This is a genomic window from Variovorax sp. Root434, from assembly GCF_001426595.1.
In the GTDB taxonomy this organism is placed as follows: Bacteria; Pseudomonadota; Gammaproteobacteria; order Burkholderiales; family Burkholderiaceae_C; genus Variovorax.
On sequence record NZ_LMEK01000028.1, the window covers coordinates 1 to 56,930 of the forward strand.

The window sequence follows — 56,930 nt, forward strand, 5'->3', positions numbered from 1 at the left end:
GGGGCGCGAAGTTCGATTGGCCCTGGTCGACATCGGCAATCGTCAGCGCACCGCTGGCCGTGAGACTGCCACCGGACACCGCAACGTCTTCTTGCACCGCAGCACTGACCACACCACCAATCGTCGGTACGTCATTGGTGCCAGTGATCGTCACCGTCACCACCTGGCTGGCCGTCCCATCGAACGAAACTGCAGTGAAGCTGTCGATGATCGATTGACCCGCACCCAACTGCTGGATCGCGCCTTGGTTGTTGTCGGCCGTGTAGGTCCAGCTGCCGTCGGCCGCGAGCGTGAAGCTACCGTAGCCGTTGCTGCCGCCGATGCCGGCCTGGGGCGCGAAGTTCGACTGGCCCGCATCCACATCGGCGATTGTCAGCGCGCCGCTGGTGCTCAGGTTCGGCGTCGAGGCATCCTCGGTCACCGCGCCGCTGGCSACGCCGCCGATCACCGGCACGTCATTGGTCCCGGTGATCGTCACCGTCACCACCTGGCTGGCCGTTCCGTCGGACGACACTGCCGTGAAGCTGTCACTGATCGTTTGACCTGTGTGATCGTCACCGTCACCACCTGGCTGGCCGTTCCGTCGGACGACACTGCCGTGAAGCTGTCACTGATCGTTTGACCTGTGGCCAGTTGTTGGATCGCCGCCTGGCTGTTGTCGGCYGTGTAGCTCCAGCTGCCRTCGGCCGCCAGCGTGAARCTGCCRTAGCCGTTGCTGCCGCCGGTGCTAGCCTGGGCTGCGAAGCTGGACTGGCCCGCATCCACATCGGCAATCGTCAGCGCACCGCCGGTGCTCAGGTTCGGCGCCGAAGCGTCCTCGGTCACCGCGCCGCTGGCGACGCCGCCGATCACCGGCACGTCATTGGTCCCGGTGATCGTCACCGTCATGTGTAGCTCCAGCTGCCATCGGCCGCCAGCGTGAAACTGCCGTAGCCGTTGCTGCCGGCGGTGCCTGGCTGAGCTGTAAAGTTGGACTGTCCTGCATCGACATCGGCAATCGTCAGCGCACCACCGGTGCTCAGGTTCGGAGCCGAGCCATCCTCGCTCACCGCGCCGCTGGCGATGCCACCGATCACCGGCACGTCGTTGGTCCCGGTGATGGTCACCGTCACCACCTGGCTGGCCGTCCCATCGGACGACACTGCCGTGAAACTGTCACTGATCGACTGGCCCGCACCGAGCTGCTGGATCGCGCTTTGGTTGTTGTCGGCCGCATAGGTCCAAGTGCCGTCGGCCGCCAGCGAGAAGCTGCCATAGCCGTTGCTTCCGGCGGTGCCAGCCTGGGCTGCGAAGCTGGACTGCCCCTGGTCGACATCGGCAATCGTCAGCGCACCACCGGTGCTCAGGTTCGGCATCGAAGCATCCTCGGCCACCGCCCCGCTGGCCACACCACCAATCACCGGCACGTCGTTGGTCCCGGTCACCGTCACAGTGATCTGCTGATTGACCGTGCCGCCGTGGCCATCGTTGATGGTGACGGTGAAGGTTTCCGTCACCGTCTGACCCTGGGCCAGATACTGCGTGGCCGCGTTGGCGACGCTGTAGTTCCAGCTCACCGTGCCGTCACCCGCGCCCGTGGCCGCATCGCTGACGCCGGCCGTCAACACCCCGCCCAGCGTGTTGCCTGAACCGGCCGCCACGCTGACGCTGTGCGCATCGCTCAGGTCCACGTCGTCGAAGGTGATCGTGCCGCTGTCGCTCAGGGTCGGCGTCGCCGCATCCTCGGTCACCGCCGCAGCGGCATCGGCCGTGCCGATCGTCGGGGTGTCGTTGGTGCCGGTGATGGTCACGTCGATCTGACGGGTGACGATGCCGCCGTGCTGGTCGTTCACCGTGATGGTGAAGCTCTCGACCCGGGTCTGGCCCGCGGCCAGGTACTCGACGGCCGTGGCGTCCACGGTGTAGGTCCAGGTGAGCTGGCCGCCCGTGCCGGTCCCCGTGGTGTCGACGTTCTTGACCGCCGTCAGGCTCCCCAGCACGCTGCCGACCGGCGTGCCGGTGGCGCTCACCAGGTGCACGTCGCTCAGGTCCAGGTCGCTGAAGCTGATGACACCGCTGTCGTGCAGCGCGCCCGCCGGCGCGATCTGCTCGCTCACCGCACCCACCAGGTCCCGGGCCGTGATCACCGGGCCATCGTTGGCACCGGTGATGGTAATGGTCGCCGTGGCCAGTCCCGTCCCGCCATCGGCGTCCGTCACCCGGTAGCTGAAGGTGTCGGTTGCGGTCTCGCCCGCTGCCAGGTACTGGAAATAAGCCGCATGGGGCTGGTACTGGAAATACCAGGTCGACGGATCGCCCATCGACGGCTGAACGAGCGTCGCCGTTCCGTGAGCCGGAGCCGAGGCCAGCGCCAAGCTCTTGACCAGGTCAGGGACCAGATCGTTCTGCAGCACATGGATCTGCACGCCCGGGCCGTCTTCGGTCGTCACGGCCGCATCGCCCAGCGCCGTCACCGCCTGGTTGGCCGGATTCAACTCGACCCCGTCCACAAGGACTCTCAATACTTCGGTCATCTGGACGGTCAGCGTGGACGACCCGAAGGTAAAAACGAAATCGCTGGCCGAACCATTGGAAACCTCGCCGGTCCTGGCATTGGTCACTGCCGCAAGATGGGCCAGATAGGCGGCGATCTGCGTCTGGGTGGCAGAGTCCAGCCACTGCGCCCGCGTGAACTGGAGCAGGAGCGTATCGACACCCGCCCCGCCCGTGTACACGTCCTTGGTGCCGGCCGCGGTGTTTTCGCTGACGTTGTAGATCAGGGTGTCGTTCCCCGATCCTCCATTGAGATCGTCGCTGCCGCTGCCACCGTCGAGCGTGTCGTCTCCCGCGCCACCATTCAACGAATCGCTCCCAGCTCCGCCGTTGACCGTGTCGTCCCCGTTGCCGCTGTTGATGGTGTCGTTGCCGGCCGTGCCGATGAGAAGGTCGTTGCCGTTGGAGCCGGTGATCGCGGTCATGTGCTTCCTTTGTGAGCGCCGAAAGGCCGGCGCGTACCTGTCTCGACGCTGCGTTTGCTTGTTTGCAAATTAGATGGCGCCAGCGGCGCGAGCACATGGAAGGAATGTCCTTTCCCTCATGAGCGATAAGTACCGGGACGACCTTGAAAAGCCTGGTACTTTTGTCCTGCCGAGCATCCGCAGGCGCGGGCGTGTGGTCGTGTTGACGTCGGGCGGGCAACCGCCCTGGCTTCTCACCCGGTCTTTTTCACGCGCTGCCGCGCGGCCATGTAGTTGCCGGGCGTGACGCCGAAGCAGCGGCGGAACCACCGCGAGAAATGGGCCTGGCAGCTCGTGGCCGTCTTGACGAGCCAGCCGGCATAGGGTCAGGGCGGCGCCTGCACGAGCGCGCTGCGGCAGGAGGATGTGAAAGGAGGCATTAAAGACTGCGGCAGCCTCCGGCGCTCAGGCCGGCACGGGCTCCCCGGAGGCGGCCTGCACCGGAATGTGCGCGCGCTCTTCCTTGATGCGGTTGGCGCCGTCCACGAACACCAGCTTCGGCAGGTACCCGGCCACGCGCTCTTCGGGCACAAGGCCGAAGGCCGCAATGATGAGCAGGTCGCCGACGGCGGCCCGTCGCGCGGCCGAGCCGTTGACCGAGATGATGCCGCTGCCGCGCTCGCCGCGAATGGCATAGGTCACGAAGCGTTCGCCGTTGTTGATGTTCCAGATGTGCACCTGCTCGTTCTCGGCCAGGTTGGCTGCGTCGAGCAGGTCCTGGTCGATGGCGCAGGAGCCTTCGTAGTGCAGTTCGCAATCGGTGACGGTGGCGCGGTGAATCTTGGACTTGAGCAATGTTCTGAACATGGTCGAGGAAAGTTTCCGTGAAATGTTTCCGTGCGGAGGGTTTCTGGCCGGCGCAGTCTAAGCGCAAGCCTGCCGCGGTCTACGACAGGTGGCGGCGTTGTCCGACTCGCCCCCTGGCTTCAGTCTGGACAATGACCAGCCTCGGCCCGAGACAAGCCGAGCGTTACGTTACAAGAAGCTCCGGCCCCGCACGATGACCCGCATCTACCTGATAGAAGACAACCCCCTGATCGCCGCCACACTGGCCGACGGACTGCAGGAATTTTCCGAATGCAACGTGATCGGGACCGCCGCCACTTCGCGCGGCGCCATCGACTGGCTTCAGGACAATCCCGAAGGCTGGGATGCGGCCGTCATCGACATCTTCCTGGCCGAGGGCAACGGCCTCGCCGTGGCTCGGTATCTGCAGGCGCACAAGTCGCCGGCGCAGCGCACGGTGGTCCTCATGAACTACGCAACCTCCGAGGTGCGCGAAGGCGCGCTCTCCGCGGGCGTGGATGCGGTGTTCGACAAGTCGCTCGAACTCGAAGCTTTCTACGAGTTCTGCAGGACGCTGAACATCTCGCCGCGTCGCTGAGGCGTTCAGATGCGCGTGAATGGGCACTTCTGACGAGCGTCATTCGGTGTTCGACAAGTCGCTGCAGCTCGAGGCCTTCTACGATTTTTGCGCCACGCTGAACATCACGCCTCGCCGCTGAAGATGCCGCGGCCGCCCGGGCTTGCGTAGACTGGAGCGGTCATGAACACTCCAGCCTCTACAGCCCCCGCCTCGAAGCGCCCCCTGGACGCGTCCGAATTGAAGCAACTCGCCGCAACCACCGAACCCGCGGCCGCAGCAGAAGCCTGCGCGTGCGGGCTTCACCGGGCCGCCGCGTGGGAAAGCATCACCGAAGAGCGCTGGCCGCAGGCGCTGATGCAGAAAGTCGGCACGCTGCGCGACGAGGACATCGCCGAGCCGACCTTCGAGGAGTGGCATCCCGGCGGCACGCGCTACGACTCGCCCGACGCGCCGATCTCGGTGCGGCACTTTCCTTTCAACCGCTGTGACGTGTTTCGCTGCAACGCCTGCGGCAGGCTGGTGCTGCGCTACACCGAGTTCGGCGGCTACTACATCGATCACCGGGTGCGGCTGCTGGACCCGGCGCTGGTGACGAGCCAGACATGATGGCCTCGATACGCCGCCCTCGCCTGGCGGGTTGGGCCCTGCTCTTCTTGCTGGGCATCGTGGCCATCGGCTTCGCGGCCATCCTGACCTTCGACTGGAACCGTGCCAAGCCGTGGATCCATCAGCGCGTCAGCGAAGCCACCGGGCGCCCCTTCGCGATCCGGGGCGACCTGGTCCTGGAGTGGGACCGCCCTCGCGCTGAAACAGGCTGGCGCCGCTGGGTGCCCTGGCCGAGGCTGCGTGCGCAGAACATCACCCTGGGCAATGCCGAATGGGGCAAGACCGGCCCGCACATGGCCGAGATCGAGCAGCTGACGTTCTCGCTGAACCCGCTGCCCCTGCTGGATCACACGATCCGGATCCCCACGCTGGAACTCGTGGGCCCTGTCCTGTCCCTCGAGCGAACCGCCGACGGCAAGAACAACTGGACACTGGCTTCCGGCAACACCGCCCCCTCGCGCTGGAAACTGGATCTGCAACGGCTGGTGCTGAACCAGGGCACGGTGAAACTCACCGATGCGGTGGCCAAGGTCGATTTCAAGGTCGACATCGACAGCCTGCCCGAGGAAAGCCCGGAGGGCTATGGCATGGGCTGGAAGCTCAGCGGCACGTTTCGCCAGACCCCGCTGCGCGGCAGCGGCAAGGCCGGCGCGGTGCTTTCGCTGCAGCAGGACACCAGGCCTTATCCGTTGCAGGCCGGCGTGCAGATCGGCACGACACGCATCGATGTCGCGGGCACGCTGACCAAGCCCGACGCGCTGGCAGCGCTGGACCTGCGGCTCAAGCTCTCGGGCGCCAGCATGGCACACCTGTACCCGATCACGGGCATCACGCTGCCCAACACGCCCCCGTTCAGCACCGAAGGCCATCTGGTCGGCACGCTCGGCAAGGGCGGCGGCCGCTGGCTGTACGAAGGCTTCAAGGGAAGCGTGGGGGCCAGCGACATTGCCGGCACGCTCGAATACATCTCGCAGCAGCCGCGGCCGCTGTTGCGCGGGCAGGTGCAGTCCAACCAGCTGCGGCTGGAGGATCTGGCACCGTTGATCGGTGCCGACTCCAACGCCAACAAGGCCAGGCGAGGCGCCGCGGCCGTCCAGCCGGCAGGCAAGGTGCTGCCCGTGGAAAAGTTCGACACGGCGAGCTGGGGAAGCATCGACGCGGAGGTCAAGTTCGCCGGCCGCAAGATCCTGCACACCAGGAACCTGCCCATCGACAACCTAGTTGCGGACCTGCACCTCAAGGACAGCGTGCTGTCGCTCACGCCCTTGAGCTTCGGCGTTGCCGGCGGCCATCTGGCCGCGACCGCAAAGCTCGACGGCCGGCAGGATCCCATTCGCGCGAATCTGCAACTCTCGGCGCGCCGCCTCAAGATCAAGGAACTCTTTCCGACGCTGGACACGATGCAGGCCAGCCTGGGGGAAGTCGGTGGCGATGCGGCGCTGTCCGCCAGCGGCAACTCGGTTGCAGCCTTGCTCGGCACCTCCAGCGGCGAGGTGAAGGCGCAGGTGAGCCAGGGAACGATGAGCAAGTTCCTGCTCGAGGCGATGGGGTTGAACATCGGCAGCGTGGTGGCGACCAAGCTGTTCGGCGACAGGCAGGTGCAACTCAACTGTCTTGCGAGCGATTTCCGGGTGACGCAGGGCATCATGCAGACCCGCGCCTTCGTGCTGGACACCGATGAGTCGGTCGTCAATGTGAGCGGGCAGATCAACCTGTCCAGCGAACAGCTGGCGCTCGAGATCCAGCCACGCAACAAGGCGCTGCGCGTCATCTCCTTGCGCTCGCCGCTTTACGTCAACGGAACCTTCAAGAATCCCGATGTCGGCGTCGACAAGGGTGCCGTCGCGCTCAAGCTGGGGGCCGCGGTTGCATTGGGCGCATTGGCGCCGGCCGCGGCGCTGCTGCCGCTGTTGAACGTGGGCTCGCAGGAGCTCTCGGGGTGCGCGCCGCTGCAGGCGCTGGCCGGCCGCAAGCCGCAGGCCCCGGGGCAGCGCAAGGTGCGCTGATTTTTTTCGTTGTGCAGCGGCTAGGCCCGCTGCGCATCCAGCTCGCCCATCACGCGGCGCTCCAGGATGTCGCTGGCGCGGCTCAGGTGGGCGTGCATGTGCTTCGCGGCAGCCTCGAGCTTGCCGTCCTCTCCGGGAGAGGGGGCAGCACCTCACACTTCTTCGTACCACCGGTCCTTCGCGAGCATCACCCGATGGTGCCCATGCCCCGACGGCATCATCGGAAAGCAGTTCTCCTGCGCCGCGACCTGCACGTCCAGGAAGAACGGCCCTTCGCTCGCCAAGCATTCAGCCAGCGCGCCTTCCAGCTCGGCTGGATCCGACACCCGCCGCGCGCCCCAGCCAAAGGCCTTGGCCAGCGCCACGAAGTCGGGCAGCGCCTCGTTCCAGCTGTGGCTCAGCCGGTTGCCGTGGTTCAGTTCCTGCCATTGCCGCACCATGCCCATGTAGCCGTTGTTGCACAGCACCAGCTTCACCGGCGCGCGGTGCTGCACGGCCGTCGACAGCTCCTGGATGTTCATGAGCACTGAGGCATCGCCGCTCACGCACACGGTCAGCGCCTCGGGGTGGCCGATCTGCGCGCCGATGGCCGCGGGCAGCCCGTAGCCCATGGTCCCGGCGCCGCCGGACGTGAGCCAGTGGCGCGGACTGTCGAAGCGCAGGTACTGGGCGGCCCACATCTGGTGCTGGCCCACGTCGGTCGACACGATGGTGTCGCGCCCGCCCGCGCCGATGGCGCGCTGCAGCGACGACATCAGCTGCTGCGGCAGGATCGAATCCTCGCGCGCTTCGAAGGCCAGGCAGTCCTCGGCGCGCCAGCGCTCGATGCGCTCCCACCATGGCGCGAGCCGCCCGGGCGCGAAGCCCTCGGCCGGCAGCAGCGCCAGCAGGCCATCGAGGATCACCGCGCAGTCGCCCACCATCGGCACGTCCACATGCACCACCTTGTTGATGCTGCCGGGGTCGATGTCGATGTGGATCTTGCGCGCGTGCGGACAGAACTCGTCGAGCTTGCCGGTCACGCGGTCGTCGAAGCGCGCGCCGACGCACACTACGAGGTCGGCCTCGTGCATCGCCAGGTTGGCTTCGAGCATGCCGTGCATGCCCAGCATGCCGATGAACTTCGGGTCCGATGCGGGGAACGCACCCAGCCCCATCAGCGTGAGCGTGCACGGCGCATGCAGCAGGTTCACGAGCCGCGCGAAAGCCTCGCACGCGGCAGGCCCCGAATTGACCAGCCCGCCGCCGCCATAGACGACAGGCCGGCGCGCGGTCGAAAGCAGGTCGGCCGCGCGCTGCATCATGGCCTTCGGCGGCAGCGCCGTGCGGCTCGTGCGCAGCGCGCGCAGCGGCGAAGGCTCGGGCGCCCTGCCCAGCCGGTCGAGCTGGATGTCCTTCGGCACGTCGAGCAGCACCGGTCCCGGCCGGCCGGTGGTGGCGATTTCCAGCGCGCGACGCACCAGCGCGGGCACGTCGTCGGCCGCGCGCACCTGGCGGTTCCACTTCGTCACCGGGCGCGACATGCCCAGCGCATCGCTCTCCTGGAATGCCTGCGTACCGATGACGGCGGTGGCCACCTGCCCGCTGATGCACAGCACCGGCACCGAATCGCTCATCGCATCGAGCAGCCCGGTAATGGTGTTGCCCACGCCCGGCCCCGAGGTAACGAGCACCACGCCCACGCGGCCGGTGCTGCGCGCATAGCCCTCGGCCGCATGCACGGCCGCCTGCTCGTGGCGCACCAGCACGTGGCGCAGCCTCGGCTCGCCGTGCAGCGCGTCGTACAGCGGCAGCGCCGCACCGCCGGGGTAGCCGAAGATGGTGTCCACGCCGCACTCGACCAGCGTGTCGAGCAGGGCTTCGGCGCCGTTGCGGTTACGGGCCGGCGCTTCCGGGTGGAGGGACAGGGAAGACGTGAGGGGTAGGTCGAGAAGTCGCATGCCGTCGATTCTTCCGGTTTGAGCGCAAAATATGCTTCTTTCTTTTGGCTCTTTGGGCTCGATTCATGAAAACCAATCGGCAAAACACCAACGACAACGAAGGATCTTTCGACAAGACCGACCTGGCCATCCTGCGCGTGCTGCTGCTCGACTCGCGCAAGACCCTGCAGGAGATCGGCAACGAGGTCGGCCTGTCGCCCACCAGCTGCTGGACGCGCATCAAGAAGCTCGAGGCCTCGGGCGTCATCAAGCGCTACACGGTCGACGTCGATCCGGCCAAGCTCGGCTACCACGACTCGGTGATCGTGCAGGTCACGCTCGAAAGCCACACCGACGAGACCCTGTACGACTTCGGCCGCACGCTGGCGACCATTCCGGAGATCCAGGAGGCCTACCTCGTCTCGGGCGACTACGACTACTACATCCGCATCGCCGTGCGCGACACGCGCGACTACGAGCGGCTGCTGCGCGAAAAGCTCTACAAGATCCCCGGCATCCGGCACAGCAAGTCGCACTTCGTGCTGCGGGTGCTGAAGGAAACCAGCGTGCCCGTGATCTGAGGGTGAACGCGCCGATGCCCGGGTGAGCGGGGAAATTGGGCCAAGGACATAATCGGCTCGCGGTCGGCCGGCGGGAGCGGGAACCGAACCGCATCACAGTGCCTATGTTCGTCAGGCGCATCTACAAAAATGACTTCCATGGCAGAAGCGATCTAGATCTATGAGGCCAGCCAGCAAAGGCTGTTGGAGAGTCAGCCGATGGATCGCCAAGCTGTGGCTTGCCTTGCCGCTCGCCGTATTGCCCTGTGCGCACGCCAGCGAACCATCGGAGGCCGATGCCGTGCCGCAGCGCGATGGCGTCGTCCACATCACGCAGGCCGAGCTGCTGTCCGTTTCCGGCACGGGTTATTCCGCCCCTCCGAAGCGTGCGGAAGATGCCGCGCTGCCGGGCGACGGTTGGAAGACGATCAACCTCCCGCATACGGCCCCGCGCGAACTGGTGCCCACGTCTTCCAGCGGCGCGCGGACCGTCACCGACTGGTACCGCATCGACCTGGCCGGGCTGGCGCCATCGGCGCAGCCGCGCCTTCTTTATCTCCCGCGCTGGAAGACCCTGGGCCACATTGCGGTGTACGGCGATGGCCTTTTGCTCTATCAGTCGCATGGCAGCCCCGTCCACAACGACTACAACCATCCGCTCCTGCTGCCGCTGAACGCGACCGCCAACACGCCTTCGCCCACGTCCGTGCTGATCCGCGTCGACCGCCTGCGCAACAGCGGCAGCGGATTCTCGACCGTGTGGGTGGGCGACGAGGATTCACTGAGCTGGCGCTACCAGATGCGCCAACTGCTGCAGGTGCAGTTGCCGTTCATGGGCAGCGCCGCCTTCCTGGCGGTTGGCGCATTCGCGTTCGCCGTGTGGCTGCGCAAGAAGCGCGAATCGCTCTACCTGCTGTTCTTCGCCATCTCCGCGCTCGCCTTCCTGCGAACGCTTCACTACTACGTGGGCGGCAGCTACACCCCGATTTCGGACGAATGGTTCGAATGGATCACCGTTGCCAGCCTGCTCTGGCTGATCGTCCTGATCCACCTGTTCCTGCAGCGTCTGCATCGGCAGCCTTCGGCCTGGCTGACCCGCTCGGCGCTGGCCTTGACACTGGCCTGCAATGTCGCAACGCTGCCTCACGCCTCGACGTGGGTGGTCAGCCTCTACCTCTTCACGCCCCTGCTCAACCTGATGGTGCTGCCCGTCGCGGTGCTGATCTTTGCGGTGAATTTACGCAAGGCGTTGCGCGCGCAACTGCCCGAGGGACGGCTGGTGGCGGGCTGGACCGTCTTCGCCGTCGCGTTCACCTCCTACGACGGGTTCCTGCAGAACAACCTGGTCAGCCCGGAGAGCGTGTACACATCTCCCTACGCCATCATCGGCCTGTTCTTCGTCTTTTCGTACATCCTGTTCCAGCGCTACACGGACGCGTTCGCCGAAGTGGGCCGGCTGAACAAGGGCCTGGCCCAGCGGCTGCAGGCCCGCGAAGCCGAGCTGGGGCAAAGCTACCGGCGGCTGCGCGCCATCGAAACCCAGCACATGCTCAGCGCCGAGCGCCGGCGCCTGATGCAGGACATGCACGACGGACTCGGTTCGTCGCTGATCAGCGCCATCCGCTCGGTGGAGCGGGGCACGATGAGCGACGCAGAGGTTTCCGACGTGCTCAAGGGCTGCATGGACGACCTGAAGCTGGTGATCGACTCCATGGAGAACGTGGACGCCGACCTGCTGCTGCTGCTGGCAACCCTGCGCTTTCGCCTGGCGCCGCGCATCGAGAGCGCGGGTGTCGCGCTGCGCTGGGAGGTGCAGCCCGTGCCCGTGCTGTCCTGGCTGGAGCCGAAAAGCGCGCTGCACATCCTGCGCATCGTGCAGGAGTGCGTGGCCAACGTGCTGCGCCACACACGGGCCACCACCATCTGCGTGAGCACCGCGACGCTCGACCAGAGCGTGTGCGTGGCGATCGAAGACAACGGCGCGGGCTTCGACGTGGATGAGGCCCTGCGCCGCGGCGGCCGCGGGCTGCGCAACCAGCAGCGGCGCGCACTTGCCATCGGCGCCACCGTGAGCTGGGAATCCGGCAGCACCGGCACCCGCTTCATGCTGTGGCTGCCCCTGCACCGCAAGGTCGACGCCGACAAGGCCATCGATGCCTTCTAGGCCCGCCGGGCTTCAGAGGCTCGCCGCGATCTGCTCGCGCAGCCACTTGTGCGCCGGGTCGCGGTGCCGCCGCTCATGCCAGAGCATGGCCATCTCGTAGCCGGCCACCTCGAGAGGCGCTTCCACCACCCGCAGCCCGGGCGCGCCACGCGCCAGCCGCTCGGGCAGCATCGCCACCATGTCGGTGGAGGCCAGCACCGACATCATGAAAAGGAAGTGCGGCACCGACAGCACCACGCGCCGCGCGAGGCTCTTCCCGGCCAGCGCCTCGTCCGTCGGCCCGGCGAAACCGCCGCCGCCGAGCGAGACCACCACGTGCTCCAGCGCGCAGAACTGCGCCAGCGTCGGCCGCCGCTTCAGGCGCGGATGCCCTGCCCGCCCGGCCAGCACGTAGCGCTCATGGAACAGCACGCGCCGGTGCAGCCCCGGTGGCGCACCCACGCTGGTGTGAAAGAACAGGTCGATCTCCCCCTGCTCCAGCTGCCGTGCCATGCGCGACGGCACCGCCTCCACCACGGCCAGCCGGGTGTTCGGCGCTTCGGCGCGCAAGCGGGCCAGCGCCGGCAGGAGGATCGCCGACTCGGCATAGTCGGCAGCGGCCACGCGCCAGGTGGTGGTCGCCTCGGCCGGATCGAAAGGCCGCGTGGGTGCAACCGCGCGGCCCAGCGACTCCAGCGCTTCGCGCAGCGGCTCGCGCAGCTCGTCCGCGCGAGCGGTGGGCCGCATGCCGCGTTGCGCGGGCACCAGCAGCGGATCGCCGAACACTTCCCGCAGCTTGGCGAGCTGCACGCTCACCGAGGGCTGCGAAAGGTTCAGGCGCTCGGCCGCGCGCGTGACGTTGCGCTCGGCCAGGAGCGTGTCGAGCGTGACCAGCAGGTTGAGATCGAGGCGGCTGAAATTGTTCATGGCAATTGCTGGAATTCAGACTATTCATTTCCAATATATCGACACGGCGCCTAACCTGCGGACATCTTCATTCCAACCCCGGTGAAACCGTGAACATCCTGCTGGTCCTTGCCCATCCCGAAGCCGCCTCGCTCAACGGTGCGCTCCATCGCTTCATGACCGAACGCCTCGCGGCCGCCGGCCACTCCGTGCGCGTGTCGGACCTGTACGCCATGCGCTGGAAGCCCGCGCTCGACGCCGACGACTTCCCCGCGCGCGATGCTGCCGCGCGCTTCGACCCCTCCCTCGAATCGCTGCAGGCCTTCGAGGCTGGCACGCAAACCGCCGACATCGCCGCCGAGCAGGAAAAGCTGCTCTGGGCCGACGCGGTGATCCTGCAGTTTCCGCTGTGGTGGTACTCGATGCCCGCCATCCTCAAGGGCTGGGTCGAGCGCATCTATGCGTATGGCTTCGCCTACGGCGTGGGCGAGCATTCCGACACGCACTGGGGCGACCGCTTCGGCGAAGGCACGCTGGCCGGCAAGCGCGCGATGCTGGTGGTGACGACCGGCGGCTGGGCCTCGCACTACGCGCCGCGCGGCATCAACGGGCCGATGGACGACCTGCTGTTCCCCATCCACCACGGCATCCTCTACTACCCCGGCTTCGACGTGCTGCCGCCTTACGTGGTGCATCGCACGCACAAGGTCGACGAGGCCGCTTACACGCGCATCACCGAAGAGCTGGGCCAGCGGCTCGACACGCTGTTCACGGCCGAGCCGATTCCGTTCCGCCGGCAGAACGGCGGCGACTACGAGATTCCCGCCCTCACGCTGCGCGAGGACATCGCGCCGGGTGAGGCGGGCTTTGGGGTGCACAGTGCCTGAGGCAGTTGCCGGTTCTCACTGGTTTGCAATTTCTGGTTCGAGTCGATCCCGCCGCATGGCACGCCACAGTGCGAGATCGTAGGAAATCTTGAGCAGCCCACATGCAATGAGCGGCAAGGAGATCCATCCGGCCGCAAACAGTGCGCCACTGAGCGTCGGACTGATGGCCGCAGCCAGGCTCCGCGGAACGGCGGTGAAACTCGCCGCGGCGCTGCGCTCTGCGGGGGTCACCACGGCCATCACATAGGCCGTCCGGGTGGGAACGTCCATCGATGACAACGCGCTGCGAACCATCAGCAAACCGAGCGCAATCGGCAAGCTGGGCGCCAGCGCAGCCAGCACGAGGCACACGTTGGCCGGCAGATGCGTGAAGACCATCGTGTTGAGCAGCCCGATCCGTTGTGCAACCATGGGAGCCGCGAGCTGCGATGCGGCACTCAGCAAGCCAGTCCAGAAGAAGAACACGCCGGCCTGGGTCAGCGAGAAGCCGAATCGCTGCAGCAGCCATAGCGACATCAACGCGTTGACCGTCAATCCGCCGGCGAAGGCGTCGACGCTGAAGAGTGCCGCCAATCGCACCACCACGCCGCGTGAGGGCCCCAGGGGTGCCGGGGCGACAGGCGCGCTGCTCGAGGTGTTGCCTGCGTCATGGGCCGGCAGGTTTCGATAGAGCCAGAAAACGATGAGCCCGATCGCGGCATACACCAGGAACATTCCGCGCAGCGCGTCGAGGCGCGCAAGCTGGCTGTGTTGAACCAGCCAATCCGGCACGGCCGCAGCCAATGCGCCCATCGCGGCACACAGCGCACCCAGGAGGCTGTAGCGAGCAAACAGCGCGGTTCGCGCATGGCCCTGCGCCGCTGCGGCCAGCCGAGCGTGTTCGAGAGGCAGGAAGACGCTCACATCGCCCGAACTGGGGTTAAGAGTGCCAACGAGCGCGACGACCAGCAACGGCCAGAATGCCGGCAAACCCGCAAAGCCGAGGCCGGTCGCGGCCATCAGCAAGGCGGCAATGCGCAGCAATTTCCCTCCTGCGAAGCGGTAACCCCATGCACCAACCGCCAGCGTGGCCAAGGCAGAGCCCAGCATCGTGGCCGTGCTGAGGATGCCGACCTCCAGCGTACCCAGCCCGTTTGAAAGCAGGTAGGCCGGTAGCAGCACAGCCATGTACCCATCGCCGAAGGCGCGCAACCCTCGTGCGACGAGCAGGGGCATGGCGACGGGGTCGACGCCGGCTGGCAGCAGGCGCATGAGACCGCCCAATGAACGAGACGAAGGGGGCGTACTCATTGCGTGCCGGAGAGGAAAGAAGGCCGGGCCACGATCGCGATGATTCGCCCCGCTGGTCCGCCAAAGCTGATGAAGCCGGGCTCGAGCCAGAAGCGGAAGGCTTCAGCGAATGAAATGGACTGGATGGGCGCAGAAGGCGCGGGCTGTGCGTCAGGCAAGGCGGTGTCCACAGATAGCTCCGTTATGAGTCACCAGCGCTTGGACGGGACACCGTCTAACTTTGCAGAACGGGAGGCTGTATTCCCGGTGGCGAGATCGTAGCAGACAGAGCTGGCCAGCTGTGTGCGCCCAGCCTGCGTACGCCCGCCACGGCGCGCGGGCTACTCGGCCTCGATGCCGGCCGCCTTCACGATGCGGCCCCACTTCTGGGACTCTGCCGCCTGGAACTTCGCGAGCTCTTCGGGCGAGGTCGTGTACACCTCGGTGCCGGTCGGCTCGTAGAAGGCCGTCTTTGCGGCTTCGCTCTTCGCGGCCTTCACCAGCAGCTCGTTGAGCCGCTTGACCACGGCGGGCGGGGTCTTCGCAGGCGCATAGGCCGCGAACCAGTAGCCCATTTCGTAGCCCTTCACGCCGGCCTCGGAAATGGTGGGCACATCGGGTGCGAGCGGCGATCGCGCCGAGCTGGAAAAGCCCAGCGCACGCAGCTTGCCCGCCTTGACCTGCGGCAGGCCGGTGGCGGTGTCGGTGATCATCATGTGGATCTGGCCGCCCAGCAGGTCGGTCACGGCGAGCGTGTTGCTCTTGTAGGGCACGTGCAGCAGCCTGATGTCGGCCATCTGCTGCAGCAGCTCGCCCGCCATGCGGCTCGACGAACTGCCACTGCCGAAGCTGTACTTGCCCGGCTCCTTCTTCGCGAGCGCGACGAACTCGGCCACGCTCTTCGCTGGGAACGAGGGGTTCACCACCATGATCTGGCCGCCCTTGCCGAGGGCGGCCACGGGCGCGAAGTCTTTCACCGGGTCGTAGGGCAGCTTCTTGTACAGGTGCTCGTTGGCGGCGTGCGTGGTGTTGGTGGTGATAAGGACCGTGTAGCCGTCGGCGGGGGCCTTGGCCACGTTCTGCGAGGCGATGAAGCCGCTGGCGCCGGCCTTGTTGTCGATGATGACGGCCTGCTTGGTCTCGGCCGCGACCTGGTTGCCGATGGCACGCGCGATCTGGTCGGTAGCGGTACCGGCCGCGAAGGGCACGACGAAGGTGATGGGCTTCTCGGGGAAGGTCTGCGCATGGCCCAGCAGCGGCGCCAGGGCCAATGCGGTGGTCAGTACGGTGAGGGGAAATCGTTTCATTGTTTTGTCTCCGGATGGATGAGTAAAGAAAGAGGACCGCCGCGGCTACGGCCCGGCCAGCAAGGCTTCGAGTGCGCGCGGCACGCGCACAGGCATGTCGAGCAGCAGGAAGGACAGCGCCTTGCCGTGCGCATCGAGGTTCAACGCATCGTTGACGCCGCCGTCGAGCACCGCGTCGAGCACGAAGTTCATCGCGTGCAGCTTCGGCAGCACGAAGCGCTGCACCTGCGACGGCGCGCGATGGCGGAACTGCGTGGCCACGCGCTCGGGCGTGATCTGTTCGACCAGCAAGGGATACAGCTGCGGGTGCCAGGCGATCACGCTGATGTTGGAGCGATCGCCCTTGTCGCCGGTGCGGCCGTGGGCAGCGCGGTAGAGCGGCACGTCGATCATGTCGATCATGTCGATCATGTCGATCATGTCGAGGGTGTTCATGCCAGTGCCTCCGCGTCGAGCAATTCGAAGCGCACCGGCACTGCTTCGCGCGGCAGCAGGCACGACAGCGTGCTGAGCCGCGGCGTGAGCGCGGTGCGCACGCCGCCGCCGCCGGCCGGGCCGCAGGTGTAGAGCGCCATCACCTCGCGCGCCAGCCGTTCGGCCTGCGCGCGCTCGGCGTGCGTGGCCGCGACGCGCAGGCGCACGTCGCGCAGGCCGGCATCGGGCGCATCCGCCAGTGCGCGGCCGGCATCGTCGCCGAGGATGCTCAGCGCGCCGATCAGGTCCACGCGCAGCGCGAGTCCGTCGAGCCGCTTGCGAAGCACATCCGCCGCAAGCCGCGCACGGGCCTCGGCGCGTGGCCCCGCATAGGAGATCTCGCCCTCCGCCAGCCAGCCGCCTTCATGGCAGACGTTGACCTTGTAGCGGCCCGGCCGTTCGTGGCCGCGCACGCCGGAGAGCGCCACGCGGTCGGCGCCGGGAAGCGCGTGCACGTCGGCATCGGCAATGTCCGCGACCACGTCGGGCGTCAGGTAGGCGGCCGGGTCGTGCACCTCGTAGAGCAGTTGCTCCTTCACGGTGGCTTCGCTCACGAGGCCGCCGGTGCCGTCGGCCTTGCCGATGGTGCAGCGGCCGTCCGCGTCGATCTCGGCGATGGGGAAGCCCACCGCTTCGAGTCCCGGCACGTCCTTGTAGCCCGGGTCGGCGAAGTAGCCGCCGCACACCTGCGCACCGCATTCGAGCAAGTGGCCCGCCATGGTCGCGCGCCCGAGCCGGTCCCAGTCATCGGTGCGCCAGCCGAAGTGCGACATGGCCGGCCCGACCGTGAGCGAAGGGTCGGCCACGCGGCCGCACACCACGATCTGCGCGCCCGCATCGAGCGCCGCGGCAATGGGTTCCGCGCCGATGTACGCATTGGCGCTGACCATGCGCAGCCCTTGCATCTGCGCGCCGAGCGCTTCATTCAGCAGCGCGCGATGCTCGGGCCCCGACAGATCGTCGCCCTCCACCACCGCGATGCGCGGCGCATCCGCGCCCAGTTCGCGCGCCATGCGGGCGATGTGCCGGGCGGCGGCACGCGGATTGGCGGCGCCGAAGTTGCTCACGATGCGGATGCCATGCGCCAGGCAGCGCGCGAGCACGGGCCGCAGCATGTCGTCGAGCAGCGGCTCGTAGCCGGCGTTGGGGTTGGCGCGGCGGCGCAACTGGGCCAATGCCAGCGTGCGCTCGGCCAGCGTCTCGAAGATGAGGAAGGCGCGACTGCCGGCAGGCCCCGCGGCGAGCCGCGCGATCAGTGTGTCGACCACCGGCCCGGCGGCATCGGTGCGGTCGCCCGAGAAGCCGGCAGCGCATCCGATCAGCAGCTTGGACGGTTCGATGGAGTTCATTGCCGTGCACTGTAGGCAACGGCCGGTCATCCGTAAAATCGAAAATCCGGATCGATTGATCCGGTTTTCAAATAACAATCCAGCCACCGGCATCCAGGACATGAGAAAGACGCCCGACCTCTCCACGCGGCAGCTGCGCGCCTTTCTCGCGCTGGCCGAGCACCGCAACTTCACGCGCGCGGCGCAGAGCAGCCACCTTTCGCAGCCTGCGTTCAGCGCGCTGATCCGCACGCTCGAAGACGCGGTCGGCACGCGCCTGTTCGACCGCGACACGCGCAGCGTGCAGCTCACGCCCGAGGGCCGGCTGTTCGAAGGCTCGGCGCGCCGGCTGCTCGACGATATGGGCAGCGCCATGGGCGACCTCGCCGACCACGTGGAACGCCGCAAGGGCCGCGTGCGCGTGGCCGCCCTGCCCTCGCTTGCGGCCGGCTGGCTGCCCGCGGTGTTCGCCGAGTTCATGCAGGCCTGGCCGGGCATCCGCATCGACCTGGACGACGCGCTGTCCGACGCCTGCATCGCGCTGGTGCGCAGCGGCCAGGCCGACTTCGCGATTGCCGCATCGGGCGCCGGAGGCACCGCCGACGGCGACCTGCGCGCGCGCAAGCTCTGCACCGACCGCTTCCACCTCGTGTGCCGCGCCGACCATCCGCTCGCGCACGAGCCGCGCCTCACGGCGAAGAAGATCGCGCCCTACCCCTTCATCCAGATGGCGCGCAACAGCAGCGTGCGGCAGGCGCTCGACGCGGCGCTGCATCCGCAAAGGTTGAATGCGGTGTTCGAGGTGGAGCACCTGGCCACCGTGATGGGCCTCGTCGAAGCCGGGCTGGGCATCAGCGTGGTGCCCGCGCTCACGCTGTTCCATTTCCAGCGCGAGACGCTGGTGACGCGGCCGCTGCCCCTGCCCTCCCTCACGCGCACGCTCTACATGGTGCAGCGGCGCGAAGGCAGCCTGTCGGTGGCGGCGCAGACGCTGCACGACCTGATCGTCGCGCGGCTGGGGTCGCTGCGGCTGGACTGATGCCCGGCACGCAGCAAGCCAGAACCGGCTCGCAATAGCCGCTCAGGCCACGGCGCTCGCCATCGCGGCACGCGCCGTCGGATTCGGCGTGGGCTCTCCGATCTTGCGCATCGTGTTGCGGTCGGTGTGGCTGAAGGGTTCGGGCTTTCCGCGCACGCTCAGCACCGTCTCGAGTTCGTAGGACCAGCTGCCATCGTCGTGGAACGACACCTCGATGCTGTAGCGCAGCGTCTTGAACGCATGCTCCAGGAACGGGTTGGCCACGATGCCGTTGGTCTCGCCGCCGCGCACCGCTTCGAGCCTGAAGCTGCGGTCGCCGGGCTTCGCGCGGCCGGTGGCCATGGCCGTGAGCCCGCGCGGGAGCGACAGCGTCTGGATCAGCGCCCCCGTGGCCGGCTCCCACAGCCAGTAGCCGACCTGGTCGTGAAAAGTCTCCACCTCGTCGGGCTTGGCGATGCGCAGGTGGTAGCGCAACCCGTAGAAGATCTGCGGCCCGTTGGTCTGCGCATCGATGGGTTGGAACTCCGCGTGCTCGATAAAGGCTTCGGCCTCGGGGCCGTCTTCCTTCGGGCTTACGTCGTGGCCGGCCGTGCCGATCCAGAGGCCCGCCAGGCCCGTGAGCGGGCCGAGGTTGGCGAGCGTGTGCGGATCGGGCTCGGGTTCCGTGTAGATGTCGCGGGGAAACTGTTCCATGTTCTTTTCCTGATGAAATCTTCTCTTGAGGCGTGAGGATAAATGTCACTGGTCGAGGCGAATGCCGACCTTGGCGATGATCGCACCCCATTTGCGGCCCTCGCCGTCGATGAAGGCCTTGAACTCCTCGGGCGAGCCGCCGCCCGCCACCAGCCCCTGGTTGGCCAGCAGTTCGCGCACGGCCGGCTCCCGCAGCACGTCGTTGACGTCGGCGTTGATGCGGCGCACCACCTCGGGCGGCGTGCCGCTGGCGGCGAAGAAACCGTTCCAGGCCAGCGCCTCGAAACCGGCATAGCCCGACTCGGCCACGGTGGGCAGGTCTTTCATGAGCTCGGAGCGCGTGGCGCTCGTGATGGCGATGAGCTTCACGCGCTGCCCCTGGATCAGCGGCAGCAGCGCGGGCGCCACCGCGAACAGCGCCTGCGTGTCGCCCGCCGCCAGCGACAGCCCCGCGGGCGGCGAACCTGCATACGGCACATGCACCGCCTCGAGGTGCGCCACGCTGCGAAACAGCTCCATCGTGAGATGCGACGAACTGCCCGCGCCCACCGACGCATAACTGAACTTGTCGCCCCGCTTCTTCGCCCATTCGACGAACTCGGGCAGCGTGTTCGCGGGGTTGTTCGCCTGCACCGCCAGCACGTTGGGCTGCGAGGTCGTGAGCACGATGGGCACCAAGTCGCGCGAAGGCACGTAAGGCATGCGCGCATACATGTAGGGGCCGAAGGCGATCGGGCCGTTGAAGCCGATGCCCAGCGTGTAGCCGTCATGCGGCGCCTTGGCCACGGTGTCCATGCCGATCAGGCCGCCCGCGCCCGCCTTGGTCTCGATTACCACGGGCTGCTTCCAGATCACGCGCAGGCGGTCGGCCAGCGTGCGCGCGATCAGGTCGAGCGAACTGCCTGCAGGTGCGGGCACGATGACGCGAACCGGCTTCGCGGGCCAGTCCTGCGCCCATGCGCCGGCGGCCAACACGCTGGCAAGCAACAACATGGCGAGCTTGTAGTTCTTCTTCACTTCAGTCTTTCACTAGTGATTTACCCGAACGATGCGGCCTGCGCTTTGTCAAGGACTGATGCGCGAACGACACACAACCGTGACCGCACGCATCCTGCACATCGAAACCTCGCAAGTCCAGGCCCGAATATGAAGTCGAAAGGCTTCCAGAGCGGTTCCGATGGGTTCGATGGCCTTTAACCACTTTGCGACTGGGCCGATTGTGCAGGGGCTTCAAACTGTCACCGCGTCGCGGCAAGATGCGCATCCGCCGAATCTTGCGTCAACCCGATCTGACCGAAGGAGCATTCTCATGTTCGCTACCGCGGAACGCACCATCAAGACCCCCGGCCCCGATCATCCGATCACGATCACACCGAACCCGCTGCGCGTGGTGGTGTCGGTCGACGGCCGTGTCATCGCCGACACGCGCGAAGCGTTGACGCTGCGCGAAACGCATTTCGGAACGGTGCACTACATCCCCCGCAAGGACGTCAGGATGTCGCTGCTGGAGCGCACGCAACACGCGACCTATTGCCCGTACAAGGGCGAGTGCAACTACTACAGCATTCCTGCAGGCGGCGAACGCTCGGTGAATGCGGTATGGACCTACGAGTCGCCCTACGAGCCGGTCGCGCAGATCAAGGACCACTTGGCGTTCTATCCGGATCGCGTGGGGCCGATCGAAGAGCGGGTTGCCTAGCGCGCGAACACGCCGATTACAAGAAGGCGATGCCGTCCATTCAGGGCGGCAGCACCAGCGGCCCGCAGTTCTCTTCCGCCACGAACACCGCCACCAGCCTCGCAGGCTTCACCGGATCGGGGTTCTCCGCGAACAGGTGCAGCGTGCGCGGCGGTTCGAAGAAGGTCTGGCCGGGCCTGTAGTCGCCGACCGGACCACCGCCCAGTTGCGAACGCACCGTGCCTTCGAGAACGATGGCCGTCACAGAGCCCGGATGCCTGTGGGCCGGTGAATAGGCCATCGGTGGAAAGTCGACCATGACGGTGGTGACTGACTTGCCCGGCACGTTGGGCAGCGACTCGCAGGAGATCACCTTCGTCGAGACCCCGGGCCGCGCCGCTGCGGCGGAGCCCCCAGGGGCCGGCCCCGAGGCGAACATCGGGCGCCCCACGGCACTGCAGATATCGTCGATGAACTGCACGGTCGATTTCCTGCTCGCGTGCGGCAGCAATGCCCAGCCCGCAGCGGTGACGGCCAGCACCGCAAACCCGGCGCGCGCCTGGCGGCGCAGGGCAAGAGGAATCGTGTTCATGGCGTGGTTCCTTGCGGCAAGCGTGCATCGGCGCGCCAGCCCAGCTCGCGCTTCGCCTTCTCGCTGCTGACCTCGGCGCCGTCTTCGGCGATGTTGAAAATGCCGCCGGTCGAGTGCTGCAGTGCCAGCAAGGCTGCCCGTGCCGCAGCTTCCACATGCAGCGGGCTCGGGCCCTTGGGTGTGTCGGTCGAGGTGTTCGGTCCGTAGAGCTGCCCGTAGCGCAGCACGGTGGAGATCATGTCCTGCGCGGCCATCACGCACCGCTCCAGTGCCGCCACGCCGCCCACGGTAACGCGGCGAGCGCCTTCAGCCTGCGTGTCGAGCGGCTGCGTTTCCGTGAAAGGCCTGGGCCCCGGGGCATAGACCCATGCGATGCTCTGCGCCACCAGCCGGCTCGCGCCCACGGCCTGCGCCGCGGCCACGAGGTTGCGCGTGCCTTCGGCGCGCACGCGTGCATTGAGCACCAGGGCCTGCGCCATGCGGGCCGGGTCCAGGTCTTTCGGCAGGTCTGTGAGCTGATGGATCACGCCCCACGGCGCGATGCGCGCCAGCGCGGCGCGCAGCGCCGCCGCATCGAACACGTCGACGACGACCGGATGCACGCCCCGCGCCTCCAGCGCGTCCGCGCGGTCCTTGCGCCGCGTGCTGCCATACACGGTGCAGCCCGCTTCGATCAGCAGTGGAACCAGCGCGGTGCCGACCGCCCCGGTTGCGCCCGCCAGAAATACCTTCTCGCTCATTGCGTCTCTACCTTCCAGGCTTTTCATGGGGCCGATCCTAGTTCTACGATGTCCCATCAAAAAGAGCCAAGAATCACGAAAATGACTGGGCCATGACATCCGCGCCCCGCGCATCCGCAAACATGCTCCATCTCGACCGCGCAAAACAAACGCCGCTGTTCAGGCAGATCTACGAGCGCTACCGATCCGCCATCGAGCAAGGCGCGCTGCGCCCCGGCGACCGCGTGGCGTCGGCGCGCAGCCTGGCCGGCGAACTCGGCGTGGCACGCGGCACCGTCGAGGCGGCCTTCAGCCAGCTGATGGGCGAAGGCTATTTCTCTTCGCGCGGGCAGGCGGGCACCGTGGTCTCGCCGTCGCTGCCGCTGCATCGGCCAGCGCGGCGGGAGCCCCGGCTCGCGGATGGGCCGGTGTCCGGCGGCGCGCTCGCGCAGCCGGGCGAACCGCCGCCCCTGCAACTGGGTATTCCGGCGCTCGATGCCTTCCCGCGCAAGCTGTGGTCGCGCCTCGTGGCCCGGCGGGCGCGAGCCATGAACGCGGCCGACATGTTCTACGGCGATCCCTGCGGATACTCGCCGCTGCGCGAGGCCATCGCGGCCTACCTGCTGGTATCGCGCGGCGTGTCGTGCCATGCCTCGCAGGTGCTGGTGACAGGCGGCTATCGTGCGTCGCTCGCGCTTGTCGCACGCACGCTGCTGAAGAAGGACGACCGCGTGTGGATCGAAGACCCGGGCTTTCCGCCGACGCAGGAGGTGCTGCGCGCCGTCGGCCAGCGCGCGGTGCCCGTGCCGGTGGACGACGAGGGCCTGGTCGTGGCGCGCGGCCTGCGCAAGGCGCCGAAGGCGCGCATGGCCATCGTCACGCCCTCGCACCAGGCGCCGCTGGGCGCATCGATGACGCTCGCTCGCCGGCTGCAGCTGCTCGAATGGGCCTCGCGGGCGAACGCATGGATCGTCGAGGACGACTACGACGGCGAGTACCGCTATGCCGGGGCGCCGCTGCCCGCGCTCAAAAGCCTCGATGGGCATCACCGCGTGCTGTACGCGGGCAGCTTCTCGAAAGTGCTCCACCCCGGGCTGGCGCTGGGCTACGTGGTCGTGCCCGAATCGCTGCGCGCGCGCTTCGAGGAAGCCGCGCGGACATGGTCCAACGGCAGCCCGCAGATCACGCAGGCCGTGGTGGCCGACTTCATGCGCGAGGGGCACTTCCCGCGCCACCTGAAGAAGATGCGGCTGCTCTATGCGCGGCGGCGCGCCATGCTCGCGGCGGGCCTGCAGAAGGCCTTCGGCGACGAGGTGCGCATCGAATTGCGCAGCGGCGGCATGCACCTGATCGCGCGCTTCGACCAGCGCCGCGAAAGCGATGTGACGCTGGCTCGCCGCGCACAGCAGGCCGGGCTCAACTGCCAGCCGCTGTCGAGCCGCGCCATTGCGGCGCGATGTGACGCAGGCTTGCTGATGGGCTTCACCAACATCGCCACCGCCGCCGAAGCGAACCGGCTCGCGGCGAAGCTGCGCACCGCTTTCGGTTGAACAGCGCTCAGGCGGCTTCGTCGTCGGGGAACGCGCCGCGGTCCTTGATCCGCGTGACCTGCGACAGCACCGCGTCCGCGGGCGTCATGTCCGCACGCCGGCCCTTGTAGACCGGCTGCTCGAACTTGCCGCCGGCATAGCGATAGAGATAGCGCACCTCGACCAGCGTACCCACCGCCGGCAGAGGCTCGTTGGGCGGCACCGTGACGTTGCCCAGGTCGACCATCGCGCCCGCCTCGTCGCGCAGCCCCACGGCCACCGAGCGCTGCGCGTTGACACGGATCACCTCGCAGGTCGCGCTCTGGTTGAACTTGAACTTCAGGCTGGCGGTGCTGCGGCCCGCGGCGAACGGCGCATCGAGCGCCTTGAGCACATAGCCTTCGCCATGCGAGGCCAGCAGTTCCCGTGCGCGGCGGCGCTTGCCCTCGGCGGAGAGTTCGAGGTCGAGCACGGTCACCCATGGCACGGCCACCGCGATCCTGCGCAGATGCCCGAAGCGCTCGATGAACGGCGCCCCGCGCAGGTCCTGCCCGTGGAGTTCCAGCAGGTCGAAAGCCATGAAGGCATCGCCCACGTGCTCGCCGGCGATCACGGTGCGGCCCGCCGGCGCATCGGCAGCGCCTGCCCAGGCCTGCGGAATGTCGACGAACAGCCCGCGCCGGTTGGTGCCGCGCACCGCCTCGCCTTCGATCAGCAGGATACGGTTCTCACCGTCGGCCTTCTCCTGCAGGCCCCAGCCGGGATCGTCGAAGTAGCGCGCCGCCTGCTCCTCGAGGATCAGCGTGGGCAGCTGCGGCAGTTCGCCGCTCATGCGGCCGGCCAGCTCGGTCGAGGTGTAGAGCGCGCCGGACTGGTCGGGCGTGTAGCCTTTCGACGTCTTTTCCTTGACCACCTTCTGGTAGATCTTCAGCGCGGCTTCGAAGGCCAGCGGGCTGCTGGTCTTGGTGCCGGTGGCGAGCGTGCCGCCGCGGCGGCCGTTGCCGTAGTCGACCACCCAGCCGTCGTCCCTGGGCCGCAGGTGCACCTGGTAGACCTTGTCCGAGCCCTGGCCCGTGAAATAGAGAAAGCTCGACTGGGGGACCTGTTCCGCGTTCGGCATGGAAAAAGACGTCTGGTTGAATCAGGCCGCGATGCTACACATGCACACAACCGGCACGCACGCCCGCTAAGATGCGCGGCGAAACAATAAGCACAAGCACCCAACCGAAGGCAGGGAGGCCTCCGCGTGAAGCGCATTCGCTCCGAGAAATTGATCCGCACGAAGCCGGGCGCAGCGGCCGCCACGGGCTTCGCCACCGTGGAACTGTTCGCCCTGCCGGAGGCGCCGGGCCATGTAGTGCATGTGAGCACCAGCCGCGACGGGCTGCAGTGGAAGGAAACGGTCTACACGCCGCTGCCGCTGGAACTGGCCAACGCCGCCTTCGAGCGCGCCGTGGCGGCGCAGATCGCACAGGGCCATGCGATCGAAAGCGCGGCCGCCGCGGTTGCCACGGCGGCGCCGCTCTCCGCCGTGCTCGCGCACCCCGGCGATGCCGTGCTGCTGGCCGGCATCAGCCCCGATGCATGGCGCCTGCTGCCTCCCGTGCGCCGAAGCCGCGTGGTGTGGCGCATCGGCGAGCGTCGGCTGGCGGCCGCCGTGCCGCAGCTCATCGATCACATCGAAACCGGCGAGCCGATGCTCGACTACTGCATCGCCTGGGCCGTCGGCCGCTGCGGCGACGGTGGCGCGTTCGAGGCAATGCGCGAACTCTCCCGACGCGGCCGCACGCCCGTGGTCATACGCGCGGCGCGCTGGGCCGCGCTGAACCTGTGGCCCACCGACCAGCGCGCGGCCGAGTCGGCACGCATCGTGGACGACTGGCCCGCACCGCTGCGCCGCGCCTGGGCCGCCATGAGCGACATGCCCGCCGGCCAGGCCATGCCGCTGCTGCGCCAGCACCTGGCCGACCCCGCGCTCTGGAACGGCCTGAAGTACGCGGCCTGGGTCGAGCAGCTGTTCGATCTCTCGCTGCTCGAAGGCCCGGCCACCGACGGACTTGCACGTACGGCCCTGCTGGAGATTGCGCCGACGCTGCAGCTCGCGGCCGGCAGCTTCCGCGCATGGCGCCGGCTGTACAAGGGCGCGGAGTTCGCAGGCGACTATGCCCTGCTCGGCGTGCTGCACCAGCGCCTCGAGACGCAGCGTGCCGCCTTCCGCACCGGCGGCCGCTGGGCATTGGCCAATGGCCGCTATGTGGAGATCGCCAAGGAAATCGTGCGGCCCGACAGCCGCCTCGCCTACAGCCAGCGCACGCGCGACTACCTGCGCCGCCGCACCTGGCGCAACCTGCGCCGGCTCGCACTGGCCGGCACCGCCGACGAGGCCAGCTGGCTGCAGCTGGCCACGGGCGTGCTGCTCGCCGCAGACGATGCGCAAGCAGGCACCGCCGGCCAGCAACGCGAATCGCGCTGGACCGAAGAGCCTCGCAGCTGGCACACCGGCCCCTACAGCAACTGGCTCGTGCTGATGCAGCTACTGCACCGCCACGACCCCGAATGGGAGGCCCAGCGCGGCGGCCTGCGCTGGCGCCGCAACTCTCCCCCGTCCAACCAGCGCCTGAACCGCACCGAAGCCTGGCCAGAACGCTGGGATCGCCATCCGCAGGCGCTGCTGCAGCTGATGCAGCAGGGCCGCTGCGCTGCCGTGCATGCGTTTGCGGCGCGTGCGCTGCAGGACAACAAGCCCTTCTGCGACGCGCTCGAAGCGCCCACGGTCTGGCGCCTGCTGGCAAGCACCTGGGACGACACCGCGCGCTTCGCGCTGGCCATTGCGCGCCAGCGCATCGCGGCCGGCACACCGCCCCTGTCCTGGCTGCCCGCGCTGCTGGGATCGCCGCTGGCCGAGGCGCGCACACACGCGCTCGAACTCATCGCGCAGGACCCGGGCCTCTACAGCCAGCAGGTCGACCTGCTGCTGATGCTGCTGACCTCGGCCGATGCCGAAGTGCGCCGCGCATCCCGCCTGCTGCTGCAGGCCGCCGCACCGAACCCGTCGACGCTCGAAGCCCTGTGCGCCGGACTGCTCGCCTGGCTGCCGGCCTGCGAAAGCGACCATCCCGAGCTCGAAGCCATCTGCGAGAACATCCAGTGGGCCCTGCAAGGCCTGCTGCGCACTGCGGCCGCGAAGGCGCCGCTGCCCGAACTGCTCGCGCTCTTCGACCACGCGAATCCCGACGTGGTGCGCACCGCCGCCGAATGGTTGCTGCTGCACCCGGCGTCGGTCCAGGGCCTGCCGGTCGGCGTGCTCACGCGCCTGCTGCAGTCCGACGACGAACGCCTGCGCGGTGCCGGCGTGCGGCTGTTCACCGCCCTGCCCGACGCCACTCTGGTCACCCAGCCCGAACTGTTCGCCGCCTTCTGCAGCAGCCCGATGCCGGCCGTGCGCGCGGCCGTCGCGCCGCGGCTCGCGCAGCTGCTGCCCGAGCACCCCGGCTTCGGCGCGGCGCTGATGCCGATGCTGCGCGACGAACTGTTCCGCGCCGAAGCCGCCGAAGGCGTGTTCGACTCGCCGCTGCAATGGCTGTGCGGCCCGCTGGCCGAGCACACCCGCCGCGGCGAGCCCGCCGTCACGCTGCGCCTGCTCGAAGCGCGTAGCAAGGGCGCGCAGCGCCTGGGCGCATGGCTGCTGCCGCAGCACGATCCGCAAGGCTTCGATGTGCTGCAGACCGCCAGCCTCGGCCTGGTCGACACCGCCACCGCGCGCCGCTGGGCCATGGACCAGCTGGCCGCGAACCCGCAGCGCACGCTGTCGCAGCTCGGCGATGCGCTGCGCATCTTCGACAGCCGCTGGGACGACGCGCGCGACTGGGCCCGCCAATGGTTCGGTGCACACAGCGGCACGGAGGGCAGCACGAGCCACTGGACGCCGGCGCTGCTGGTGCGCCTGTGCGACCACAAGGACGCGGGCGCCCAGCGGCTGGGCCGCGAGCTGCTCACCACGCATTTCGACGTGACCGACGTCACCACCTACATGCTGCAGCTGAGCCAGCATCCTTCGCCGGGCATGCAGCTCTTCGTGACGAACTGGCTGGCCTCTGCCGCGAGCCGCAATGCCGACGTGCTCGCACGGCTGGAGCCCTACTTCCTGAGCGTACTGTCGCAGGCCAACCGCGGCCGGCTGGCCAAGGCGCGCGTCATGCAGTTCCTGGCCGCGCAGGCAGCGCATTCGGAAGACATCGCACGCATCGTCGCGCGCGTGTTCGCACGGCAGGCCGTCACCGGCGCCATCACCGAACGCGCCCGGTACGTGGCCGGCCTGCGCACCATCCAGGCCGCCTTCCCCGCACTGGAAAACCCCTTGCAGACCGCTCCGGTGCGCAGCGTCGCGCCGCGCCGTGCACTGCCTGTCGCCCCCACGGGGAGGCCCACCGCATGAGATTCCAGTACCGCTACTTCGGGCACTCGGGCGCACAGCACACGGCCAGCAGCACGGCGCTGCAGTTCGCCCCCGACACGCTGCGCGCGCCCGTGCACTTCGTTGCCGACATCAACCGCCACCTGCCGTTCCGCGAAGGCATGTCGGCGCTGCACGACGTGGTGGTGGGCGACCTGCGCTTCCAGCCGCGCGACAAGAGTGCGTACCTCGAATGGCTGGCCGGGCAGGAGAACGAACTGCTCGCGCAGTTCATGGCGCGCAGCGACCAGCTGAAGGCGCAGATGGCCCCGATCCGCGACGAGCTCGGCGAGCTACGCAAGCGCAAGCAGTCCGTGCTGCAGCCCTTCATGAGCGCGCAGAAGCGCTACTTCGACCACATCTACCAGGTCAACCGCGAAGCCTGGTTCGTGCTCGACCCGGTGATCACGGTGCACCCCGACCGCGTGTTCTTCGAGTGCTTCAGCCAGGACGAGTCGAGCTACGGTATGTTCTCGTGCAGCCACGACATCTTCGACCGCGTGAGCGACCACGCCTTCGGCACCACCAACGTCGACTACTCGGAATCTCTGTACGACGAGTTCCAGAAAATCCGCGACTACAAGACGACGCGCCTGGCCATCGACCCCGGCGGCTTCCAGGTTCAGAGCGACAACGACCCCGCCTTCCACGAACCGAAGATCGACGTGCCCGACAGCTGGGTGCGCGGCTTCCTGCAGGTGAGCAGCGCGATGCTGCTGCCGTCGCAGCGGCTGCAGCTGCATCCGATGGACGTGCACAACATCTGCCTGGTGCTGCGCCGGCGCAAGGAGCGCGTGGGCCCGCGCTCGCTGCGCTTCATCCTGCGGCCGGGGCAGCCGGTGCGCATCCTGTTCGAGCCCTGGGGGCACGAGCTGGTGTGCCCGCGTTCCACGCACAGCGCCACCTCCGACATCGACATCCGCGTGTGGGGCCGGCGCCGGCTGCTGCAGCTCGAACGCCTGGTGCCGGTGGCGCAGGGCTTCACGGTGCACCTGCTGGGCACCGGCATGCCGAGCTTCTGGGTCGCGCAACTGCCCGACATGGAATTCACGCTCGGCCTCTCGGGCTGGACCGCCAACGACTGGTCGCGCAACGGCCATTTCGAGCTGCTGCAGCCGCGCCACACGGTCGACCAGGACAGTCAGCTGCGCGTGTTCGCGGCACTGGGCGAACGCTGGCGCGCCACCACTGCCGAACTGGCTGCGGCCACGGGCCTGTCGACCCTCACCGTCGACGCTGCGCTCGGCGGCTACGTGCAGGCCGGGCGCGTGGTGTACGACCTGGCGCACGGCGTGTGGCGGCTGCGCGAACTGAGCCGCGAACCGCTGCCGATGGACAAGCTGCGCTACGCCAGCCCCGAGGAAGAGGCCGCGGCCGAACTGGTGCGCGCACGCCGCATCGCCAACGTGAAGACGACGGCGCGCCCCGACGGCGGCCTCTCGCTGAGCGGCAAGTGCAAGGGCGCCGCCGGGCAGCGCGAGTACCTGGTGAGCCTGCAGCTCGACACCGACCAGCGCGTGGCCTCGGGCGACTGCCAGTGCAGCCACTTCGTTCGCCACCGCATGACCAAGGGCCCGTGCGAACACATGCTCGCGCTGCGCCTGTCGGCCGCGCCGACGACAACGACAACGACAACGACGGATCAGGAAAGGACCGCACGCATCGGCTGATACACTGCTTTTTGCGAACGGAGCGGGAAGGCTCTTGCAATCCGGTCGGCGTATCGCCGCCCTCGCACACAGCACTTCCCAAGCGTCACTGGACGTCTCTTCACTGTGCCGTAGGTGCACGGTGGCGCGATAACAGTGCGGCTTCCTCGAAGCTCATCGGCGCCACCGTGCACCTACGGCGTCGAGTGGAGCCCTCCAGTCCCGAGGCTCTTCGACGAGAATCCCGCTCCGTTCGCAACCTTTATCCCAGCAGTGCATCGGCCGGTGGCGCAGCGCCATGACCATGCAGTCTCCCGCCCCCTCTTCTTCCATTCCCGACTCGGCACTCACGCGCGAGCAGCTCTACGAGCGCATCCGCAAGGGCTCCAAACAGGAGGTCATCCTCGAGGAAATGCAGCGCCTCGGCTTCTGGCCGCAGGAAGCGGCGCAGCCGACGGTCGAAGCCCAGCTCATTCGCCGCGAAAGCGAACTGCAGACTGCGCTGAGCAAGCTCGGCGACGAACTGCGCGGCATCGAAGACCGCGACAGGGCCCTGAAGACGATGCGCAAGGAGCGCATGGCCAAGGCCCGCGAACGCCGCGAGGAAACGCGCCAGCGCCTTGCCCAGGGCCGCCATGCGCGCGCCGTGGCGTGGCACGACCGTCGCCAGCGCGAGTTGCTCTACATTGGCGACGGCGTGTCGGGCGGCCTCAACGAGGCGCACAGCGACAGCCAGGCGCTGGCCCGCAATGCCCTGCCCGCGCTGGACCACGCGGGCGAGCTCGCGCAGGCGATGGGTATCGGCCTCGGCGAACTGCGCTTCCTGGCCTGGCACCGCGACGTGGCGAGCGTGAGCCACTACCAGCGCTTCACCATCGCCAAGAAGAGCGGCGGCGAGCGCCAAATCTCCGCGCCGATGCCGCGCATGAAGCGCGCGCAGTACTGGGTGCTCGACAACATCCTCGCGAAGATGCCGGTGCACGAGGCGGTGCATGGCTTCCTGCCCGGGCGCTCGATCCTCAGCAATGCCGCGCCGCACGTGGGGCAGGACGTGGTGATCAACCTCGACCTGAAGGACTTCTTCCCCTCCATCGGCATACGACGCGTGCGCGGCGTGTTCCGCCAGCTCGGCTATTCGCCGCAGGTGGCGACGCTGCTGGCGCTGGTGTGCACCGAGGCGCCGACCGACGAGGTTCAGCTCGACGGCCGGCGCTACTTCGTCGCGCGCGGCGAGCGCGTGCTGCCGCAGGGCGCACCCACCAGCCCGATGCTGACCAACCTGCTGTGCCGCCGGCTCGACGCGCGCCTGTCCGCGAGCGCCGCCAAGCTCGGCTTCCGCTACACGCGCTATGCGGACGACCTGAGCTTCTCGGCCGGCCCCGGGCACAGCCGCGACACGGCCAGGCTGCTCTGGCGCGTGAAGCAGATCGTGGCCAGCGAAGGCCTCACGGTGCACCCCGACAAGCAGCAGGTGATGCGCCGGCACCGGCAGCAGCACGTAACGGGCATCGTGGTGAACGACAAGCTCTCGCTTGACCGCGACACCCTGCGGCGTTTTCGCGCGGTGCTGCACCAGGCCGAGCGGCACGGGCCGCAGGGCCTGCAATGGAACGGCAACACCGATGTGATCAGCGCGCTGCGCGGCTACGCGAACTTCATCGCGATGACCGACGCGGCGCGCGGCGAGCCGTACCTGCAGCGCGTGCGTGCGCTGGCCGCCAGGCACGGCGGCAGCGCGGCGCCCGGGCCACAGGCCGCGCCGCAGCGCAGCCTGCCGGCGGGCCACTTCCGAAAACAGTCCGCCGCAGGCCAGGCGCCCTGGCCCGCCTGGTGGCAGCCTGCGCAGGCAGCTGCACCGGTGCTGGAGAAAACCGCCGAGCAGTTGGCGACGGAGAAGGCAGCGCAGCGGGAGGCCGCGCGCGCGCAGGCCGCGGCTGCGACAGCGGCAGTTTCGACCCCGCGCCCGATGGGCGTCCCCGCGCATGCGGTCGGGCCGACACCCGCCCCCACGGCGCCCGCCGTGCCGCAGCGCGGCGCCCTGACCCACATCGGCTGGGTCGTCAGCATGACGGTGCAGGCCCTCTACGTGGCGACCGTCTTCCTTGCGGGCAGCAGCCCGCTGATCTGGCTGCTGACCGGGGGCGTCGTCATCGGCAACTTCCTCCGGCGCAAGAGCGGCTGGGGCAACTTCATCGCGGCGGTCGTCGTCTCGTCCGTGCTGACCGCGCTCGTGCATGGCATGAAGAACTGAGGCGGCCCCAGGGCGCACGGCCGGCAATGCACCGACCGCGCTGCGCCGGCACGCACGCGGATGGGGCCAAAAACCACACCGCACTTCACGGCGAGCGGCAAGCCCGCTACATTCGCGCTTCGACAACCACACAGAAAGCGGAGGTGCACGATGGAAGACACTGCAATTCAAGCCCCCACCAACGTGCGGTTTGTCGGGCCTCATCTGAACTGATCGTTCACGCGTCGACCGCGTAGCCGGTCTGCCCCGCGCGGCCATCACCCGCCGCGACGACCACAAACTGCCCCGATTCAAACGCCGCTACCGGCACACACGTGCCGGTAGCGCCCCGTTCATTTGTCGAATCAAGGCCAACGACCATGCTTGAAACCCGTGCCGCACCTGCGCGGCATACCGTGACCACCGTGTTCGATCCCCAGCGCGCATCCGAAACCGACTGGGGCCATTTCCTCGCCTACTGGCGCCTGCGCGCAGCGGAAGACTTTCCCGGCGACCCTGTTCCTCCCGATGCCGACACCCGGCACAACGTGCTGCAGCCCAGTCCGCTGTATGCCGTTCATCGCGTGCTCGCCGTTGGCGCGCACGGCGAATTCATCGGCAGCCTGAGCGCGAGCTTCCGCCGCGAAGGCACGCCCGGGCACGAGGCGTTCGCACCGTTCCTCGAAGCCTGGGGCGGCGTGCTGCGCCCGCACCGGCGCCGCGGCGTGGCGAGCGCGCTGCTTCGCCCGTTGCTGGCGTTGATGGAAATGCACGACAAGTCCGTCGCAACCATCAAGACCCACCTGCCCGACGGCCACGCCTTCCTGCAGGCCATCGGCGCCGTCGAAAAGCACCGCAGCGTCGAGAACCGCATGCCCCTGGCCGGGCTCGACTGGCAGATGCTCGCCCGCTGGCGCGCCGATGGCTTCACGCCCGCCCACGGCCTGCGCGCCGAGGTGCACGCGGGCCGCGTGCCCTTCGAGCGGCTCGCTGCGCTGATGGCGCCGCTGTCCGCACTGCTGAACGACGCGCCCACCACCAACCTCGAACGGCCGCCGCTGCGCTACGACCTGGAGGACTTCCCGCCCTGGTACGCCGACATGGACCGCCGCGGGGGCGAGCACTTTCTCGTGCTCCTGCTCGACGGGGACGAGGTGGTCGCGGTGTGCGACGCCTCCTGGAACCAGCGCTTCCCCGACCGCTTGCAACAGCGGCTCACAGCCGTCGCGCGCCAGTGGCGCGGCAAGGGCCTTGCAAAGGGCGTGAAGGCCGCCATGCTGCAGCTCGTGCGCGAGCGCCACCCCGAGGTCACGCTGGCCGTGACCCACAACGCCGAAGTCAACGCCCCCATGCTCACCATCAACCACCGGCTCGGCTTTGCCGCGCACAAGCACGACGGCCTCTACCAGATCGACACGCAAAGCCTGCGGACCTTCCTGGAGGCACGGCCATGAAGGCACCCCAACGTCTGCAGGCATTGATCGACGAAGGCCTGATCGACACCGTGGTGCGCCAGCTCATGAGCGGCAAGGAAGCCATGGTCTACGTCGTGCGCTGCGGCGACGAGACGCGCTGCGCCAAGATCTACAAGGAAGCCGACAAGCGCAGCTTCCGCCAGGCCGTCGACTACACCGAGAACCGGCGCGTCAAGAACACCCGCGAGGCACGCGCCATGGCCAAGGGCACGCGCTTCGGCCGCAAGGTGACCGAGGCCATCTGGCAGAGCGCCGAGGTCGATGCGCTCTACCGCCTGGCCGCCGCGGGCGTGCGCGTGCCCACGCCGCACAACTTCCTCGAAGGCGTGCTGCTGATGGACCTGGTGACCGATGCCCATGGCGACGCCGCCCCGCGCCTCAACGACGTGGTCTTCTCACCCGAAGACGCGCTGCGCCACCACGCCAGCCTGCTGAAAGAGGTGATGCGCATGCTGTGCGCCGGCATCGTGCATGGCGATCTCTCCGAGTTCAACGTGCTGCTGGCCGAAGACGGCCCGGTGATCATCGACCTGCCGCAGGCGGTGGACGCCGCCGGCAACAACCACGCGCGGCGCATGCTGCTGCGCGACGTCGAGAACCTGCGCAACTTCTTCGGCCAGTTCGCGCCCGCGCTGCTGCGCACGCACTACGGCGAAGAGATCTGGCAGCTGTACGAACGCGGCCTGCTGCGCCCCGAGACTGAACTGACGGGCACGTTCGTGCGCGAGACCGGCCCGGTCGACCTGCGCAACGTGATGCGCGAGGTGGACGACGCACGCGAGGAAGAAGCGGCGCGGCGCCTGCGCATGCAGGCACCGCGACAATAGCGGGCTCACAACGCCCGCCTCGATGAACTCCACCGCCCCGCCTCCCTCCGCCCCGCGCCCGCCGTTTTCCTCCGCCGCCCGCCAGATCGCGAAGGCCGCGGCCTTCGCGGCCCTGGGCTTCGGTTCGGTGGCGCACGCGGCGGGCATTCGCCTCGAAGACGACCGCGGCACCACACTCGAACTGCAGGCGCCGGCGCAGCGCATCGTGTCGCTGATGCCCTCGCTGACCGAAACGGTCTGCGCGCTCGACGCCTGCGACCGGCTGGTGGGCATCGACCGCCATGCCAACTGGCCGGTGTCGGTGAAGGGTTTGCCGCAGGTCGGCGGCATCGACGACGCGAACATCGAGCGCATCGTCGCGCTCAAGCCCGACCTTGTGCTGCTGCGTCCACGCAGCCGAGCCGCCGAGCCGCTCGAACGCCTGGGCATCAAGGTGCTGGCGCTCGACGCCAAGACCCACGCCGACATGCGCCGCGTGATGGAAACCGTGGCCCGCGCCACCGGCCGCCCGGGCGCGGGCGAAGCCTTCTGGCGCAGGCTCGACGCCGGGCTGGACGCCGCCAAGGCCCGCGTGCCGGCCGGCTGGCAAGGCCGTCGCGTGTACTTCGAGGTGCACGGCGGCATGGCCGCGGCCAGCGAAAGCTCCTTCATCGGCGAGACCCTGGCCCGCCTCGGGCTTGGCAACGCCGTGCCGGGCACGCTCGGCCCGTTCCCGAAGATGAGCCCTGAGTTCGTGGTGCGCGCCAACCCCGACGTGCTGATGGTATCGGCGCTCGGCGAAATCTCCGCCATGGCTTCGCGGCCCGGCTGGTCGGCCATGTCGGCCATCCAGCGCGGACGGGTATGCAGCTTCGCCTCGGCGCGCTTCGACCTGATGATGCGCCCCGGCCCGCGGCTGGACGAAGCGGCCGACGCCATCGTGGGCTGCCTGGCCTCGCTGGGCGCGCCGAAGCCCTGACACCCGACGACTCATCCCTTCCGCCATGAAGCATCGCAAGCAAACCTCCTCCACTCCTTTCGTCCGGGTAGGCCCCAGCGGCGTGCATGGCCTCGGCGCCTTTGCCACGCGCGACCTGCCGGCCGAAGCTTTCCTTGGCCTCTACGAAGGCCGCCGCTACACCCAGGCCGAGATCGCCACCAAGGTCTGGGACGACCAGCTCACCTACCTGTTCACGCTGTCGAACCACGAGACCATCGACGGCGCAAAGGGCGGCAACGCCACCCGCCACCTGAACCATTCATGCGAGCCGAATTGCGAGGCCGTCGAGGAATACGACGAGGGCGGCGAAATGGTGCTGAAGTTCCAGACGCTGATGGCCGTGGACGCGGGCGACGAGCTGTTCATCGACTATTCGCTGACGGCGGACGACGGCTCGCCACCGTCGAAGTACCCGTGCCATTGCGGCTCGCCCAGTTGCCGGGGAACGATGCTGGCGCCGGTCGAATCCGCCGCCGAACAAGACGCTCAAGCGTTCGGGTTCGTGGCCGCGACGTAGCGCGCATCCCATTGCGTGGCAAGCTGCCGCGCACGGTGCAGCGGCACGCGCGCAGCCTCGAAGTCCACCACGCAGGCCATGTCGGCGGCCTCGGGCCGGGCGGGGTTTTCGCTGCTGCGGCCATCGGTCAACAGCCACAGCCAGCGTTGGCGCGACTCGCTCTTCGCCAGCAGTTGCCCCGCGCGCTGCACGCCCAATGCCAGCGGCGTGCCGCCGTGCGCTGCAATCGGCGCGACCCAGTCGTCGTTCCAGGCGCTGGCGCGGCGCGGCGGCAGGCGCAGTTCGACCACCTCGCCGGCAAAGCACAGCAGCGCAACATGGTCGCGGCGCTGGTAGGCCTCCTGCATCAGCGCGAGCAGCAGGCCCTTGGCGCGCGCGAGGTTGCCATCGCTGCGCATCGAGGCCGAGCAGTCGAGCAGGAAGCAATGCAGCGCGCCACTGCGTGCCTGCTGCGGGCGGCGGCGCAGGTGCTCGGGGCGCAGATGGCCGGCACCGCGCGCTGCAAAGGTGCGCGGCCAGTCGAAGGCCGAGCCTTGCGAGGCGGGGCCATGCCATGCATCCCTTTGCGAACCCTGCCTCCGGTCACCCTGGCGCGCGCCAGTGGGTGCGGCATCCCGGAGGCTCAGGCTTTTTTTGGCGCGGCCTGTGCGGGAGCGATCAGCGGGCGCAGCGGCTTCACGCGCTCGATTCCGACGGGCTCGGGCGGCATGGCGCCCCAATCTTCATCGCTCGCACTGTTCGCGGCGTCGGTCGGATTCGCGCCGGGCATTGCGGAGCGAGGGGCTGCCGATGGCGCAGCCTCGGCTTCGGGCTTGCGCCGGTGCAGCAGCACGGCTTCGGCCACACGCCGCACGTGGCTGGTGGTGATGGCGCCCGCACCGTCCCAGGCCGCGAGCGCGCGAGCGGAGCGCAGCATCACGAGATCGGCGCGCAAGCCATCGACGCCGGCTGCGATGCACAGCGCACCGACCGCCTCATGCACCGCATCGCCATACGGCAGCGCTGTCGCATCGGCCACGAGGGCGCGCGCACGGACCAATGCGGCCGCCAGCTCGGCTTGCGCCTTCACATGCGTCGTGCGAAAGCCCTGCGGATCGGCATCGAAGGCCAGCCGCGCACGCACGATGGCCTGCCGCTCTGCGGCATCCTCGATATTGCGCAACTGCACACACAGGCCGAAACGGTCGAGCAGCTGCGGGCGCAGCGTGCCCTCTTCCGGGTTCATGGTGCCGACCAGCACGAAGCGCGCGGCGTGCCGGTGCGAGATGCCGTCGCGCTCCACCACGTTGACGCCGCTGGCCGCCGCGTCGAGCAGCGAGTCGATCAGCGCGTCGGGCAGCAGGTTGATCTCGTCGACGTACAGCACGCCGCCGTGCGCGCGCGCCAGCAGGCCGGGCGCGAATTTCAGTTCGTGGCCGGCCAGCGCCTGTCCGAGGTCGAGCGTGCCCACGAGGCTCTCGAGGCTGGCGCCCAGCGGCAGCGTGACGAAAGGCGCGCCCGGCAGCAGCTCGGCCAGCGCGCGGGCGGCCGTGGTCTTGGCGGTGCCGCGCGGCCCTTCGATCAGCACGCCGCCAACGCCCGGATCGACGGCGGCCAGCAGCAGTGCCTGACGCAGCTGCGGCTGACCCGCGATCGCGGCAAAAGGAAAAGGCACCGGCATCGGGGCGGCAGTGGTCATCGCGAAAGTCCTTCCATCCGCTGCTCGTGGCCGAGCAGCAGGTTTTCCAATTGATCCTTGTAGTCACCGGGCGATTGCCACAGGCCGCGCTGCATGGCCTCGAGCAGGCGGCTGAGCATGTCGTGCAGCGCGCGCGGATTGTGCGCGCTCACGAAGTCGCGGGTGGCTTCGTCGAGCACGTAGGCGTCCGCCACCATCGCGTACTGGTGGTCGCCGACCACGCGCGCGGTGGCGTCGAAGCCGAACAGGTAGTCCACCGTCGCGGCCATTTCGAAGGCGCCCTTGTAGCCGTGGCGCTTCACGCCGTCGATCCACTTCGGGTTGACCACGCGCGCGCGGATGACGCGGCTGATTTCTTCCTTCAGCGTGCGCACGCGCGGCGCCTGCGGGTTGCCGTGGTCGCCGTGGTACATGGCCGGCTGCCGGCCGCTCAGGTGGCGCACGGCGGCGGCCATGCCGCCCTGGAACTGGTAGTAGTCGTTGGAGTCGAGCAGGTCGTGCTCGCGGCTGTCCTGGTTCTGCAGCACGACGTTCATCGCGCGCAGGCGGCGCACCAGCGCGCCGGTGGCGGGCACGCCGTCGCTGCCCTGCCCGTAGGCGTGGGCGCTACCGCCGACGTAGGCTTTCGACAAATCGTCGTCGGTCTGCCAATCGCCATGATCGAACAGCCGTTGCAGGCCGGAGCCGTAGCTGCCGGGCGCAGAGCCGAACACGCGCCAGCCGGCTTGCGTGCGGGCGGCCTCGGGCGCCATGCCCTGCGCTTCGAGCGCGGCGGCCTCGCCGAGGATGCGCGCGCGGATCGGGTTGCGCTCGGCGTCTTCGTCTTCCTGCGCGGCGACGGCCTGCACGGCAGCGTCGAACATCTGCACGGCATTGGGAAACGCGTCGCGGAAGAAGCCGGAGATGCGCAGCGTCACGTCGATGCGCGGACGGCCGAGGCCCACCGTGGGCAGCACCTCGAAATCGACCACGCGCTGGCTGCCCGGCGCCCACTTCGGACGCACGCCGATGAGGGCGAAGGCCTGCGCCAGATCGTCGCCGCCGGTGCGCATGGTGGCCGTGCCCCAGACCGAGAGGCCCAGCGCCACGGGATAGTCGCCATGCTCCTGCAGGTGCCGCTCGACCAGCTGCGCGGCGGACTTGAGACCGAGCATCCAGGCTGTGGGCGTGGGGATGGCACGGGTGTCGACCGCGTAGAAATTGCGCCCGGTGGGCAGCACGTCGGGCCGGCCGCGCGACGGCGAGCCGCTCGGCCCCGGCGGAACGAAGCGGCCTTGCAGGGCACGTGAAAGTTGCAGCAGCTCCTGCGCACCGCAGGCGTCGAGCGCGGGGGCGAGGTCTTGTTCGACGCGGCCCATCACCGCAGCGGTATGCGGCATGTCGGACGGACAGGCGTTGTCCTGCAGCAGGCGCTGCGCCAGCAGCTCCAGCCGCTCGCGGGTATCGCCCTGATGCCGCCACGCATCGGTGCTCACCGATTGCAGCAGCGCGGGACGCGCGCCCTGCCACGGTCGTGCCGCGTCGATGTCGAGCGGGTCGAACGCCTCGCCCGGCAACAGGTCTTGCGACAACGCGCCGAGCAGCCCGGCATTGGCGCCCGCACCGTCGGCAGCCGGGTAGCGTGCCAATGCCAGCAGCGTGTCGCGCCGCAGCCGCTCGCGCGGCGATGTGCCGAACACATGCAGCCCGTCGCGGATCTGCGTTTCCTTCAGCTCGCACAGGTAGGCATCCACGCGCGCGAGCACCGCATCGTCTTCCGCGCCCGGCAGGCCACCCAGCTCTTCGACCAGATGCTGCGCCCGCACCGCCGCGAGGATCTGCGCGCGCAGCACCTTCGCGCGGCGCGCATCGACCAGCAGCGCGTCGTAGTACTCGTCGACCTGCCGCTCCAGGTCCTGCATCGGGCCGTGGTTCTCGGCACGCGTGAGCGGCGGCATCAGGTGGTCGACGATGACCGCCTGCGTGCGCCGCTTGGCCTGCGCGCCCTCGCCCGGGTCATTGACGATGAAGGGGTACACGTTGGGCAGCGGCCCGAGGATCGCGTCGGGCCAGCAGGCCCGCGACAGCGCGATGCTCTTGCCCGGCAGCCATTCGAGGTTGCCGTGCTTGCCGACGTGCACGACAGCGTCGATGGCGAAGGCATCGCGCAGCCAGAAATAGAACGCGAGGTAGCTGTGCGGCGGCACCAGTTCGGCGTCGTGGTAGCTCGCATAGTCGGCCATGTCCAAGGTGCCCAGCGCACGCGCGGGCTGGATGCCGACGAACACGCGGCCCAGCCGCAGGCCGGCGATCATGAAGCGGCCGCGCCGCAGCATCGGGTCTTGCTCGGGCCGGCCCCAGCGTGCGTCGATGGCGTCGGCCATGCCTTCGGGCAGCGACGCGAGCCGCGCGCGGTGCTCAGCCAGCCCGTAGCTCTGCCACGCCGGCCGGGCAGCCCACTGCGCGGGATCGTTCGCGATGCCTTCCTGCAGCTTGCGCATCAGCGCATCGCCGTCAGCGGGCATCGCGCCGGGTTCGCCCAGCGCATAGCCCTCGGCCGCCATCGCCTGCAGGATCGCCATCACCGAAGCGGGCGTATCGAGCCCCACACCGCTGCCGATGCGGCCCTCGCTGCCCGGGTAGTTCGCAAGGATCAGCGCGATGCGCTTCTCGTCGGCGCGCAGGCTGCGCAACCGGCACCAGCGCCGCGCCAGCTCGGCCACGAAGGCGATGCGGTCCGGCTCGGGCTGGTAGCTGACCACCTCGGTCTGCGTGAGTTCGCAGCGGTGCGACAGGCCCTTGAAGCTCACGGCGCGCGTGACGATGCGGCCGTCCATCTCGGGCAGCGCGATCTGCATGGCGATGTCGCGCGGACGCAGGCCCTGGCTGTCGGCCAGCCAGTCCTCGCGGTTGCCGCCACTCACTATCACCTGCAGCACCGGCGCGTCGCCGGCCAGCGCGAGGGCTTCGCCTTCTTCATCCTGCGCGCCTTGCCCCAACGCGGCGAAGGCCGTGGTGTTGAGCACCAGCTGCACGTCATGCTCGGCGCACAGCGCACGCAACGTGGACAGGCACAGCGGATCTTTCAGCGAATCGAGCGCCACCGGCAGCGGGTTGAGCCCCTCGGCGCTCAGCGCCGCGGCGAGCGCATCGAAGGCCGCCGTGTTGCCCGACAGCAGGTGCGAGCGATAGAACACCAGCGCCACCACCGGCGCGCCCGCATGCCATCCGGCGCGCAGGTCGTCGATGCCGGCCACGGCATGCGCCGTGCCCATGCCCTGCGGCACATGCAATGCGACCTGCGGCAGGCTGCGCGGCGGCAGCGGCGCCTCGCCATGGTCCAGGCCGTGGAAAGCCACCGCACGCAGGAACTGCATCGCATTGCCCGCCCCGCCGCTGCGCATGTACTGCCAGAGCTGGCGGCTCACCGCACGCGGCGCCGTGCTGCGCGCGAGCAGGTCTTCGTCTTCCTGCAGGTCGCCGGAGAACATGGCGAGCTGCTGGCCCTTGCGCTTGGCGAGCTTTTCGAGCTGCTGGAGTCCATAGGCCCAGGCCGATTCCGCGCCCAGGTGGTCGACCACCACCACGCGCGCATGCTGCAGCACCTCGTCGATGTACAGGTCGAGCGAGGCCGGCTGGCGCAGGTGCATCAGGTTGGCCAGCCGCAGCGACGGATAGCCCGGGTCGGTGACCGCCAGCGCCGTGCGCGCGGCCGCGAGCAGCGCGAGCGTGGTGTCGGCCGAGCTGAGCACCACGATGTCGCCCGGGGTCTGGTCGAGCCGGGTGACGACGCTGTCGTCCTCGACGAAGCGTCCGGGCTGGGTGCTCAGCAGGTGCATCGGTTCAGGTGGTCAGGCCGCGACCGCACTCACCTCTTCCAGCGCCTTGCGCAGCGTGGCTTCGTCAAGGTCTTCGCCGATGAACACGAGGCGCGTGCGCTGCGCCTCGCCATCGCGCCAGCGGCGGTCGAAGTGGTGGTCGAAGCGGCGGCCCACGCCCTGCACCAGCAGGCGCATCGGCTTGCCCGGAATGGCGACGAAGCCCTTCACGCGGTAGATGGTGTGCTGTTCGACCAGTTGGCCCAGCACGGCCAGCAGGCTGTCGCGGTCCACGGGCGGCAGCTCGATCACGAGCGAGTCGAACTCGTCGTGGTCATGGTCTTCCTCGTGGTCGTGGTGGCTCTCGCGCAGGTGGATGGTGGCTTCGGCCTCACGGCGCTGGCCCAGCAGCAGCGCGAGCGGCAGCCGGCCCTCGGTGGCGGCGACGATCTTCACTTCGGGCGGCAACTCCTCGCGCACCAGCGCCTCGACCTCGGCCCGCGCGGCGTCGTCCATCAGGTCGGTCTTGTTGAGCACCACGAGATCGGCGGCCGAAAGCTGGTCTTCGAACAGCTCATGCAGCGGCGATTCGTGGTCGAGGTTGGGATCGGCGCGGCGCGCTTCGTCCACGGCCTGCGGGTTTTCGGCGAACTGGCCCGAGGCGGCGGCCGGGCCGTCGACCACCGTGACCACCGAATCCACGGTGAAGATGTTGGCGATGTCCGGCCACTGGAAGGCCTGCACCAGCGGCTTGGGCAGCGCGAGGCCCGAGGTCTCGATGAGCACCGCGTCAAGCTCGCCGCGGCGCTCGGCCAGTTGCAGCATCACGGGCAGGAACTCTTCCTGCACGGTGCAGCAGACGCAGCCGTTGGCCAGTTCGTAGAGCGCGCCCGCACGCTCGTTGCCTTCATCGTCGCAGCCGATGCCGCAGCCGCGAAGAATCTCGCCGTCGATGCCGAGCTCGCCGAACTCGTTGACGATCACCGCGATGCGGCGGCCTTCCGCGTTGCCGAGGATGTGGCGCAGCAGCGTGGTCTTGCCGCTGCCGAGAAAGCCCGTGACGATGGTGACGGGGATCTTGGCGTTGCTTGCTTGTGTCATGGAAAGGATCTTTCAGACGCCGCCGGCGATGACGGCGGCGCGATGGATAAGCGGCAGACGGGCGCCCGGCGGCGCACCGTCGAAGTGGGCCGCGGCGCCCTCGGGGAAGAGGAAGCGCGTGCGAAGAGCGCGGATCAGACGCCGCCGTACAGGCGACGCTCGACGAAGGCGGTGCCCTGCAGCCGGCGCCAGGCCTTGGCCGCAGCCAGCACGCCCAGGTCGACCAGCGGCTCGACAAGCACCACGGTCATGTAGGCCGCGCCGAAGCTGGCGATCTGGCCCAGGTTCTCGATGCCGGTGCCGCGCCCGTAGAGCGCCCAGAAGCCGACCCAGACCACGATGCCGCCCTGGTAGGCCACCGACAGCCTGAAGGCCTGCTGGTAGCCGATGTCCACGTAGGCCAGCTTTTCGGGAATGATCCGGCGGGCCAGCGCGGAAGTGGCGAACAGCGGCACCAGCAGCGTGGTGACGTTCATGCCGTACTGCGGCAGATCCTGCGGCTCGAAGAACAGGCCCTGCACGAGCAGCCCGCCCGCCAACCCGATGGCCGCGGGCGCCAGCCCAAACACCAACAGCAGCGTGGTGCCCAGGATCAGGTGAACCTCGGACACGCCCACCGGATGGTGCGGGAACACCTCGAAGAAGCAGAACACCAGCGCCACGGCGATGGCGGAGCGCAGCACCAACGCGGCGGGCCCGTCCTTCATGAGCATCTGGAACGCGACCTTGCCGGTGTAGGCAAGAGCGGCTGTCGCCGTCGCGTAGCTGAGGAAAATCTTGGATCCGTCGACGAGACCTGGTTCGATGTGCATCGAGCACCTCCTGAAATGCACCGCAGTGCGAAAGTTGATTGTTGGTGGATGGGCCGGCTCGCGCAAGCCCCTGTCATGAACGCCGAAGCACGCGTTGCGCTCCCGGCAGGGCCGACGACCGAGGCTTGCGCAGCAACCGCCGCCAGCCGATCACCACGCCGCTGGCCGAGGCCACGGCGCCGATGATCGACAGCAGCCACATCACGATGTCCCAGGCCGGCCGGTACTGGATGAGCCAGGGAAAGTCGAGGCTGTGCGCCGCGTTGAACAGCCAGCGGCGCAGGCGCGAATTGCTGTCGTTGCTGCCGACGACTTGCCCGCTGGCGGGGTCGATGTAGATCCAGCTGCGCGCGGGGTCGTCGAACTGCAGGCGCCACACCGGCACGATGCGCTCGCGGTGGTGGCCGTACCAATGGAAGTCTTCGCGGGCCTGGAGCGTGGCCTGCGTGACGGCCGATCCGGGCCGCAGGCGCGGGGCGGCGCGCAGGATGTCTTCGCGGCTTATCGACGCAATCGCGCCAGTGGCTGCGTCGATTACGCGAACGTAGGCCTGCGCATCGCGCAGCTGCAGCAGCGGCTTGCCATCGAACCACAACGGCACGGCTTCGCGCGGTGCGGCAGCGCCCTCGCCGGTCGGCAGCGAAGCCGGCGGCCATGGGAACGGCGATGTGCCGGCGCCCGTGTAGCGCGCCATCACCGCCGCATCGACCAGTCCGCGCTGGAACCAGCCATTGGGGTTCATCGACAGCCAGCCGCTGACGATCCACGTCAGCACGAAGAAGCCACCGATCAGCCCCGCAATGTGGTGCCACGCCATCCAGCCGGTGTAGGGCGTGACCGCGCCGTTACGGAATCGCCGCCGCAAGCGCACCCGCAGGATGCCGATGACGATGCCCGTCACGGCCGAGACGATGCACGCCCCCGACAGCCACACCACCACGTCGTGCCACAGCGGCGGATCGGCGCGCAGCGGCGTGAAGTAGATCCAGTGCGGCACGGAGCCCAGCCAGTTCCACAAGCGCTCCGAGCGCGTGGTGTCGCGCACCACCTCGCCACTGCGCGAGGACACATACAGCTCGGTGCCGGCCGCGTCGCCGACCTCGATGCGGTGCAGCGGGCGCAGCGGGTCCAGGCCCTGCGGCACGGTCCATTGGTCGCGCTCCAGCGTCTCGGCCCAGTGCGCGCCGGCACGGCCCGAGAAGGCCCGCGCAATGGCCTCGGCCTGCGCGGCATCGACCGGGCCGGGCACATGGCCGTCGCGCGCCGAGACGGTGTGCCGGCCGCCGCGCGCATCGACGATGCGCCACACCGGTTCGGGGTTGTTGCCGCCCTGCATCTCCAGCACCATGCGCCGCGGCGGCTGGGCATTGAGTGCGACAAGTGCGGCAGCGGGCGACACCGCCGCCTGTTCGAAGCGCAGCGGCGCGAGCCCCGCCAGTCGCTCTTCGTCCGTGAGGTTGGGATACCCCACGTACATCATCACCACGCCCGAGACGAACCACATGGCGAACAGCAGGCAGCCGCCGATGCCCAGCCATCGATGCGTCCAGTAGAGCCAGTGCCGGATGCGCGGCCAGGCGCGGCGCCATGCGGAGGTCATGAGGGCACTGCTCAGAAGTTGACCAGCGCCGACAGCTCGAACGAGCGCGGACGCCCCAGCAGCCACTGGTTGCCGCCGTTCGAGATCGACACCGGATAGCGCCGGTCGGCCAGGTTGTAGGCGCGCAACGCGAGCTTGAGCGACGGGTTCGCCTGCCAGCTCACGCCCGCGTCGGCCACGGTGTAGGAGCCGATCTTGCGCGAGTTGGCCGTGTCGGCCTGACGCGGGCCGACGTAGCGCACGCCGAACTCGGCCTCCCACTGCGGCATGAAGCGCCAGTTGAGCCACAGGTTCGCTGCCTCCTCGGGCACGCCTGTGGGCGTGTTGCCCGCGCGCGAGACCAGCCTGCCGCCGATCACTTCATTGAAGTCGTCGTAGCGCGCACGCAGCTTGGCGACGTTGGCTTCGAGCCTCAGCGTGGATGTCAACGCCAGGTCGAGCGTGGCCTCGATGCCTTCGGACGACTGCTTGCCGATCTGCTGGGTGACGGTCGGGTCGTTCGCGTCGCGCGAGAGCAGCTTGTTCTTCTCGATGCGATAGGCCGCCACGGTCCAGGCACCGCGGTTGTCGGCCAGCTGGCGCTTGTAGCCGACCTCGACCTGCTTGCCGGTGCTGAGGTCGAAGGCCGCCTGCGAGGCCGAAGTGGTCACCAGCGAGCCCAGCGGATCGGCCGCGCGCGCCACCTGTGCATAGAACGACTGCGTCACGTCGGGCGCGTAGACCACGCCAAGGCGGCCGGTGGCGTACTCGAAGGTCTTGCCGAAGCTGTTGGCGGCGTTCAACAGGTCGGTGCGCGCGATCTTCGCGTGATCCCAGCGCAGGCTGCCCACCACCGACCACTGCTCGTTGAAGGCCAGCTTGTCCTCGGCGAAGAAGGCGTAGGTGCTGGTCCTGGTCTTGTAGCGCGGCGTGTAGGCCACGGGCGAGGCGTAGTAGCCGGGGTTGAAGATGAAGGGGTCGACCACCGAGCGGCCGCCATAGGGCGAGTCGTTGGTGTGCGTGAAGTCGATGCGGTTCGCGTCGAAGCCCACCAGCACCTGGTTGGCCAGGCCGAACAGGCCATGCCTGAAGGTGGCGTCGGTGCGGTTGCCGATCTGTTCCTGGTCGTGGCCGATTTCCAGGTAGTCGCCGCGCGTCACGCGCCGGGTGGTGGCGCTGTAGGTGTAGGTTTCGCTGTTGCGCCAGTGGCGCTTGCTCTCCAGCCGGTAGAGCTGGTTGCGCACGGTGACGGCATCGTTGGGCGTCCACTGCGCATCGAGCCGGGTCCACTTGTCGCGGTACTTGATCTCGGCGTCGTCCACGTTGTAGTTCTGGCGCAGCGTCTGGCTGCCCAGGCGGCCGTCGATCAGCGGCACGCCGTAGTAGCGCTGCGGCGACTGGCTGCCTTCGTCGTGCGACAGCGTGAACTGCAGCTGCGGTGACACGTCGAGCCGCACGGCCGCGCCCACGGCGAGGCTCTCGGCCTCCCCGCGCTGCATGAAGCCGTCGGTGGCGCGGTGGCTGATGTCCAAGCGGTACGAAAGCCTGTCGTCGATCGCCCCGCCGCTGCCGAAGGCCACCTGGCGGGTGGCGTCGGAGCCGAGCGTAACGAGCGCCTCGTTGCGGATCGGGCCGCGCGTGGGCTTCCTGGGCACCACGTTGATCGCGCCGCCGATGGCGCCCTCGCCGTACATCACCGAGGCCGCGCCGCGCAGCACCTCGATGCGATCGACCGACCAGGTGTCGAACGGAAAGGTGACGGTGCCCGCGCCCGCATACAGGCGCGTGCCGTCGAACAGCTGCATCACCGAGCCGTGGCCCGAGAAGCCGCGCGCGGCCATGGCTGTGCCGCCGTTGCCGGGGCCGGGCGAGCCGGTGATGCCGGTGGCGCGGGTGGCGGCGTCGATCACCGAGACGTCGCCGCGCGCGCGGATGGTGTCGCCCGTCAGCACCTCGATGCTGGCCGGCGTTTCCAGCGGCGTGAGGCCAAGGCGGCTGCCGGTGTACGAGGGCTCGTCGATGGCCAGCGGCGCGTGCCGCTCGGCCTCGACCTGCACCGGCTTCAAACTTTGGCCGCTGCCGGCCGCTTCATCCGGCGATTGTGCGAAGCCCGCGGAAGGCCCGAACGCCAGCCCCAAGCCCAATGAGAAACCCGAAAGACGCGCCCAACGCAGCGGCGTACCCATGCAATCGCGCGCCGGCGATGCTTGCTGACCCATTTGATCTCTCCTGCGACCTGCGTCCCCGCAGGCTCCCGACCGATAGAGGAAGCAACGGAAGAGGCGAAGGGACTGCGGCGGTCCGCGCGAGCGCGAGGCGGCAGGCCCGGACACGCACTCCCGCAGCGTCCGAAGGCGGTTGCGAAGGCCGGTATCCGGGCTCGCGGAGCGCCGCGGTGTGCTGTGGGATTGCACACCGCGGCCGAAACCCTCGCCTTCCCACGCCGATGCGCAGTGGCTGCCCGTACCTGCGTGGAAGCAGGCATGGGCGTGAGGGTTTCCAGATCCGCCGACCGTTGCGGGGGCAGCGCAGGAGTTGACGCGTCAAGATCGACGCGGCGCACCTGCTTCCCGTTTAACCCCGTGGCCATCACATGGCGTGCGGGGCACCTTCGAACCGTGTTGCCTGGCGCAAGTCAGTTAATAAGAACTGATACACCAGGGCGGGCGGAATTATAGGGAACGGCCTGCGGCAAGCCGCGCCGAGAACTTCAGGCGGGCTTCCCGTCGGGCCCGAACAGCCGCCGCAGCACGGCCACACCCGCCACCAGCGCATTCGAGTAGGTGGCGTAGGGATCCTGGGCGGCCTCCAGCGGCATGTAGACGTGGGAGGTTTCGCCCGGCGTGTCGTCGACCGCCTCCATCAGCACCCAATAGAACTCGCCCGCTTCCAGTTCATGGACGGTGAGTGCGACGTTTCTTGATAAGGACATGGAAGTGGGCGTGACGGGGTGGTTTGTCCTGAATGGGCGGCGAACCCATGCGGTTGACAGTGCTTTCGGGGTTCTCCTACAGAGTCCGGCCCGCGCGCGGCCTAATGTTGTAGTCAGGGATCTTCGAAGAACCTCAAAAGAGCCAGGAGGCATCATGAAGCATTTCACTCTTGAACCGAAGATGCGGTCGAGCATCGGCGGCGCCTTTTACCCGACCGGCTACTCGATGGTGATGTTTCCGAGCGCAGAAGATGCCAACCGCATTGGTCACCGCCTGATCGAAAAAGGCATGAGTGGGGACGAGGTCTACCTGCTTCCCGCGCAAACGGTGCTGGACGAGATCACCCCGACCGTGAAAAGCTCCGACGACCCGTTGCCGTCCGCCGGCACCGATGCCGCGACCGTACGCGCCTATACCAAGCTGGCGAACGAAGGCCACACAGGCCTGCTGGTCAGGACCCGCGACAGCGCGACGGCCGAACGCCTGATGGAACTGGTGCGCACGGTGCCCTATTCCATCGCCCAGCGCTACCGCACGCTGGTCATCGAAGACCTCTGACGGCATGGCGGGCGTCAAGCCGGCACGGCCATCGACACGGCCCGCTGGACCACGTCGCGCGCCATGGCCTGGGCCAGTTCCTGTTCGCCCAGGAACACGGTGGCGGAGGTTTCCTGCGTGAGCAGTCGGGCCTCCTGCTCGTTGTGGCTGCGGATCACGGTCTGTATGGTGGGGTTGAGCGTGCGGGCCGTCTCCATCATCTGGCGCACATTCATGGCGTCGGGCGTGGCCACCACCAGCACGCGGGCACGCGCGATGTGCGCCTGGATCAGCACGGCCGGATCGGCCGCGTCGCCCCACACGGCCGGCGTACCGGCTTCGCGCAGCTTCTCGACCAGTTCGCGGTTCTGCTCGGCCACCACATACGGGATGTCGTGCGCGTCGAGCTCGGCCGCGATGCGGCGCCCGACGCGGCCGTAGCCCACGAGCACCACCTGCCGCGAGAGGTATTTCGCCTCGGTGGTCATGGGCAGTTCGGCCAGCGGGTCATCGCGCGACTCGAGCCCGCGCGCGAAGGAGAAACGGGCATGCAGCCACTTCTGCATCGGCACGATCAGGCTGAACCACAGCGGGTTGGTGGCAATGGAGATCAGCGCGCCCGCCAGCACGAGGCTCTGCCCTTCCACCGGCAGCAGGCCCAGCGACACCCCCAGCCCGGCCAGGATGAACGAGAACTCGCCGATCTGCGCGAGGCTGGCGCTGACGGTCAGCGCAGTGCCCAGCGGGTAGCGGAACACCAGCACCAGCGCGCAGGCCGCGAGCGACTTGCCCAGCACGATGACGAGCACCACGGCCAGCACCTGCAGTGGCCGGTCGATCAGCACCGAGGGATCGAACAGCATGCCGACCGACACGAAGAACAGCACCGCGAAGGCGTCGCGCAACGGCAGCGATTCCTGCGCCGCGCGATGGGCGAACTGCGACTCGCGCATCACCATGCCGGCAAAGAAAGCGCCCAGCGCGAAGGACACGCCGAACAGCGCCGCCGAGGCGAAGGCGATGCTCACGGCGGCGGCCACCACGCACAGCGTGAACAGTTCGCGCGAGCCGGTGCGCGCGACTTGCCAGAGGATCCAGGGGAACACGCGCCGCCCGACCACCAGCATCAGCGCGACGAAACCGCCGACCTGTAGCAGCGTGAGGCCCAGCGTCTGCCACAGCGGATCGCCCGGCCCGGCCTGCGCGCTCTGGCCGCCCAGCGCACCCGCCAGCGGCGGCAGCAGCACGAGCACCAGCACCATGGCCAGGTCTTCGACGACGAGCCAGCCGACGGCGATGCGGCCGGTGAAGGAATCGAGGATGCCCATGCTTTCGAGTGCGCGCAGCAGCACGACGGTGCTGGCCACCGACAGCGCCAGCCCGAACACCAGCGCCGCGCCGGGGCTCCAGCCCCACCACAGGGCGAGCCCGCCGCCGAGCAGCGTGGCCACGGCGATCTGCGCGAGTGCACCGGGCAGCGCGATCTTGCGCACGGCCAGCAGGTCGTCGAGGGAAAAATGAAGGCCCACGCCGAACATCAGCAGCATCACGCCGATTTCTGCAAGCTGCGCGGCAATGCCTGCATCGGCCACGAAGCCCGGCGTGAACGGGCCGATGATCACGCCGGCCAGCAGGTAGCCGACCAGCGCCGGCAGCCGCAGCCTGGCCGCCAGGAACCCGAGCACGAGCGCCAGCCCCAGGCCGGCGGCTATCGTGTTGATGAGGGAGACGCTGTGGGGCATCGCTGCATTCTGCAGGAACGATGTCTGGCTTTTTATTTCACACGGTCTTCTTTGAGGGGCTCTTTTTCGGGCTCTTCTTGGGGGTGCGTGCACAGGCCACCGGGTACTCCCCTCCGCGAATGTCCCCCGCCTTCGGCTCCTCCTTTATTTCGCTGCGGGGAGCACCCGATGCCCTGTGCAACGACTGCTCTATCCAACGCTCACGCCGATGGGGTGCCTTGCGCAGCGAAATAAAGGAGGAGGCCGCAGGCCGGGGGACATTCGCGGAGCAAGGCACCCCGTCGGCGTGAGCGCCCCCCGAAATCACGTACACAAAAAGTTCAGCCTCAGCCAGCCATCTTGCTGCTGCGCGCTGCGTCGAGCACCTCGGGCTCCTGCGCCTCGACCCAGCTCTCGTTGTTGAGCCCGGCCTGCAGCCGCGCCTCGTCGAGTTCGTTGGTCCACTTGGCGACCACGATGGTGGCCACGCCGTTGCCGATCAGGTTGGTCAGTGCGCGGGCTTCCGACATGAAGCGGTCGATGCCCAGGATCAGCGCGAGGCCCGCCACCGGCACATGGCCCACGGCCGATAGCGTGGCCGCCAGCACAATGAAGCCGCTGCCCGTGACGCCCGCCGCGCCCTTCGAAGTGAGCAGCAGCACGGCCAGCAGCGTGATCTCCTGCGTGAGCGTCATCGGCGTGTTGGTGGCCTGTGCGATGAACACCGCCGCCATCGTCAGATAGATCGACGTGCCGTCGAGGTTGAACGAGTAGCCGGTGGGAATGACGAGGCCCACGCAGGTCTTGTTGGCGCCAAGGTTCTCCATCTTCTCCATCATGCGCGGCAGCACCGATTCGCTGGACGAAGTGCCCAGCACGATCAGCAGCTCTTCCTTGATGTACTTGATGAACTTCCAGATGCTGAAGCCGTGGAAGCGCGCGATGAGCCCCAGCACCACGAAGATGAACAGCAGGCAGGTCAGGTAGAAGGTGCCCATCAGCTTGCCGAGCGAGAACAGGCTGCCCAGGCCGTACTTGCCGATGGTGAAGGCCATCGCACCGAAGGCACCGATGGGCGCCAGCTTCATGATGTAGTTGACGATGCCGAAGAGTACGTGCGAGCCCTTCTCGATCACGTCGAACACCAGCGTGCCGCGGCCGCCGAAGCGGTGCAGTGCAAAACCGAACAGCACAGCGATCAGCAGCACCTGCAGGATCTCGCCCTTGGCGAAGGCGTCGACCACCGTGCTCGGAATGACGTTGAGCAGGAAGTCGACCGTGCCGGTCATCTTGCCCGGGCCGGTGTAGGCCGCGATGCTCTTGGTGTCGAGCGTGGCCGGGTCGATGTTCATGCCGGCGCCGGGTTTGAGCAGGTTCACCAGCACCAGGCCGACCAGCAGCGCGATGCTGCTGACGATCTCGAAATACAGCAGCGCCAGCCCGCCGGTCTTGCCGACCTTCTTCATGTCTTCCATGCCGGCGATGCCCACCACCACCGTGCAGAAGATGATCGGCGCGATGATCATCTTGATCCGTCGCCCAGCGGCTTCATCGCCTCGCCCGTCGCCGGGGAGAAGTAGCCGAGCAGCACACCGATGATCACCGCGGTGATCACCTGCACGTAGAGGGAACGGTAGATCGGGAGCTTTCTGGCGGGTGTGATTGTTGTGCTTTCCATGGCTTGCCTCCGGAGGGTTTGGAAACTGTAGGACGCGTATCGGCCGCTTTCTATCCGTGGAACCCGTATCGATGAAATGAAAAAACCCGCCGAAGCGGGTCTTGTCGATCAGGTACAGGTCAGCATGCTCAATGCATGTGCAGGCCGCCGTTGACCGAGAAGTCGGCCCCCGTGCTGTAGCCGCCCTCGTCGGTGGCGAGCCACGCGATGATGGAGGCGATTTCGCTCGGTTCGCCCAGGCGCTTGACCGGGATGGTGGCAACGATCTTGTCGAGCACTTCCTGTCGGATGGCCTTGACCATTTCGGTGCCGATGTAGCCCGGGCTCACGGTGTTGACCGTCACGCCCTTGTTGGCCAGCTCCTGCGCCAGCGCCATGGTGAAGCCGTGCATGCCGGCCTTGGCGGCCGAGTAGTTGGTCTGGCCCGCCTGGCCCTTGGCGCCGTTGACCGAGCTGATGTTGATGATGCGGCCCCAGCCCTTTTCGACCATGTCGCCCACCACCTGCTTGGTGACGTTGAACATGCTGTTGAGGTTGGTCTCGATCACCGCGCTCCAGTCCTCGGGCGTCATCTTCAGGAACATGCGGTCCCGCGTGATGCCGGCGTTGTTGACCAGCACGTCGATGGGTCCGTGCGCCGCCTTGGCGGCGGAGAAGGCCTCGACGGTGGATTGCCAGTCGCCGACATTGCCGACCGACGCATGGAACTCGAAGCCTTCGGCTTTCTGTTCGGCCAGCCACTTGGCGTGGTCGCGCGTGGGACCGCATCCGGCGACCACGGTGAACCCGTCCTTGTGCAGACGCTGGCAGATGGCAGTTCCGATGCCACCCATGCCCCCGGTGACATATGCAACTTTCTTGCTCATGAGATTTCCTTTATGTACATAGCAAAAGCCTGAACGGCCGCCTTCACTCTAGCGAGTTTCAAGCCGTGGTCCTCTGAGGAAAACACTGAGCCGAGCTTGCAACCAGCTGTCACGAAGCGGCCTTCGTGCCCGGGCTCTATCCTCGCATCTGTTCGCTCTTGTGCAAGCGTCATCGCCAACCTTATTACCAAGGAGTCGAAAGTATGAATTTCGGGATCATCGTCTTCCCCGAGGTCGAGGAACTCGACTTTGTCGGCCCCTGGGAAATGCTCACCATGTGGAGCAAGCTGGCCGACGGTCCCGTGCATTGCCTGATCGTGGCCGAAAAGCGCGAACCGGTGGTCTGCGCCAAGGGCCTGTCCATCAACCCGCACGTGTCCTTCGCCGACTGTCGGCCGCTCGACCACCTGCTGGTGCCCGGCGGGATGGGCACGCGCCGCGAGGTCGGCAACCCCGCGATGACCCGTTTCCTCGCCGACCAGGCGCCGGGATGCCAAACGCTGATGTCGGTATGCACCGGCGCCTTCGTGCTGCACGCGGCCGGGCTGCTCTCGGGCAAGACCGCCACCACGCACTGGGGATCGCTGGACCGCCTGCGCGCACTGGGCGACGTGAAGGTGGTCGAGCAGCGCTTCGTGCAGGACGGCAACGTCTGGACATCGGCCGGGGTATCGGCCGGTACCGACCTGATGCTGGCCTTCATCGCCCACACCGCGGGCGATGAAGCCGCCGCCCGGGTGCAGTTGCAGGCCGAGTACTACCCGGCGGATACGGTATACGGCAGTACCGCGAGCCACGAGCGCGCGCCGGCCTACGTGAAGCGGCCGGGCACGCCCTTCAAGACGCCATGAGCGCCGTTCCCCCGCCCGAACTTCTGTCCGCCCTGGCCGCACGCGTCGGCGAAACGCTGCGCGCGCGGGGCCATACGGTGTCGGTCGTCGAGTCTTCGGCCGGCGGCCTCGTGTCTGCCGCCCTGCTCGCCATTCCCGGTGCGTCGGCCTACTTCCGCGGCGGCGCGGTCGTCTATTCGCGGCGCGCCGGCCGCGCGCTGCTGGGCCTGACCGCGGAAGACATGGCCGGCATGCGCGGAGAAACCGAGCCCTACGCCCGGCTCGTGGCGGGCCGGATGCGCGACACCCATCACACGACCTGGGGCATCGCCGAAAGCGGTGCGGCCGGCCCGTCGGGCAGTCCGTATGGCGATGCGCCGGGACACGTGTGCATCGCCGTGGTCGGTGCGGTCACGGTGAGCCGGACCATCGAGACCGGCGACACGGACCGGCCGGCGAACATGGATGTGTTCGCGCGGCACCTGCTCACGCTGTTCGACGAGACGCTGCGGGCGCAGCCGCAGACACCGCCCGCCTGAGAGATTCAATCCGCCTGCACGCCCGCGGCGCGGATCACCTTGCCCCATTTCTCGATCTCCGCCGCGAGGTGCGTGCGCAGGCCTTCCGGCGTCTGCTTGTCGAGCGGCACGATCTCCGAGCTGAGTTCGGCCAGGCGGTGCTTGACCATGTCGTCCTGCAGCGCGGCGCGCAGGGCGACGTTGAGCTTTTCGAGCACCGCGGGCGGCGTGCCCTTGGGCGCGTAGATGCCGTGCCACACCTTCACCTCGAAGCCCTTGAGGCCCTGTTCGTCGAGCGTGGGAATGGTGGGCACGCTCGACAGGCGCCTGGGCGTGGTCACGCCGAACACCTTCACGCGGTTGCCGTCCTTGATGACCGGCGCGGTCTGCGTGGTCTGGTCGCACAGCAGGTCGACCTGCCCGCCCATGAGGTCGTTGAGCGCCGGGCCCGCGCCCTTGTAGGGCACGGTGGTCAGCTGCACGCCGATCTGGTTCATGAACAACAGGCCGCACAGCTGCGACACCGCGCCCACGCCCGCATTGGCCAGCGTCACCTTGTCCTTGTGGGCCTTCACGTAAGCCAGCAGCTCCTGGTAGTTGTTGGCGGGGAAGTCCTTGCGCGACAGCAGCGTCATCGGCACGTCCATCACCTGGCCGATGTACTCGAAGTCCTTCAACGGGTCGTAGTTGAGCTTCTTGTAGAGCGCGGGCGCGGTGGCCATGCCCATGTGGTGGATCAGGATCGTGTAGCCGTTGGGCGCCGCCTTGGCCACCCGCGTGGGCGCGATGGTGCCGCCCGCTCCCACCGTGTTCTCGACGATCACGGTCTGGCCCAGCGACTTGCCCATGGGAATGGCCAGCATGCGCGCCACCACGTCGGTCGGGCCGCCGGCCGAGTACGGCACGACCAGGGTGACGGGCTTGTCGGGCCACGCGGCCTGCGCGGCCGCCGGCGATTGAAAGGCGAGCAGGCAGGCGCTCGCCGCGGCCGCGAGCAGGGCCTTGGATTTCCAGGTCTTCGTTGTCGTCACTTCTTTGTCTCCTTCTGGGGGTTATTCATCTACGGGTGTTCGAGCGCGAGCAGGCGTTCGGCCAGGCGCACCACCGGCGCGTCGACCATTCGGCCGTCGAGGCTGACGACTCCGCCGCCGGCTGCGCGCACGGCATCGATCACGCGGCGGGCCCATGCCACTTCGTCGGCGCTCGGGCCGAGCGCGGCGTGCACCGGCGCGACCTGATCGGGGTGGATGCACAGCTTGGCGCCGAAGCCGCCGCGCCGGGCGCGTGCGGTGTCGGCAGCCAGCCTCGATGCATCGCGCCAGTCGGGCGTCACGCCGTCGATGGGCGCGGGCAGACCGGCGCGACGCGAGGCCAGCAGCAGCGCGAGGCGCACCGGCACGAGTTCGGCTTCGTCCGCATCGCAGGCCAGGCCGAGGTCGGCCTGGAAATCCAGGTTGCCGAAAGCCAGGCGCAGCACCTGCGGGCCAGCCGCGAGCTCATCGACCGCCGACAGGCCTTCGGCCGACTCGATCAACGGCACCAGCACGCCCTTCGGGCCAATGGCTTCCGCAGTCCTGGACAGATGAGCCGCGCGCTCCGCCTTGGGCAGCACGACGCCGGCAATCAAGCCTTGCGCCACCAGTGCGCCGGCCTGCGCGCAATCGTCTTCATGCCACGGCGTGCCGGCGGCATTGATGCGCACCAGCAGGCGTTGCCGATCGATCTCGGGCAGCTTGGCGAACGAGGTGGCGAGCGCCTCGCGCGCCGCCACCTTGCGCTCGGGCGCCACCGCGTCTTCGAGATCGACGATCACGCCTCCCGCACCGGTCGCCAGTGCCCGCGCATGGCGCTCGGGCCGGTCGGCCGGCACGAAGAGAAAGGCGCGCGCGAGAGCGAGCGGAGCCAATGGCACGCTCACACCGCCCCCGCCTCGCGCAGCGCCGCGATGTCCGCCTCGCTGCGGCCGAGGCTGCGCAGGATGGCATCGGAGTGCTCGCCCACCGCCGGGATCGGGTCCATGCGGTAGTCGAACGCGCTTTGCCGGCCGGCCGGCAGCAAGGCCGGGATGTTTCCGGCCGGCGAACCCACCTGCCGCCAGCGCTCGCGTGCCTGCAACTGCGGATGGGCCCAGAGCCCGGCCATGTCGTTCATGCGGGCGTTGGCGATCTGCGCCGCGTCGAGCCGCTCCAGCACCTGCGCGGTGCTCAGCGCGCCGAAGGTCTCGACGATGATCGCGCGAAGGGCCTCGCGGTTGTCGTTGCGCCGCGCATTGCTGTCGAAGCGCGCATCGGCCGCGAGCCCCGTCTGCAGCAGCACCTTCTCGCAGAAGGTGCGCCATTCGCGTTCGTTCTGCAGGCCCAGCATCACCGTGCCGCCATCGCCGGCGGGGAACGGGCCATAGGGATAGATGGTCGCGTGCGACGCGGCGCTGCGTGGCGGCGGCGCCGCGCCTTCGTACGCGTAGTACATCGGATAGCCCATCCACTCGGCGAGCGATTCGAGCATCGACACGTCGATGTGCGAGCCCTTGCCCGTCTTGCCGCGCTGCAGCAGCGCCGCGAGGATGCCGGTGTACGCATACATGCCCGCCGCGATGTCGGCAATGGAGTTGCCCGACTTGCACGGATCGTCGGGCGTGCCCGTGACCGACAGGAAGCCGGCTTCGCTCTGGATCAGCAGGTCGTAGGCCTTCTTGTCGCGGTACGGGCCGTCTTCGCCGTAGCCCGAGATGTC

Annotated in this window: 47 protein-coding genes, 2 pseudogenes and 1 riboswitch (1 of these 50 running past the window's edge); of the genes and pseudogenes, 19 read left to right on the forward strand and 30 right to left on the reverse strand. The window is 68.4% G+C overall.

The genetic code is table 11. From position 1 onward, the window contains the following. The 4 genes and pseudogenes from ASD05_RS27535 to panD all read right to left on the reverse strand — a co-directional run. On the reverse strand, window positions 1–514 hold a 514-nt coding region (locus ASD05_RS27535), incomplete at its 3' end, for a VCBS domain-containing protein (RefSeq protein ID WP_200955511.1). Further along, window positions 481–882 carry a VCBS domain-containing protein gene (locus tag ASD05_RS27540; protein ID WP_414930074.1) on the reverse strand — a complete coding sequence of 134 codons (402 nt, stop codon included), beginning with the start codon at window positions 880–882 and terminating at the stop codon, window positions 481–483. The genes ASD05_RS27535 and ASD05_RS27540, both read right to left, overlap by 34 nt. Continuing rightward, window positions 871–2,957, reverse strand: a pseudogene (locus tag ASD05_RS27545) (VCBS domain-containing protein); the annotation flags it as partial. The pseudogene ASD05_RS27545 and the gene ASD05_RS27540, both read right to left, overlap by 12 nt. 444 nt (window positions 2,958–3,401) lie before the next feature. Beyond that, window positions 3,402–3,803: an aspartate 1-decarboxylase gene (panD, locus tag ASD05_RS27550; protein WP_007839165.1), complete on the reverse strand. Its 402-nt coding sequence runs from the start codon at window positions 3,801–3,803 to the stop codon at window positions 3,402–3,404. Between the two features lie 193 nt (window positions 3,804–3,996). On the opposite strand from panD, the gene ASD05_RS27555 reads away from it, so the two are divergent. The 3 genes from ASD05_RS27555 to ASD05_RS27565 all read left to right on the forward strand — a co-directional run bounded on the left by ASD05_RS27555 (window position 3,997) and on the right by ASD05_RS27565 (window position 6,974). Further along, entirely contained in the window at window positions 3,997–4,380 is a 384-nt protein-coding gene (locus ASD05_RS27555; RefSeq protein ID WP_056599433.1) for a response regulator, read from the forward strand. Window positions 4,381–4,542: 162 nt separating this feature from the next. Beyond that, window positions 4,543–4,968: a hypothetical protein gene (locus ASD05_RS27560; RefSeq protein WP_056599435.1), complete on the forward strand. Its 426-nt coding sequence runs from the start codon at window positions 4,543–4,545 to the stop codon at window positions 4,966–4,968. Then, on the forward strand, window positions 4,968–6,974 hold the full coding sequence (locus ASD05_RS27565; RefSeq protein ID WP_056599438.1) for an AsmA family protein: 2,007 nt from the start codon (window positions 4,968–4,970) through the stop codon (window positions 6,972–6,974). The genes ASD05_RS27560 and ASD05_RS27565 overlap by 1 nt, the downstream gene beginning before the upstream one ends. 152 nt (window positions 6,975–7,126) lie before the next feature. Here ASD05_RS27565 and ilvB read toward each other — a convergent pair whose 3' ends face one another. Then, on the reverse strand, window positions 7,127–8,914 hold the full coding sequence (gene ilvB, locus ASD05_RS27570; RefSeq protein WP_056599441.1) for a biosynthetic-type acetolactate synthase large subunit: 1,788 nt from the start codon (window positions 8,912–8,914) through the stop codon (window positions 7,127–7,129). A 65-nt stretch (window positions 8,915–8,979) separates the two neighbouring features. Here ilvB and ASD05_RS27575 point away from each other — a divergent pair, with 65 nt between their 5' ends. Next, on the forward strand, window positions 8,980–9,474 hold the full coding sequence (locus tag ASD05_RS27575) for an Lrp/AsnC family transcriptional regulator (protein ID WP_200936034.1): 495 nt from the start codon (window positions 8,980–8,982) through the stop codon (window positions 9,472–9,474). A 160-nt stretch (window positions 9,475–9,634) separates the two neighbouring features. Beyond that, window positions 9,635–11,617, forward strand: a complete 1,983-nt coding sequence (locus tag ASD05_RS27580) for an ATP-binding protein (RefSeq protein WP_056599444.1) — start codon at window positions 9,635–9,637, stop codon at window positions 11,615–11,617. Window positions 11,618–11,629: 12 nt separating this feature from the next. On the opposite strand, the gene ASD05_RS27585 is transcribed toward ASD05_RS27580, so the two are convergent. Continuing rightward, window positions 11,630–12,523 carry a LysR substrate-binding domain-containing protein gene (locus ASD05_RS27585; RefSeq protein WP_007839158.1) on the reverse strand — a complete coding sequence of 298 codons (894 nt, stop codon included), beginning with the start codon at window positions 12,521–12,523 and terminating at the stop codon, window positions 11,630–11,632. A gap of 89 nt (window positions 12,524–12,612) precedes the next feature. On the opposite strand from ASD05_RS27585, the gene ASD05_RS27590 reads away from it, so the two are divergent. After that, window positions 12,613–13,389, forward strand: a complete 777-nt coding sequence (locus ASD05_RS27590; protein WP_056599447.1) for an NAD(P)H-dependent oxidoreductase — start codon at window positions 12,613–12,615, stop codon at window positions 13,387–13,389. A gap of 15 nt (window positions 13,390–13,404) precedes the next feature. Here the strand turns inward: ASD05_RS27590 and ASD05_RS27595 are convergent, their stop codons facing one another. The 5 genes from ASD05_RS27595 to ASD05_RS27610 form a co-directional block, all read right to left on the reverse strand. Next, complete coding sequence (locus ASD05_RS27595; RefSeq protein ID WP_157610311.1) at window positions 13,405–14,640, reverse strand: MFS transporter; 1,236 nt, start codon at window positions 14,638–14,640, stop codon at window positions 13,405–13,407. A gap of 35 nt (window positions 14,641–14,675) precedes the next feature. Beyond that, window positions 14,676–14,849 carry a hypothetical protein gene (locus ASD05_RS30335; protein WP_157610312.1) on the reverse strand — a complete coding sequence of 58 codons (174 nt, stop codon included), beginning with the start codon at window positions 14,847–14,849 and terminating at the stop codon, window positions 14,676–14,678. 150 nt (window positions 14,850–14,999) lie between these two features. Further along, window positions 15,000–15,965: a Bug family tripartite tricarboxylate transporter substrate binding protein gene (locus ASD05_RS27600; protein ID WP_056599453.1), complete on the reverse strand. Its 966-nt coding sequence runs from the start codon at window positions 15,963–15,965 to the stop codon at window positions 15,000–15,002. A gap of 45 nt (window positions 15,966–16,010) precedes the next feature. Further along, window positions 16,011–16,400, reverse strand: a complete 390-nt coding sequence (locus ASD05_RS27605) for a hypothetical protein (RefSeq protein ID WP_235508128.1) — start codon at window positions 16,398–16,400, stop codon at window positions 16,011–16,013. After that, the gene (locus tag ASD05_RS27610) at window positions 16,397–17,788 is read right to left on the reverse strand and encodes an acyclic terpene utilization AtuA family protein (RefSeq protein WP_056599456.1); all 1,392 of its coding nucleotides are present in this window, start codon (window positions 17,786–17,788) and stop codon (window positions 16,397–16,399) included. Before ASD05_RS27610 ends, ASD05_RS27605 begins: the two co-directional genes overlap by 4 nt. Before the next feature lie 100 nt (window positions 17,789–17,888). Here ASD05_RS27610 and ASD05_RS27615 point away from each other — a divergent pair, with 100 nt between their 5' ends. After that, window positions 17,889–18,806 (forward strand): LysR family transcriptional regulator, encoded by a 918-nt coding sequence (locus tag ASD05_RS27615; protein WP_056599459.1) that lies wholly within the window; start codon window positions 17,889–17,891, stop codon window positions 18,804–18,806. 42 nt (window positions 18,807–18,848) lie between these two features. Here the strand turns inward: ASD05_RS27615 and ASD05_RS27620 are convergent, their stop codons facing one another. After that, window positions 18,849–19,499, reverse strand: coding sequence for an FABP family protein (locus tag ASD05_RS27620; protein WP_056599463.1), 651 nt, complete (start codon window positions 19,497–19,499; stop codon window positions 18,849–18,851). 45 nt (window positions 19,500–19,544) lie between these two features. After that, window positions 19,545–20,516 carry a Bug family tripartite tricarboxylate transporter substrate binding protein gene (locus ASD05_RS27625; protein WP_235508129.1) on the reverse strand — a complete coding sequence of 324 codons (972 nt, stop codon included), beginning with the start codon at window positions 20,514–20,516 and terminating at the stop codon, window positions 19,545–19,547. Between the two features lie 292 nt (window positions 20,517–20,808). Between ASD05_RS27625 and ASD05_RS27630 the strand changes: the two genes are divergently transcribed. After that, window positions 20,809–21,198, forward strand: coding sequence for a DUF427 domain-containing protein (locus ASD05_RS27630; protein WP_007839128.1), 390 nt, complete (start codon window positions 20,809–20,811; stop codon window positions 21,196–21,198). A 40-nt stretch (window positions 21,199–21,238) separates the two neighbouring features. Here the strand turns inward: ASD05_RS27630 and ASD05_RS27635 are convergent, their stop codons facing one another. Beyond that, the gene (locus tag ASD05_RS27635; RefSeq protein WP_056599466.1) at window positions 21,239–21,769 is read right to left on the reverse strand and encodes a cupin domain-containing protein; all 531 of its coding nucleotides are present in this window, start codon (window positions 21,767–21,769) and stop codon (window positions 21,239–21,241) included. Beyond that, window positions 21,766–22,509, reverse strand: coding sequence for an NAD-dependent epimerase/dehydratase family protein (locus ASD05_RS27640; RefSeq protein WP_056599469.1), 744 nt, complete (start codon window positions 22,507–22,509; stop codon window positions 21,766–21,768). The genes ASD05_RS27635 and ASD05_RS27640 overlap by 4 nt, the downstream gene beginning before the upstream one ends. Before the next feature lie 122 nt (window positions 22,510–22,631). Between ASD05_RS27640 and ASD05_RS27645 the strand changes: the two genes are divergently transcribed. After that, window positions 22,632–24,038, forward strand: coding sequence for a PLP-dependent aminotransferase family protein (locus tag ASD05_RS27645; RefSeq protein ID WP_235508130.1), 1,407 nt, complete (start codon window positions 22,632–22,634; stop codon window positions 24,036–24,038). A gap of 7 nt (window positions 24,039–24,045) precedes the next feature. Here the strand turns inward: ASD05_RS27645 and ASD05_RS27650 are convergent, their stop codons facing one another. After that, a complete protein-coding gene (locus ASD05_RS27650; RefSeq protein ID WP_056599475.1) occupies window positions 24,046–25,137 on the reverse strand; it encodes a hypothetical protein in 1,092 nt (363 codons plus the stop codon). Window positions 25,138–25,263: 126 nt separating this feature from the next. On the opposite strand from ASD05_RS27650, the gene ASD05_RS27655 reads away from it, so the two are divergent. The 7 genes from ASD05_RS27655 to ASD05_RS27685 all read left to right on the forward strand — a co-directional run bounded on the left by ASD05_RS27655 (window position 25,264) and on the right by ASD05_RS27685 (window position 36,147). Continuing rightward, window positions 25,264–28,452, forward strand: a complete 3,189-nt coding sequence (locus tag ASD05_RS27655) for a hypothetical protein (protein WP_157610314.1) — start codon at window positions 25,264–25,266, stop codon at window positions 28,450–28,452. Then, the gene (locus ASD05_RS27660; protein ID WP_056599481.1) at window positions 28,449–30,140 is read left to right on the forward strand and encodes an SWIM zinc finger family protein; all 1,692 of its coding nucleotides are present in this window, start codon (window positions 28,449–28,451) and stop codon (window positions 30,138–30,140) included. The genes ASD05_RS27655 and ASD05_RS27660 overlap by 4 nt, the downstream gene beginning before the upstream one ends. Before the next feature lie 277 nt (window positions 30,141–30,417). Next, the gene (locus ASD05_RS27665) at window positions 30,418–32,370 is read left to right on the forward strand and encodes a reverse transcriptase family protein (protein WP_056599484.1); all 1,953 of its coding nucleotides are present in this window, start codon (window positions 30,418–30,420) and stop codon (window positions 32,368–32,370) included. 359 nt (window positions 32,371–32,729) lie between these two features. After that, window positions 32,730–33,803 carry a GNAT family N-acetyltransferase gene (locus ASD05_RS27670; RefSeq protein ID WP_056599488.1) on the forward strand — a complete coding sequence of 358 codons (1,074 nt, stop codon included), beginning with the start codon at window positions 32,730–32,732 and terminating at the stop codon, window positions 33,801–33,803. Then, a complete protein-coding gene (locus tag ASD05_RS27675; protein ID WP_056599491.1) occupies window positions 33,800–34,651 on the forward strand; it encodes a PA4780 family RIO1-like protein kinase in 852 nt (283 codons plus the stop codon). Before ASD05_RS27670 ends, ASD05_RS27675 begins: the two co-directional genes overlap by 4 nt. A gap of 22 nt (window positions 34,652–34,673) precedes the next feature. Next, complete coding sequence (locus ASD05_RS27680; protein ID WP_056599494.1) at window positions 34,674–35,609, forward strand: ABC transporter substrate-binding protein; 936 nt, start codon at window positions 34,674–34,676, stop codon at window positions 35,607–35,609. A gap of 25 nt (window positions 35,610–35,634) precedes the next feature. After that, complete coding sequence (locus tag ASD05_RS27685) at window positions 35,635–36,147, forward strand: SET domain-containing protein (RefSeq protein WP_056599497.1); 513 nt, start codon at window positions 35,635–35,637, stop codon at window positions 36,145–36,147. On the opposite strand, the gene ASD05_RS27690 is transcribed toward ASD05_RS27685, so the two are convergent. The 8 genes from ASD05_RS27690 to ASD05_RS27725 form a co-directional block, all read right to left on the reverse strand. Next, the gene (locus ASD05_RS27690; RefSeq protein ID WP_321165894.1) at window positions 36,117–36,629 is read right to left on the reverse strand and encodes a vWA domain-containing protein; all 513 of its coding nucleotides are present in this window, start codon (window positions 36,627–36,629) and stop codon (window positions 36,117–36,119) included. The genes ASD05_RS27685 and ASD05_RS27690 overlap by 31 nt on opposite strands. 140 nt (window positions 36,630–36,769) lie before the next feature. After that, window positions 36,770–37,825 (reverse strand): ATP-binding protein, encoded by a 1,056-nt coding sequence (locus tag ASD05_RS27695; RefSeq protein ID WP_056599503.1) that lies wholly within the window; start codon window positions 37,823–37,825, stop codon window positions 36,770–36,772. Beyond that, the gene (gene cobN / locus ASD05_RS27700) at window positions 37,822–41,643 is read right to left on the reverse strand and encodes a cobaltochelatase subunit CobN (protein WP_056599506.1); all 3,822 of its coding nucleotides are present in this window, start codon (window positions 41,641–41,643) and stop codon (window positions 37,822–37,824) included. Before cobN ends, ASD05_RS27695 begins: the two co-directional genes overlap by 4 nt. 12 nt (window positions 41,644–41,655) lie before the next feature. Continuing rightward, complete coding sequence (gene cobW, locus ASD05_RS27705) at window positions 41,656–42,723, reverse strand: cobalamin biosynthesis protein CobW (protein WP_056599509.1); 1,068 nt, start codon at window positions 42,721–42,723, stop codon at window positions 41,656–41,658. Window positions 42,724–42,857: 134 nt separating this feature from the next. Further along, window positions 42,858–43,535, reverse strand: a complete 678-nt coding sequence (locus ASD05_RS27710) for an energy-coupling factor ABC transporter permease (protein WP_056599512.1) — start codon at window positions 43,533–43,535, stop codon at window positions 42,858–42,860. 73 nt (window positions 43,536–43,608) lie between these two features. Continuing rightward, window positions 43,609–45,135 (reverse strand): PepSY domain-containing protein, encoded by a 1,527-nt coding sequence (locus tag ASD05_RS27715; protein ID WP_056599515.1) that lies wholly within the window; start codon window positions 45,133–45,135, stop codon window positions 43,609–43,611. Window positions 45,136–45,146: 11 nt separating this feature from the next. Then, the gene (locus ASD05_RS27720) at window positions 45,147–47,333 is read right to left on the reverse strand and encodes a TonB-dependent receptor (protein ID WP_056599518.1); all 2,187 of its coding nucleotides are present in this window, start codon (window positions 47,331–47,333) and stop codon (window positions 45,147–45,149) included. 128 nt (window positions 47,334–47,461) lie between these two features. Then, window positions 47,462–47,742: riboswitch (cobalamin riboswitch) on the reverse strand. 82 nt (window positions 47,743–47,824) lie between these two features. Next, the gene (locus ASD05_RS27725) at window positions 47,825–48,046 is read right to left on the reverse strand and encodes a hypothetical protein (RefSeq protein ID WP_007839105.1); all 222 of its coding nucleotides are present in this window, start codon (window positions 48,044–48,046) and stop codon (window positions 47,825–47,827) included. Window positions 48,047–48,200: 154 nt separating this feature from the next. Between ASD05_RS27725 and ASD05_RS27730 the strand changes: the two genes are divergently transcribed. Beyond that, window positions 48,201–48,605: a hypothetical protein gene (locus tag ASD05_RS27730; protein ID WP_056599521.1), complete on the forward strand. Its 405-nt coding sequence runs from the start codon at window positions 48,201–48,203 to the stop codon at window positions 48,603–48,605. A 14-nt stretch (window positions 48,606–48,619) separates the two neighbouring features. Here ASD05_RS27730 and ybaL read toward each other — a convergent pair whose 3' ends face one another. From ybaL to phbB, 3 genes and pseudogenes are all read right to left on the reverse strand, one after another. Continuing rightward, entirely contained in the window at window positions 48,620–50,326 is a 1,707-nt protein-coding gene (gene ybaL, locus ASD05_RS27735; RefSeq protein ID WP_056599523.1) for a YbaL family putative K(+) efflux transporter, read from the reverse strand. A 326-nt stretch (window positions 50,327–50,652) separates the two neighbouring features. After that, a pseudogene (locus ASD05_RS27745) lies at window positions 50,653–51,983 on the reverse strand (dicarboxylate/amino acid:cation symporter). A 128-nt stretch (window positions 51,984–52,111) separates the two neighbouring features. Continuing rightward, window positions 52,112–52,849 (reverse strand): acetoacetyl-CoA reductase, encoded by a 738-nt coding sequence (gene phbB, locus ASD05_RS27750; RefSeq protein ID WP_056521388.1) that lies wholly within the window; start codon window positions 52,847–52,849, stop codon window positions 52,112–52,114. A 203-nt stretch (window positions 52,850–53,052) separates the two neighbouring features. Between phbB and ASD05_RS27755 the strand changes: the two genes are divergently transcribed. Together ASD05_RS27755 and ASD05_RS27760 are read left to right on the forward strand one after the other, a co-directional pair. Next, on the forward strand, window positions 53,053–53,700 hold the full coding sequence (locus tag ASD05_RS27755; protein ID WP_056599529.1) for a DJ-1/PfpI family protein: 648 nt from the start codon (window positions 53,053–53,055) through the stop codon (window positions 53,698–53,700). Continuing rightward, entirely contained in the window at window positions 53,697–54,218 is a 522-nt protein-coding gene (locus tag ASD05_RS27760; RefSeq protein ID WP_056599532.1) for a CinA family protein, read from the forward strand. Before ASD05_RS27755 ends, ASD05_RS27760 begins: the two co-directional genes overlap by 4 nt. A gap of 5 nt (window positions 54,219–54,223) precedes the next feature. Here the strand turns inward: ASD05_RS27760 and ASD05_RS27765 are convergent, their stop codons facing one another. The 3 genes in view from ASD05_RS27765 to ASD05_RS27775 are tightly spaced (at most 29 nt apart) and all read right to left on the reverse strand, a layout consistent with a single transcriptional unit that may run on beyond the window. Then, on the reverse strand, window positions 54,224–55,228 hold the full coding sequence (locus ASD05_RS27765; RefSeq protein ID WP_056599535.1) for a tripartite tricarboxylate transporter substrate-binding protein: 1,005 nt from the start codon (window positions 55,226–55,228) through the stop codon (window positions 54,224–54,226). Between the two features lie 29 nt (window positions 55,229–55,257). Continuing rightward, complete coding sequence (locus ASD05_RS27770) at window positions 55,258–56,109, reverse strand: HpcH/HpaI aldolase/citrate lyase family protein (protein WP_157610329.1); 852 nt, start codon at window positions 56,107–56,109, stop codon at window positions 55,258–55,260. A 2-nt stretch (window positions 56,110–56,111) separates the two neighbouring features. Then, a protein-coding gene (locus ASD05_RS27775) for a CaiB/BaiF CoA transferase family protein (RefSeq protein ID WP_056599537.1) crosses the window boundary here: on the reverse strand, window positions 56,112–56,930 show its 3' portion. It continues 363 nt past the right edge of the window; only the last 819 of its 1,182 coding nucleotides appear in the window; its start codon lies beyond the right edge, outside the window — the gene reads right to left on this strand; it ends in the stop codon at window positions 56,112–56,114.

Excerpts from the sequence above, each read along its gene's own strand:
- panD (WP_007839165.1), bottom strand. The coding sequence starts at position 3,803 with ATGTTCAGAACATTGCTCAAGTCCAAGATTCACCGCGCCACCGTCACC.
- ASD05_RS27730 (WP_056599521.1), top strand. The coding sequence starts at position 48,201 with ATGAAGCATTTCACTCTTGAACCGAAGATGCGGTCGAGCATCGGCGGC.
- ASD05_RS27725 (WP_007839105.1), bottom strand. The coding sequence starts at position 48,046 with ATGTCCTTATCAAGAAACGTCGCACTCACCGTCCATGAACTGGAAGCG.
- ASD05_RS27755 (WP_056599529.1), top strand. The coding sequence starts at position 53,053 with ATGAATTTCGGGATCATCGTCTTCCCCGAGGTCGAGGAACTCGACTTT.
- ilvB (WP_056599441.1), bottom strand. The coding sequence starts at position 8,914 with ATGCGACTTCTCGACCTACCCCTCACGTCTTCCCTGTCCCTCCACCCG.
- ASD05_RS27685 (WP_056599497.1), top strand. The coding sequence starts at position 35,635 with ATGAAGCATCGCAAGCAAACCTCCTCCACTCCTTTCGTCCGGGTAGGC.
- ASD05_RS27680 (WP_056599494.1), top strand. The coding sequence starts at position 34,674 with ATGAACTCCACCGCCCCGCCTCCCTCCGCCCCGCGCCCGCCGTTTTCC.
- ASD05_RS27610 (WP_056599456.1), bottom strand. The coding sequence starts at position 17,788 with ATGAACTCCATCGAACCGTCCAAGCTGCTGATCGGATGCGCTGCCGGC.
- ASD05_RS27645 (WP_235508130.1), top strand. The coding sequence starts at position 22,632 with ATGCTCCATCTCGACCGCGCAAAACAAACGCCGCTGTTCAGGCAGATC.
- ASD05_RS27585 (WP_007839158.1), bottom strand. The coding sequence starts at position 12,523 with ATGAACAATTTCAGCCGCCTCGATCTCAACCTGCTGGTCACGCTCGAC.
- ASD05_RS27695 (WP_056599503.1), bottom strand. The coding sequence starts at position 37,825 with ATGACCACTGCCGCCCCGATGCCGGTGCCTTTTCCTTTTGCCGCGATC.
- ASD05_RS27555 (WP_056599433.1), top strand. The coding sequence starts at position 3,997 with ATGACCCGCATCTACCTGATAGAAGACAACCCCCTGATCGCCGCCACA.
- ASD05_RS27595 (WP_157610311.1), bottom strand. The coding sequence starts at position 14,640 with ATGCGCCTGCTGCCAGCCGGCGTCGACCCCGTCGCCATGCCCCTGCTC.
- ASD05_RS27560 (WP_056599435.1), top strand. The coding sequence starts at position 4,543 with ATGAACACTCCAGCCTCTACAGCCCCCGCCTCGAAGCGCCCCCTGGAC.
- ASD05_RS27565 (WP_056599438.1), top strand. The coding sequence starts at position 4,968 with ATGGCCTCGATACGCCGCCCTCGCCTGGCGGGTTGGGCCCTGCTCTTC.
- ASD05_RS27650 (WP_056599475.1), bottom strand. The coding sequence starts at position 25,137 with ATGCCGAACGCGGAACAGGTCCCCCAGTCGAGCTTTCTCTATTTCACG.
- ASD05_RS27635 (WP_056599466.1), bottom strand. The coding sequence starts at position 21,769 with ATGAACACGATTCCTCTTGCCCTGCGCCGCCAGGCGCGCGCCGGGTTT.
- cobW (WP_056599509.1), bottom strand. The coding sequence starts at position 42,723 with ATGACACAAGCAAGCAACGCCAAGATCCCCGTCACCATCGTCACGGGC.
- ASD05_RS27575 (WP_200936034.1), top strand. The coding sequence starts at position 8,980 with ATGAAAACCAATCGGCAAAACACCAACGACAACGAAGGATCTTTCGAC.
- ASD05_RS27665 (WP_056599484.1), top strand. The coding sequence starts at position 30,418 with ATGACCATGCAGTCTCCCGCCCCCTCTTCTTCCATTCCCGACTCGGCA.
- ybaL (WP_056599523.1), bottom strand. The coding sequence starts at position 50,326 with ATGCCCCACAGCGTCTCCCTCATCAACACGATAGCCGCCGGCCTGGGG.
- ASD05_RS27600 (WP_056599453.1), bottom strand. The coding sequence starts at position 15,965 with ATGAAACGATTTCCCCTCACCGTACTGACCACCGCATTGGCCCTGGCG.
- ASD05_RS27605 (WP_235508128.1), bottom strand. The coding sequence starts at position 16,400 with ATGAACACCCTCGACATGATCGACATGATCGACATGATCGACATGATC.
- ASD05_RS27670 (WP_056599488.1), top strand. The coding sequence starts at position 32,730 with ATGCTTGAAACCCGTGCCGCACCTGCGCGGCATACCGTGACCACCGTG.
- ASD05_RS27620 (WP_056599463.1), bottom strand. The coding sequence starts at position 19,499 with ATGGAACAGTTTCCCCGCGACATCTACACGGAACCCGAGCCCGATCCG.
- ASD05_RS27760 (WP_056599532.1), top strand. The coding sequence starts at position 53,697 with ATGAGCGCCGTTCCCCCGCCCGAACTTCTGTCCGCCCTGGCCGCACGC.
- ASD05_RS27640 (WP_056599469.1), bottom strand. The coding sequence starts at position 22,509 with ATGAGCGAGAAGGTATTTCTGGCGGGCGCAACCGGGGCGGTCGGCACC.
- ASD05_RS27630 (WP_007839128.1), top strand. The coding sequence starts at position 20,809 with ATGTTCGCTACCGCGGAACGCACCATCAAGACCCCCGGCCCCGATCAT.
- ASD05_RS27660 (WP_056599481.1), top strand. The coding sequence starts at position 28,449 with ATGAGATTCCAGTACCGCTACTTCGGGCACTCGGGCGCACAGCACACG.
- ASD05_RS27675 (WP_056599491.1), top strand. The coding sequence starts at position 33,800 with ATGAAGGCACCCCAACGTCTGCAGGCATTGATCGACGAAGGCCTGATC.
- cobN (WP_056599506.1), bottom strand. The coding sequence starts at position 41,643 with ATGCACCTGCTGAGCACCCAGCCCGGACGCTTCGTCGAGGACGACAGC.
- ASD05_RS27580 (WP_056599444.1), top strand. The coding sequence starts at position 9,635 with ATGAGGCCAGCCAGCAAAGGCTGTTGGAGAGTCAGCCGATGGATCGCC.
- ASD05_RS27710 (WP_056599512.1), bottom strand. The coding sequence starts at position 43,535 with ATGCACATCGAACCAGGTCTCGTCGACGGATCCAAGATTTTCCTCAGC.
- ASD05_RS27720 (WP_056599518.1), bottom strand. The coding sequence starts at position 47,333 with ATGGGTCAGCAAGCATCGCCGGCGCGCGATTGCATGGGTACGCCGCTG.
- ASD05_RS27715 (WP_056599515.1), bottom strand. The coding sequence starts at position 45,135 with ATGACCTCCGCATGGCGCCGCGCCTGGCCGCGCATCCGGCACTGGCTC.
- ASD05_RS27615 (WP_056599459.1), top strand. The coding sequence starts at position 17,889 with ATGAGAAAGACGCCCGACCTCTCCACGCGGCAGCTGCGCGCCTTTCTC.
- phbB (WP_056521388.1), bottom strand. The coding sequence starts at position 52,849 with ATGAGCAAGAAAGTTGCATATGTCACCGGGGGCATGGGTGGCATCGGA.